We start from the raw sequence: 57,671 nt of genomic DNA, 5'->3' as shown, positions 1-57,671 counted from the left end.
CGGTGCTGGCGCTCGACTATAGGCTGATTCTCGGCAACAATCGGGTGATTTGTATCGATGATGTGGAACAGCGGAATGTCGAGAAGATTCGCTTTGACGATCTGAAGGAGCACGCGTTAACGCGATGCATTAAGGTTGGCACGAATCCGGAGATTAAGGAGACGATCGATGAGCTTTTTCATGGTGTAGAGGCCGGTGTTTCTGTTAAGGACTACCAAATTTACCTGCTAGAAATTCTCACCTGCATCCTTAAGGCGGCTAAAGACTCGAACCTGAACATCGATGAGGTGTTCGGCGAGAACTTTTTTCCTTTTACGGAGATTAATAAGTTTACTTCGCTTGAAGAGGCCAAGCATTGGCTTGTCGAGCTATGTATTAGCATGATGAATCACATCGCCACGGACCGTCAGTATACGTATAAGAATCTGGTGGATATGGCCAAGGATTACACCAAAAGCCATTATCACGAAGGCGATATTACGATCAATAAAGTGTGCAGTCACCTGCACATCAGTGCGGGCTATTTCAGCAGTATTTTCAAAAAAGAGGCAAAGATGACGTTCGTTAATTATTTGAATCATATTCGGATGGAAGCGGCCAAGGAGCTGCTGCGCACAACGGACATGAAGGCTCTGGAAATCGCAGAGAAAGTTGGCTACTCAGATGCGAACTATTTCAGCTTCAGCTTCCGCAAAAATGTCGGTGTTTCCCCTAAAGAGTATAGAAACAGTTCCAAAGGGGTGTAAAGGTTGATAAAAAAGACAAAAGCGCTTTTTAGGGCATTGTATACCGTACTGCTTGACACGATGAGGGTCAAGAGCATCCAGTTTACGATTACATTGTCTTTTATTTTTATTACAGTGACGGTCATGCTGATCGTTTCTTTGGTGCTGTACAACAAGTTTTCGCGAACAGCCGAAGAGAACGCTTTTCTCAATACACAGCAGATCATCGAGCAGATGCAGTTTAATTTGGAAAATTATATTAAAGGCATGTCCGACACCTTCCAGGTGGTCGATGCCAAAATCGCGAAGAGTCGCGGCATCCCTTCGGACAAGCTGCTGGAGCAGCTCGATACGATCGCAAGTACGCGGGAGGATATCGTCTCGATTGACTTATTTACCGCGGACGGCCAGATTGTGACCGGGATTCATAATACGGAGATGCGCAAAAACACGCGGTTGACCGAACAGTCCTGGTTCAAGTCGGCTCTGGAGAATCCGAACCATCTGACTTTTTCGCTGCCGCATATTCAGAACTTGTTCAAGGAGCCTTATAAATGGGTCGTTTCTATGAGCAAGGGGGTTACAATTGAGCGGGATGGTCAATGGGTCGATGCCGTTCTGCTGGTCGACGTGAATTTTAAGACGCTTGATGATGTGTTCCGCACCGTCTCTCTAGGCAAAAAAGGGTACGTTTACATTATTGACGAATCAGCAGGGAACATCGTGTACCACCCTCAGCAGCAGCTTATTTATATTGGTCTCAAATATGAGAATGTCGAGCAAGCATTGAAATTCTCCTATGGTAAGTACATGGACGAAGCAGACGGCGAAACCCGCCTAAATGTCGTTAAGACCGTCAGTAATATAGGCTGGAAAATTATCGGCGTCTCCTATTTGGACGAAATCATTACGACGAGAAAAGAGATCAGCACGTTCATGATTTGGCTGCTTGTCATCGTTCTGGTGTTTATTTTGCTCATTTCCGCCTTCATGTCGGCCCGGATCTCGCAACCGATCAAACGGCTGAAAAAATCGATGGAAATGGTGGAGAAGGGTCATTTCGATACGTATATCCATGTTCGCGGCGCCGATGAGGTTGAGCAGCTCTCCAGGCGGTTCAATCTGATGGTCGGTCGGGTGCGGGAGCTTATGGACCAAAGCATCCACGAACAGGAGACGAAACGGAAGAATGAGCTCGAAGTGCTGCAATCGCAGATTAATCCGCATTTCCTCTACAATACGCTGAATTCCGTCGTACGGATGGTTGGCAGCGGCAAGAACGATGAGGTGGTTACGACCATCACTTCGCTGTCCAAGTTTTTCCGGATTTCATTGAGCAAAGGAAAAAATATCATCACGGTGCAGGAAGAAATCGAGCACATCCGCAACTATTTGATCATTCAAAAGATGCGTTACAAAGATAAATTCGATTATGAGATTGAGGTTCAGGAAGAAGCGCTGCCTTATATGACGCTGAAGCTTATTTTACAGCCTATCGTGGAGAACGCGCTTTATCACGGTATCGAATATATGGTGGATGCAGGGTATATCCGCATCTCTGCCGGCGTCGTCAGCGAGAAGATTTTGTTCCAAATCCGCGATAACGGAGTCGGCATTCCTGAAGAGAAGCTCAAGGGCATTCTATCCGGACAAGCCAAAAGCGAGAAAGGCTCCGGCGTCGGTCTGCGCAACGTGAATGAGCGGATCAAACTTTATTTCGGTTCCAGCTTTGGCGTCACCGTAGAGAGTGAGCTGGAAGAAGGGACAACCGTCAACATATGGATTCCGAAAGTGCTTGAGGATGAATAAGGAGGAGACGCCATGGAAAAAACAATAAAAATTGGACGGCTTTTGTTCGCCATTTTAATCGCCGGCACCTCCATGTCCTCTTGTACGGAACAGAGCGAGCCGCTGCCAACGGAGCATAAGAAGCATTTGGAAGTGCTGCTTAGAAGCCAGGAAGGCGACTACTGGAAGACGGTGAAAATGGGCGCGGAGGTAGCGGCCAAAGAATTCGATGTGACCTTGGACTTTCGGGCTCCCGGGGATGAGGCGGACGTCAAAGGTCAGATTGCCCTCATGGAACAGTCGATTAGCATCGGTCCGGATGCCATCGTGCTCGCGGCCAACGATTATAAAGAACTAACTGCGGTGGTGGATCATGCCGCAAGTCTTAACATTCCTGTGGTCTCCATTGATTCAGAAGTGGAATCGAACAAAACGAAGAGTTTTATCGGAGCCAACAATTATGTAGCCGGACAATTGGCGGGCAAGCAGCTCATTAAGCTGGCAGGGACAAAAGGGAACATCGCGATTGTGAGCTTCAAGCAGGGCGAGCGGAACGCGGAGCAAAGAGAACAAGGTCTACTCGAAGAGATTTCGAAATATCCGGAAATCAAGGTTTTGGACAAAGTGTACAGTCTCACGGATCGGGATTTGGCCGGACAGTTAACGGGACAAATCATACAGCAGTATCCACAGCTAGACGGCATTGTCGCTCTGAATGAAATATCGTCTATAGGCGTCGCCGATGAGATTCAGAAGCTTGGCCTTCAAGGCAAGGTGAAGATCATCACTTTTGACAGTACTTCAGACGAATTGGAACTGCTGCAGGAAGGAGTCATTCAGTCCACGATCGTTCAGAATCCGTTCAGCATCGGCTATTTGGGCGTGAAAAACGCTGTAGACACGATGAAGGGAAAGAAGATTCCTTCTCGGGTAGACACGGGGACCAAGGCTATCGATCTCGATAATATGTTCTGGTCGGATAATCAAAAACTATTGTTTCCCTTCATAAAGTGATGAGAATTTCGATAGAACACATGAGGATTTCGCATTTGTTTTGTTGTTTTGATCCATTATAGTAAGGAATGTAAAAACAAACACGTACCTTAAAGGGAGGATCTTACCTTGAAAAAACTTCTTACCATTGCCGTAGCAGGCGCTTTGGCTATAACTGCAGTAGGTTGCGGTAACAAAGCTGCAACGCCTTCTGCATCCCCGGCTCCAGCCGCATCCACCGGTGCAGCAGCAACAACTGCTCCTAAAGCTGACGCTGGCAAAAAGCCAACAATCGGTGTAGCTATTTACAAATTTGACGATACATTCATGTCCGGTGTTCGCGCTGCGATCTCTGACGCTGCTAAAGATAAAGCGACAGTTGATATCGTTGACAGCCAGAACTCCCAACCGACTCAAAACGATAAAGTTGACCTTTTCATTACGAAAAAAGTAAACGCTCTGGCGATCAACGCAGTTGACCGTACAGCAGCAGGCGTTATCATCGATAAAGCCAAAACAGCGAACATCCCAGTTGTATTCTTGAACCGCGAGCCTTTGGAAGCAGACATGAAAAAATGGGATAAAGTTTACTATGTAGGCGCGAAAGCAGAGCAATCCGGAACAATGGAAGGCCAATTGCTGGTAGACTACTTCAAAGCTCACCCGGAAGCATACCATAGCAAAGACGGTGTGATTCACTACGTAATGCTGAAAGGCGAGCCAGGTCACCAAGACGCTGAGCTTCGGACAAAATTCTCCATTCAAGCGATTACTGACGCCGGTTTGAAAGTTGAAAAAGTGGCTGAAGATACAGCTATGTGGGATCGCGTGAAAGGTCAAGAGAAAATGGCTGCGTTCCTTGCCGCTAACGAAGGCAAAATCGACGCTGTTCTTGCGAACAACGACGATATGGCTCTCGGCGCTATCGAAGCGTTGAAAGCTAAAGGTTACTTCAAAGACAACAAATTCATGCCGGTTGTAGGCGTTGACGCTACAGCTCCTGCACTTCAAGCGCTGGGCGACGGCACATTGCTCGGAACCGTACTCAACGATGCGAAAAACCAAGGCGCAGCAACGACAAACGTAGCTACAGCTCTGGCAAACGGCCAAACGCCTAGCAAAGAAACTACAGGTTACGATGTAACTGACGGTAAATACGTGTGGATTTCCTACAAGAAGATTACAAAAGATAACATGAACGAAGCGAAGTAATTCGGATTTAAGCAGGCGGCAAGGGTGGCAATGTATGCTTACGTTGCGCCCTTGCTTACATTATAGGGGAATGTGAGATGGCAGGGGGAGTTACCATGACTGTACATGAATATTTGCTGGAAATGAATCAAATCTCCAAAGAGTTCCCTGGCGTAAAAGCACTGGACAACGTCACCCTCAAGGTTCGGCCTGGCAGCGTTCATGCGCTGATGGGGGAGAACGGCGCGGGCAAGTCCACATTGATGAAATGCTTATTCGGCATTTACAAGCCGGATGGCGGAGAGATTAAGCTGAATGGCGAGATCGCCTCCATTACCAATTCCAAAGATGCGCTGCAAAATGGAATTTCAATGATTCATCAAGAGCTGCACCCGGTTCCGCACCGCAATGTGATGGAGAACATTTGGCTTGGCAGATTTCCGCTAAAAGGAATCGGACCTTTGAAATTAGTGGATCACTCAAAGATGCGCAGAGATACAGAGAGCTTGTTTAAACAGCTCCAAATGGACATTAAGCCGGATACGCTGGTTGGCACGTTATCCGTTTCGAAAGTGCAATCCATCGAAATTGCCAAGGCTGTTTCATTTAATTCGAAAATCATTGTTATGGATGAGCCGACTTCGTCGCTGACCGGCAATGAAGTTGAACAACTGTTCCGAATCATTCGCGACTTGAAGAGCCGCGGTGTTTCGATCATCTATATTTCACATAAAATGGAAGAAATCCTTGAGATTTCGGATGAAGTCACGATCATGCGCGACGGTACGAAAATCGGCACATGGGCTTCCTCCGAGCTAACGACGGACATGATCATCTCGAAGATGGTTGGACGAGATCTGAAGGAGCGCTTCCCAGAGCGCAGCAATGTACCGAACGGTGTGTTAATGAAGGTAGAAGGGCTGACCTCCATACTCCCAAAATCGTTCAAAAACGTGTCCTTCGAGCTTCGCAAAGGTGAAATCCTTGGCGTCGGCGGTCTTGTCGGGGCACAGCGGACGGAGTTGATTGAAGCTTTGTTCGGACTCCGCGGGATCGCATCCGGAACGATTTCCATGCACGGCAAGCCTGTCAAGCTTAAAACGCCGATCGATGCGATTAAGCAAAAAATTGCGCTGCTGACCGAAGAACGTCGGGTAACCGGTATCTTCCCGGTATTGTCCGTCCTTGAAAATACAGTAATTGCCAATCTGGGTCGCTATATGAATCCGCTAGGACTCATTAACGAAGCTAAACGCCGCGAAGAAGTGAAGAAAAGTATTGAAATGCTTCGTGTGAAAACACCGAACATGTATGCCTTGATCAAAAATCTTTCGGGCGGTAACCAGCAAAAAGTGCTGCTCGCCAGATGGCTGCTCACTGAACCGGATGTGCTCCTGCTTGACGAGCCGACACGGGGAATTGACGTAGGCGCGAAGTTTGAGATTTATTCAATCATCGCAGACCTCGCGAAGCAAGGCAAAAGTATCATCATGATCTCTTCTGAAATGCCCGAATTGCTTGGGATGTCAGACCGAATCATGGTCATGAGCGAAGGACGCCTTACGGGTATCGTAGACGGAAATAAAGCAACAGAAGAAGAGATCATGCGCCTTGCTGCACAGCATACGGCATAATGGAGGGGGCCAAGAAACAATGAGTACTAACACAGAAACAGTGAAAAATAGAGATTTTAGCGGGTTTATTACCAAATATGCGATTTACATCGTGCTCGTCGTTCTGGTCGTTGGTATTACGATCTATGATCCGCGATTTTTATCGGTGAACATTCTGCGTGATATTTTGCTGCAATCATCCACTCGCGTCTTGATTGCACTCGGTGCTGCGTTTATCCTGATTACCGGGGGGACGGATCTTTCTGCAGGACGGATTGTCGGGTTGACGGCTGTTATCTCCGCCTCGCTGCTTCAAACACAGGAATATGGCCGGAGATTTTTCCCGGATCTTCCGGATCTTCCTCTAGTTGTGCCAATCATCATATCCATTATTGTCGGTCTTCTGATCGGATGGCTCAATGGATTCATCGTTGCCAAGTTTAAGGTTCCGCCATTTATCGCAACATTGGGAACGATGGTTGCCGTATATGGCGCCAACTCCCTCTACTTCGATATGAAACCGAATCAATCGCAGCCAATCGGCGGTTTGAGACCTGATTTTAGTAAGCTGGGAACTGGCTTTATTGGTAAAGACGCTACGTATTCCATTCCTTATATTGTCATTATTGCTATTGTCGTTGCCTTACTCGTATGGGTCGTATTCAACAAAACGAAGCTCGGCAAATACATGTACGCGATCGGCGGCAACATGCATGCGGCAATCGTTTCCGGTATTAACGTAAACAAGTACCTCATCTACATCTATGCCATAGCAGGCGCATTGTACGGTCTGGCAGGGGTGCTTGAAGCTGCAAGAACCGGCGGTGCAACGAACAACTACGGGAACATGTACGAGCTTGATGCGATCGCGGCTTGCGTAGTCGGCGGCGTCTCCACATCAGGCGGTATCGGGACGGTTCCGGGCGTTCTTGCCGGGGTATTGATTTTCAGCGTTATCAACTATGGTTTAACGTTCATCGGTATCAGCCCTTACTGGCAGTTGATCATCAAAGGGTTAATTATCGTAGCAGCGGTAGCCTTCGACATGCGGAAGTACATGAATTCCAAATAAATACCAATGTGATTGTTAGAAATTGGTTATATGAAAAAGGTGAATCGGGCTGTCGAATTTTGCGACAGCCCGTTATATAATGTAGGTATTGAAAGCGATTACTTTCAGAGTTAGGATGACGACATAAGCTTTCTACGGAAGGCTGGGTTAATGCTTACAAAGCAAGTTTTGCTAAAGCAAAACTCTCAGGGGGACAGCAGATGGAAGATAGCAGTCAGGAAAAGCAGAAGAAAAAGCGTTTTACCTATTCCTTACGAAACAAAATTGTCGGAACCTTTGTCATTGTATCATTGCTGGTTGGAGTTACAAGCGGAATGTCGTATACATACTTGAATAAAGTGGATAGCTCGAATTCTCAATTACTAAGTGAAACCGTGTCAACGCTCAAACATGTTTCTGAGATTAAAGAGAAGACACAGATGCAAAATAGCTTGCTTTTCGGTTACGTTTTGGATCCGTCCAAAGATAAGGAAAAGCTATTAACGGATATGAACTCGACTTTGTCTTCGATCATTAAGGAGATGGGGGATCAGGCCAAGAATGAGGACGAGAAGAGCGCCATCCAATCGATGATGGACTCGAATCAGACATTCGCAAGACTCGTCAAAAAAGTAACTGATTACGCTGATAATGGAAACGCATCTTTAGCCAAAGCTGAAGCCATGCAGTGGGCAATTCCTACAACCGAAACGTTAACACAAGCTGCCGGAAAGATTGAAGAATTGGAGAAAACGGCACAAGAAGAAGCTTCGGCTCGGAATCATGATACCGTGATTTCGACAATCCGCACTTTAATTTGGGTCAGTGTGGCAGCGTTCCTGTTTGCTCTCGCAATCGGTCTCTTACTGTCTCGCATGATTGTAAGGCCAATGCGTTCTATGGTGCAGGCGGCTGAGCGAATTGCCGCAAGTGACTTGACCGTAAGCGATATTCACGTGAAAAACCGCGATGAATTAAGAGGTTTGGCAACAGCCTTCAATCAAATGAAAGCGAACCTTCACAGCCTCATTAGCCAGGTGGGCAGCAGCGCCAAGCAAGTGGCGGCTGCGTCGGAAGCGCTTAGTGTCGGCTCTGGTCAAGTGAGCCAGTCTTCGGAACAGATCACGAATATCGTGCAGGAGATTTCCACCGGGACCGATGCTCAAGTGCGCAGTGTTCATATGGGCGTAGCGATCATGGAGGAAATGTCCGCAGCAGTCGATCTGATTGCCGGTGTCACTCAAGCTGCTAATGTGAAATCAACCCAAGCCCAGCGGGAGGCAGGGGCCGGCAATGAGGCCGTTGACACGGCAATTGCCCAAATGAACTCCATTCATCAGAAGATGAAGGAGCTGGCTGGTTCCGTACAAAGACTAGGACAGCGCTCTGAACAAATCGTAAACGCGAACGGCATGATTTCAAATATTGCAAGGCAGACCAATATGCTTGCTTTGAATGCCTCCATTGAAGCAGCACGCGCCGGTGCCGCAGGCAAAGGTTTTGCGGTCGTCGCTGACGAAATTCGCAAGCTGTCGATGCAAACCGGGGCCGCTGCCGAAGAAGTCGCGGAGCTGGTCGAAAGCATCCAGAGCGAAACTTCGGAGGTCGTCAGCCGGGCGGAAGCAGGAAGTCGCGAGGTGGAGACGGGACTTGAAGTTGTAAGCGAAGCCAGAAATACCTTCCAGCGAATTCAAAGCGCGATGGACGAGCTCGCAAGCCAGATCGAGGAGGTCACCGGACGATCCGTTGATATTTCCGAGAAAACGCGCGCTGCGGTCGAGGTCATCCGCTCCATCGATGAAGTCGCCGGGCAGACGGCAGCAGGGGCTAGAGTCGTCTCCTCCAACGTCGAAGGCCAGTACGCCAGCATGGAGGAGATCGTATCTTCGGCTGCTGTGCTGAACAGCATGGCCGAGGACTTGCAGAAGCTGATTGGCAGGTTCCGTGTATAAATGACGATAAGCGGATAGATGAAAGCCGACCTTAGCCCTATTTGGGTTGAAGTCGGCTTTTGTTTGTTGACGCGGTGTGAAATTAATCGCGAACTTCAACAATCAGCTCAATTTCCACCGGCGTATGGAACGGCAGTTCGCTCGTCCCGATCGCAGAACGGGCATGTTTGCCCTTTTCGCCGAAGACCGCGACCAGCAAGTCCGACGCGCCGTTCATGACATACGGCTGATCGGCAAAGCCCGGAGCGCTGTTGACAAAGCCGAGCATTTTCACGATTTTCACGACGCGATCCAGATCGCCGAGATAGCCTTTCATCACAGCCAGGCAATTAATGATCGTTTGACGTGCGGCTGCCTGCCCTTGCTCGATGGTGATGTCGCTGCCTAGCTTGCCTTCAAACATCAACTCGCCATTGATGCGGCAATCCTGGCCGGATAAATAAATGAGATTCCCTGTTTGATTGCAAGGAATATAAGTAAAACGCGGCTCAGGTGAAGGAGGAAGCGTGATGCCGAGTTCTTGTAATCGTTGTTCGATTTGTAACATAGTCGAATGACCTCCGATAAAATGGGTTGAATGTTATGAATGGACCGAACTCCAGTCCAGTATGCCGACTTTTCCTGTTAAGAACATCGTTCTCTAATAACGCCCGAAGAGACGCTAAAAGGGGAGGAATCTCCGATTTGGGGTTGATTAAAGAACAAAGGACCATAAGTAACGAAAATGGTTCTCTAATTAAAGACCATTGTTCTTTGGAGGCCCGTTTGGAACATACCTCCAATAAATTTGCGTCCAACAGGTGCTTTAATAGCGACCCATATTCTCTAAACTGCTGACTAAACTTATTTGTGCAAGATATCGGACTCTTTTTGGCGAAAAAACCCACTTTGAGCAGCAATGATCTGCACGAAATGCAGGTAAATCGCACATAAGTGGCTATACTCGCCGAGTTATCCTGCACAAAATGCAGGTAAATCGCACATAAGCGGCTAAATTCGCCGGTTATCCTGCACGAAATGCATCTCGTATCGCTGAGCAATGCGGCAGCGGCTAATCAGAACAGCCAGCTCATCCGGCTTACTCCAACATGCCGCGAGCCAGCACCGGCACTCGCTCCAGCGTTTCGCCACGCTGGAGAATGACCTCATTATGCAGGTTGACGGTGCTGCAAATGTGGTTCGGAATGATGCGCAGCCGGTCGCCGACTTCCAGGCCTGCGGAGCGCTGCGCCTCCGGGCCGAGCTGGAGCATGCCGTGCTCCTCGCTCATGCGCACGAGCAGCGCGTCGTCCAGCCCGACGATGTGGCCGAAGCCCGCCAGCTGCAGCGGCGCGGTACCCGGCTGCACGTCGGTGGCGAACGTCTTGCTGCCGCCGTCGACGATCGCCAGGTCCGCCGACGGGCGGCTGACGACCGTGACGAGCACGCTGCCGGCGCAGTCGGCCAAGCTGCAGACGCCGTATCGCGCCTGCATCCGGTCTTGAAAGACGTACGTGCCGGGGCGCACCTCCGTCACGCCATCTACGGCAGCGGCATACGCTGCCGTCGGGGTAGAGCCGACGCTGACATCGGTGATGGCGATGCCTTGCGCTCTTATGCGCTCGGCGAGCTGCACCATCAACTCGCCTTCTTCTTTGCCGGCCGCGGCCAAGTCGAGCGTAGGCTTGCCTGCGAGAATAGCGCCGCGGAACGTGTAGATGCCGGTTAACCGCAGGTGCGGCATCCCGGCAATTGCACAGGCAAGCAGCTCGGCCTGCTCGTAGAGCACGCCGGTGCGGCGAAAGCCGGTGTCGATCTCGAGCCGGACTTGGAGCGAATGCCCGAGCCGACTGGCCGTTTGCTCCAAACGCTGCGCACCGGCCAAGCTGTCGACGCCGACGATCAGCTCAATTCGCTCGCTGAGGCGGATTGCTCTCTCGATCTTGCTTTCCGTGACGAGCGGGTAAGCGATGAAGATGCTGCTCACACCGTGTGCAGCCATCACTTCCGCCTCGGATACCTTGGCCACCGTGATGCCTACGGCGCCTGCTGCGATCTGCTGGAGCGCGATGCTAGGCATTTTGTGCGTTTTCGCGTGAGGTCTTAGCTTCACGCCATGCTGCCGCGCAACGTCAGCCATCTTCTCGATATTCCGTTCCATGCGCTCTGCATCAATCATTAAGCAGGGTGTCTCCAAAGCTGCTAACGATTGATTTCCGGACTCCATCTCTTTTTCCGACTTCCATTTGGCCTGCTGCTCCACTACAATTCACCCTCCTTTAAGCTGCTCTTGCCTTCTTCCAAGTAACTATAGAGCGTATATTTGGAAATATTCAAATAGCTGCAAATTTTTTCGCCGCCTTTTTTAATCAGGAATGCGCCTTTGCTGTCGAGGAGATGGAGCATCCGCATCTTATCCTCTTTTGTCATGGCTGCGACGGGCTTGCCGACCTGCTCCTGCGCTTCTTCGATCAGAGCGTCGAGCAGTTCGCCGACACTGGTGACGAACGACTCTTTCACTTCCGGCTGCTCGCTCGGGTTAATAAACGTTTGCAGCGTTCTGCCTGCCATCATGAGCTCTGTAATATCGTAATTGATGCAGAGCGAGCCGATGATGCGGCCTTCTTTATTTTTCATATACATTGAGCTGGAACGCAGAATGCGTCCGTCTTTCGTTTGCGTCGTATAATTGAACTTGTTGCCGTTTACTTCATTCCCCCGGAGCAGCTCCAAGCCGAGATTGGTACCGGGATCGCCAACTTTGCGCCCTGTAATATGTCCATTGGCAATGGCGACAATCGTGCTTTCGTAGGAGCCGGTCAAATCATGCAGCACAACTTCGCAATTGTCACCGAATTGGGCCGCTAACCCGGTAACAAGATCCTTCAAAAACTCAAATTCGTCCCGAATCGATTCCATGCATGGTTTCTCCTTTACAGGGATATTCTGAGCAAAATGGTAACACAACTTGCTTGGTTTTCAAACAAAAAGTTTGGCTGACTAACAAAAAGTATGATATTTGTTCTCGCGGCTCATGTTAATATATTTGAAAAGACAACGAAGAATCGAGGGGTCACCGATGATACGCTGGTTTGCCAAATCCTTGAAACGCAAGCTTTCATTGCTCATTATATTCGCAGTCGTATTACCGCTTTTATCCACAGGTATTGTGTCCTATCGTATTGCGACATCCATAACGGAGGAGAAAGCGAAGCAGGCCGGAATGAACACGCTCAAGCAAATAACGGACAAGCTTGACTTTGTCACCCAGGATGTGGAAAATACATCCATTTTTCTGATCGGGCAAAAGGATATTCAAGCCTACCTCGCTAACCAGGAGGGTGACGTTAACAGCTATTCGCAAATCGTTGGCACGCTATGGAATCTTTCGTATTCCAAAAAATATATGTCTAATATTACGATCACACCGAAAAACGGCAATCCTGTGTTGTCGACGACGACGATTACGAGCTCAGGATTATATGCGCTACTACAGCAAAATGAATCCGTGTACAAATCATCGATTAAATGGTGGTCCCCGTTATATGTGAACCAAACCACGGACGGTCCGAAGAAAGTCCTCTCCCTTGTTAGGCCGACCCGGGATATCAGCAACTACAAAACGACCGGCATGCTCGCTATCAGCATGGATCAATCCGAGCTAGAGCGGTATTTGACGGAAGCCGGTTGGGAGCAAAGCGGGTTCGTGCTGCTGCTCGATCAGAATAATAACATTATTTCGGGAGGCGACCCTGCATGGTTAGGACATGCCATGGCCGAAATCTATCCGCAGATCGGACAGCTTCCGGGCACGAACGGCATTTTAAGCATTGAAAAAGGGGACCAGCGCCAGACCGTATTGTACAATGCGATTCCGCGGATGGACTGGAAGCTGGTCGGGTTTATTCCGACGCATATTTATCGGGCGCAAAATGAGTACGTGGTCACGGTCACGGCTATCGCAATCGGAATCGCCCTCCTGCTTGCCATCATAATGGTGTTGTATTTTTTGCAGTGGGTAACGAAGCCTTTGATCAAATTGACCAAATATCTCAAGGATCTGAACCCGGACGATACGATCCCAACATACGAGGTAAAAAGCACCGACGAAGTCGGGCTGCTCGTCCACAGCTATAACAAGCTCAGCGAAAGGATCGGCCGCTTGAAAGAGCAGGTGCAGCTGAATGAAGCGATGAAAAAAGAGGCGGATATTATGGCGCTGCAAGCGCAGATCAACCCGCACTTCCTGTACAACACGCTATCGTCCATTCATTGGATCGCCCTCATGAACAAGGACCGGCAAATTGCCGAAATGGTCGGGGCATTGAGCGATTTCCTGCGTTTCAGTTTGAATAAGGGCGAAGAATTTTGTATGGTACAGCAAGAAGTTTCTCATGCCCAGAATTACGCATATATCCAGTCCATACGGTTCCCGGAGCAGTTTGAGATTGAGTTTTTTATTGATCCGGCGATGCAGCAAATTCCGATGCTAAAACTGCTGCTCCAGCCCCTGATCGAGAACAGCCTTATTCACGGGATTCAAAAGAAAAAGGCTAAAGGCAACATTTACGTGCATGGGGAGCTGCAGGAGGATCGGATGAAATTCACCGTCGAAGATACGGGCATCGGAATCGACGAAGCCAAGCTTCGCGATATTGGGCAGCAGCTTGCTTCGGCCAATCGTCAATTGGGCATGTTGAACGGGACTAAGGAGGAACCGCAGAAAGCCGGTACCAGTTATGGACTTATTAACGTGCACCGAAGGCTGTTGCTTCATTATGGGGTCCAATCCGGGCTCCATATCGATAGTACGAGCGGGGTCGGAACGCGCATTTCATTTATCATTCCTCTGTCGAAGGGAGAGTCGGCGATATGAAAATAATGATCGTGGATGACGAAGTGATCATCCGTACAGGTCTGTGCACCGTGATTGACTGGAAGGAACTCGGCCTTGAGCTGCTGCCACCGGCATCTTCGGCTGAAGAGGCATTGGAGCGCATTCCCGCCGAGAAGCCGCATATAATTCTCACCGATATCCGCATGTCCGGTATGGACGGCATCGAGCTCGCCCACAAGGTCAAAGAGCTGCTGCCGGATACGGAGATCGTGATCCTAACGGGTTACGACGATTTCGGCTATGCGCAGCAGGCGCTGCGTGAAGGCGTTACGGACTATTTGCTGAAGACAAGCCGTCCCGAGGAAATTATTAAAGCTGCCATGAAAGCGAAGCAGAACATCATGGATAAATGGGAGCTGATCAAGCAGGATCATCTCCAGCAAGCCGCTCTGCGCCAGCAATTGCTGGATCGGGCGCTGCAACGGGGATTGCAGGATGATCCGGCTGCGAAAGATCAGCTTCGCGATTGGTTTCGCCGACATAACGTCGAAATTCACCCGGAAACGGGTGCTGCGTTAAGCATGCAGGTGATGCTTCTCTCGGTATCTGGGTGGGGAGAGGCGCAATTTACCGGACTTCTGCAAGGAGCGGCGGAAAACATACTTTCCGAGCTGCTCCCTTGCGTAACGCTCATGCATAAAGATCATTTGCTGCTCGTCGTCCGTTATGAAGCGGGCTTGACCGATTACGCCGGGCTGAAGCTTGCTCTCAAACGTGTTACGGATACGCTCAAATGTTCCGCGTTTGCCGCGATCGGCAGCATTGCGCAAGATTACGATGATCTTCGCGAATCTTACCGCGTGGCCAAAGAGATTTTCGCTTACCAAGGCTTGCTCGGTACGCAGGGCTTGTTTACGCAGGAGGATATTCGGGAGCGCAGTGGAGGGCGAACGGTGTGCGCGGAGAAGGAAGAAGCGGAACTTACAGCTATCCTGATGAGCGATAATGCGACGGAACTGCGTCACTGGGTCAATCAAAAGGTGCGTGAGCAGATGGAAGATGCAGCTGCAACGCCAATTACCGTACAGGGCTATTTGCAATCGTTGGTCATTGCAGGCCATCGCTGGCTCGAGCGCGCACGCTCCTCGCAAGAGGAGACCGTGCCTTTGGAGGCCATGCCCGCCTTTATCCAAGAGGGACGGCCCGAAGATGAGGTGTTTAAGGCTTTGTCTGCGGTCATGTCCAGCTTTCATCAAAGCTTGGGCCAGCAGCGCTATGCCTATATTCATAAGGCCATTGCCTACATTCGGGACAATTTGGATCGGTCCATTTCGCTTCAGCAGGTAGCGGGTTTCGTACACGTGAATCCTAATCACTTCAGCGAAGTATTTAAACGGGAAACGGGGTATACCTATATTGAGTTTGTCACGCAGGAACGGATGAAACGCGCGATTGACATCCTTCAAAGCTCGCAGACCAAAGTCGGCGACATCGCCAGACGCGTTGGTTATGAAGACATTAAATACTTCACGCAGCAGTTCAAAAAGTATACCGGAAGAACGCCTTCCGAGTTCCGTCAGGGGAACAAAGACTGAAAAATGACCCCCTCCGCGCCGAAGTCTCTCCCGTACCGCCTCCTATCCATGTCCCCTATACTTAACTTGTAACTAGAGGAGCTTATGCTAATGAGGCGGGTTTTCTTCGAAAACTTTTAGAGGAGGGTTTAAAAATATGAAAAAGTCTTTTATTGTCACGATAGCTGCAGCGTTGTCATTCTCGCTTCTTGCTGGCTGTGGAGCAAGCGGTACGAACGAACAAGCAGGCGGCAGCGCGGCACCGAAATCTACGGATGCAGCTAAACCTGGTGAAAAAGTGAAGCTTTCCATTTGGCACAATTACACGGGCGAAGACCTTCGCGCGAAAACGATGCGTGCTTACATTGATCAATATAAGAAAGACCATCCGAACGTGGAGCTTGACGTGCAAGGCATTCCGCCCGATGGCTACCGTCCTCGTCTGAAAACGGTCGCTGCGGCAAATGAAATGCCGGATCTGTTCGTGATGTGGCCGGGTGTGATGACGAAAGAATTCGTTGGCGGCGACTTGATTCAACCGATCAACGAGCTGTTGGACGGCAAACCGGATTGGAAGAACAACTTCTTGACTGGATCTTTCGACGATTTTACGATTGACGGCAAAACGTACAGTGCTCCAATGGCGCTTTCACCGACATCGATTCTTTACTACAACAAAGAAATATTTAACAAATACAACGTACAACCACCAAAAACTTGGGATGACCTGATGAAACTGGTGGATACGTTCAAGAAAAACAACGTAACGCCGATTGCCCTTGGTAACAAGGCTGCATGGGTAGCACAATCCAGCATTCTCAGCTCCTTGGCTGACCGTGTGACAGGGACGGATTGGTTCTTGAAAGCCGTTGATCAAAACGGTGCGAAATTCACGGATCCTGAATTCGTTCAATCGCTGACCTACCTGCAGCAGCTTGGCAAAGCAGGCGCATTCCAGGAAGGCTTCAACAGCATCGACAACACGCAAATGGAGCAAATGTTTGCTCAAGGCAAAGCGGCAATGATGATCGACGGCGGCTGGGCATTAACGAACTTGGCTGCGAATGCATCCAAAGAAGCACTGGCTAACATGGCTGTAACGGTTCTGCCTTCTGTGCCTAACGGTAAAGGCGATCCGAACACCCTCTCCGGCGTCGTCGGAACAGGTCTGGGTATGAGCAAAAAAGTAACAGGCGCACAGAAGCAAGCGGCATACGATTTGATCTACGCTATGGCCGGACCTGCGGCGCAAAAAGCGATTCTCGACGGCAACAACCTGGTGAGCTACAAAGCGGAGCTGGATACAACAAAAGTAACTCCGATCTTTGCAGAAGTGTACAAAATGATGGGCACCGTCAAGAGAACGCCGGTATACGACGGCAAACTCAGTTCCGCAGCAGCAGACGTTGTCAACAACGGTCTTCAAGAACTTCTCATGGGCGGCAAACCGGAAGACATCGCCAAAAAAATCCAAGACGCGCAAGCCAAAGCCGTCGGCAAATAATGTTAAAGCCTAAGGACTCCAGCCACAATCCCGGCTGGAGCCTTTTTTCAAAAGCGAGTAAGCTTTAAAACATTTTGCTCGGGGTTTATGTAGCACAAATTTAGAGTGGAGGGCTCAGATGTTTGACGGAGGAACGTTAGTGTTCGCCTTTGAAATCTTGATTTCAACAGCGACCGGAGTTAAATGTCTGAAGACCGGAACGGCTCCCAACTGTAGCCGGACTTCGAGCAACCAAGTAACAAAGCTATAGGAGGGAAGTTATGACTAAAGCCACACGCATCCGAGGCTTCATCACGATAGGGCTGATTCCAGCACTTGTGCTTTATCTCTTGTTTGTCATCGTGCCGATCTTCTGGTCGGCGTACTACGGTTTTTTCGATTGGAAAGGGATCGGAGCCGCTAAATTCATCGGCTTCGATAACTACGTCGAAGTATTGAAAGATCCGATCTTCTGGAAAGCTTTTAAAAATAACATGCTTGTCGTCGCCGCCTCCGTTTTCGGTCAGGTGCCGATCGCCATGATTCTGGCGCTGCTCCTGATGCGCAGCACGCTTTTTCAACGGATGGTTCGCGCTTCGGTCTTTATGCCGATGGTGCTGTCCTCCGTCGTAGTCGGGATTATTTGGGGATACATTTATCACCCGCAAATTGGGATTTTAAACTTTTTGCTCGATGGTATTGGACTTGAAAGCTGGAAAAAGGCTTGGCTCTCCGATCCGAAAGTTTCGATGTACGCCCTTATGGTGCCGATCATCTGGAATTATATTGGTCCTTACATGATTATGTTTATTGCCGCTTTGCAAAATATTTCGCCTGAAATCGAGGATGCCGCGCAGCTAGACGGCGTAGGGCCGATACGTAAGCTTTTTGCCGTAACCCTGCCGATGATTTGGGACACGGTGAAGGTCGCGATTGTGCTCTGTATATCGGGCAGCTTGAAAGCCTTCGACCTGATCTATGTCATGACTGGCGGCGGTCCGGCGCACTCGACCGAGCTTTTGGCCTCTTATATGTACAACAGCACATTCAATGTGTACCGCTTCGGCTTCGGCAGCGCGATTTCTACTGCTATTATCATTCTGAGTCTCATTCTGATTGCCGGCAGCCAATATCTGATGAAGCGCGATTATCGTTAATTGTAAAGCTTGCTAAGCAAGTTTTCTCAAGAAAACTCTGAAGGGGTGACATCATGAATAAAGCTGTCTCGATGCAAACGGGATTATCTGCGGGAAGCAAGCCGCGGGGACGGTGGTCGCAGGGTGTAAAGAATGCTTTTCTTACCCTCTACGCCTTAGTCACGCTGTACCCGCTCATATGGTTATTTATTAGCGCTTTTAAGTCGAATGAGGAATTTTATTCACGGCCCTTCTTGCTGCCGACAGTATGGAAATGGGATAACCTCGTAAGAGCCTGGAAAGTGTCCGGCATGGGTTTATCACTTTGGAACTCGACCGTTGTCACGGTGATCTCCCTTGTACTCACGCTCGTTATTGGCGCGTTGGCCGCGTTCATCTTGTCGCGTTTTGAATTTAAGCTAAAGCCGTTATTCATGGGCTTATTTCTGTTAGGTATGCTGATTCCGATTCACAGCACCTTAGTGCCGCTTTTTATTTTGATGAAAAAAATCGGCATCTTGAACACGTACGCGGCGCTCATTATGCCATATACAGCTTTTGAGCTGCCGCTCGCGATATTTGTCCTCGCCGCTTATTTAGTCACGATCCCTAAGGAAATCGAGGAAGCGGCGCTCATCGACGGTACGGGCTATTGGGGCATTTTCTTCCGGATGATGATGCCGCTCAGCATGCCGGCGCTTTCGACGGTTGCGATTTTAGGTTTCCTGCGCTTTTGGAATGATTTTGCTTTCGCGCTCGTCTTCATCAGCAAGCCTGCGCTCAAGACCGTACCGCTCAGCTTGTCCGCATTTGCCACGGGTTACATGACGGACTACGAGTTGACGATGGCTGCATTGGCCATAGCGGTGCTGCCGACCATTATCGTGTTCCTGCTGTTCCAGGAGCAAATCATGAAAGGAATGACAGCAGGCGCGGTAAAGGGCTAGCATCAGGTGCTTTACTATACTCAATGTGGATAAAGTCAGATGGCCCTTGTGCCATTTGACTTTATTCTTATATACGAAACCAATTCTGCCTTGCCGGTCTCTCCACTCGAAACAGCCTAAACAGTCGCAAAAGCCCTACATCTCTACAGTTTTCCCCGCTTCAGCGATTAAAGAACCAAGGTCGCAAATAGAGAACATTTTGACTCTTTTGAAAAGGGAAATACCACCAATCACGCCTTTAAAGAATAAAATTCCATAACTAGCGAAGATTGTTCTCTATTTATGGAAATTTGTTCGTTCGAGCGTTATTTTGACCATTTCACCAATACCATAGCGTCAAACTTGTACGCTAATAACGACCTTTGTTCTTTAAGGCTGCTTCAAGAAGTTTGTGTAGCTTGCTGCTTTTGATCCTCGTTGACGAAGCTCAAGAGAAGGCGCGGGAGGCGGCTTTAATCTGTTACACCGCATCGTTCTTTGCACTTCTTCATCAACGCCTAATGGGTTTAGTCCATTCTAAAGCCGCGAATGATGCGGCTATCCCACAAGTCTGACCTTTCTGGATGAGAATGTACTTTCTCAAATTATATAAATCCTGCAAAACGTACAGGATATGAGGTGCAAGCGTTACCCATCAAATACCACTTTAAACATTATAACGTTATATTTACTTCGAGAACTTTCCGTGCTATCATAACATTATAACGTTATAATAATTCATCCACTTTCAGAACTACATGTAAGCGTATTAAATAGAGTTGCGGAAAAAGGTGAAATGAATGAAAGAACGGATTGTATTACGGAATGCAAAAGAAATAAATGAAAAAAGCATCGATATCATCATCGTTGATGGCCGTATCGCTGAGATCACGGAAGCGGGACACGGACAAGGTAACCAAGTGCTGGATTGCTCGGGTTTTTATGTATCGAGCGGCTGGATTGATATGCATGTGCATGCTTTTCCGGATTTTGATCCTTACGGGGATGAAATCGATGAAATCGGCGTCAAGCAAGGCGTAACCACCATCATTGACGCTGGGAGTTGCGGGGCGGACCGGATTGCAGATTTGGTAGCGAGCCGCGAACGCGCTCAGACGAATTTGTTTGCATTTTTGAACATATCCAGAATTGGTTTGCAAAGAGTCGATGAATTATCTAATTTGGACTGGATCGATAAAGACAAGGTCGTGCAAGCCGTCGAACAATATAAAGAAGTCATCGTCGGATTAAAAGCGCGAATCAGCAGCAGCGTCGTACGTGATAGCGGAATCGAACCTTTGCGCATCGCGCGTTCTTTATCTAAAGAAACGTCGCTGCCGTTAATGGTCCATATCGGTTCCGGACCTCCATGTATCGAGGAGATCGTCCCTCTTTTAGAACAAAGAGACGTTATTACCCACTACCTGAACGGAAAAGCCAACAACCTTTTTGATAACGAAGGTAAGCCGCTTCAAGTGCTGACAGATGCCATAGCCAGAGGTGTTCACTTGGATGTCGGTCACGGTACGGCGAGCTTTTCATTTAAAGTGGCTGAAGCTGCCAAAAGCAACGGCATCGGTTTAGATACGATCAGCACCGACATCTATCGCGGGAACCGGGTAAATGGCCCCGTGTACAGCATGGCTCATATTCTTTCGAAATTTCTTTATCTAGGTTATTCGCTGGAAGAAGTGATCGCCGCGGTCACCACGCATGCAGCGGGTTGGCTGAAGAGGCCGGAGCTTGGTCGTATCCAGGCCGGAGACGAGGCAAATCTTACGTTGTTTACCGTTGAAAATGAATCCGTGATACTCGTTGATTCCGAAGGAGACAAGCGAGTAGGTCACCAAAGAATAGAAGCTAAAGGAGTGTTTGTGAATGGCAAGTTCATTGAATGCTAAATATGGATTGAAACGCGTGATAAACGCGAGCGGTCGAATGAGCATTCTAGGCGTTTCGGCTCCGACGGATACCGTTATGGAGGCCATGAAGCATGGCGGCCAAAACTATGTGGAAATAGCCGATCTGGTTGACAAGGCAGGCGATTATATCGCTCGCATTCTCGGCTCCGAAGCAGCCGTAGTCGTGAATTCTGCTTCCAGCGGCATCGCCCTCTCCGTTGCGGGTATCGTGACCCAAGGCAATCGCCGCAAGAGTGAACGGCTCCATCAAGATCTCATTGCCAAGAACGAGATCATCATTTTAAAAGGGCACAACGTTCAATACGGCGCTCCGGTTGAAACAATGGTCTATTTGGGCGGCGGCAAACTTGTTGAAGTGGGCTACGCCAACGAAGGCAAAGCCGAACATATCGAAGATGCGATCACGGACTATACGGCGGCCATTCTTTACGTGAAATCCCACCATGCCGTCCAGAAGAACATGATTTCCGTTGAAGAAGCGTGGGAGATCGCGCAGCGCAACCGGGTGCCGCTTATCGTGGATGCGGCCGCGGAAGAAGATATTCAGAAGTATGTCAAATATTCGGATCTTGCGATTTATAGCGGTTCGAAAGCGATTGAAGGCCCTACCTCGGGGATTATCGGCGGGAAGCGCACATATATCGAATGGGTCAAAGTTCAGCTGCATGGCATTGGACGAAGCATGAAAGTGGGGAAGGAAACGACTTTCGGCCTGCTCCAAGCACTCGATGAATACGGTGTTAAAGCAGATAAAAGCGAGCAGGAGAAACAAGCTCTGCAAACGTTAATGCCGTTAAATGATCTCCCGGGCATTAACGTTACCATCGTTCAGGATGAGGCCGGCAGAGCGATTTTTCGCGCACGTATCTTAATCGATCCGGGCCAGACAGGAACGACAGCCAAAGAAATCGTTGCGGGATTGCGCGATGGAGATATCGCTATCTACACGCGCGATTACGGCGTACGACAAGGTTACTTCGATATTGATCCGCGTCCGCTTCAAGGCGACGATATGGAAGTCATTGCAACTCAAATACGGAAACTGGCAGGAGGCAATTAACATGTCCAACATTGCAAAACGTTTTTATAAAGGCCGTGCGGCGTTGAATGTACTGGCGAGCAGCGTAGAAAATGCTAAAGCGGTTTTCGAAGCTGCAGAAGGCTATGTATTGGTCGGCGTTCTTTCCAAGGATTATCCGACAGTAGAAACGGCAGTAGCTGCAATGAAAGAATATGGCAAAGCTATCGACGAAGCCGTATCGATCGGACTGGGTGCCGGCGACAATCGTCAGGCAGCCGTAGTAGCGGCTATTGCTAAGCATTATCCTGGCAGTCACATCAATCAAGTGTTTCCTGCCGTAGGGGCAACTCGTGCTAACCTGGGTGATCAAGATAGCTGGATCAACAGCTTGGTGTCTCCGACAGGCCGTGTAGGCTATGTCAACATCTCCACCGGCCCGGTCAGCGCTGCGCACGAAGAGCATGCGATTGTTCCGGTTAAAACGGCGATCGCGCTGGTACGCGACATGGGCGGCAATGCATTGAAATATTTCCCGATGAACGGCTTGAGCCGTGAAGACGAACTGCGTGCAGTCGCTCAGGCATGCGGAGAAGAAGGATTTGCGTTAGAGCCGACGGGCGGCATCGATAAAGAAAATTTCGAGACGATTTTGCGCATAGCGTTGGAAGCTAAAGTTCCGCAAGTGATTCCTCACGTGTACTCATCAATTATCGATAAGGCTACAGGTAAAACGAATGTTGAAGATGTCCGCGAGTTGCTCGAGGTCATGAAAAGACTGGTTGATCAACATGGCTAAGAAAATTGCGGCTTTTGGAGAAGTCATGATGCGTTTGCAAGTACCGGGGTATGAACTCCTGTCCCAAGCAAGCACATTAAACTACACGTTCTCCGGAACAGGCGTGAACGTAAGCTCGGCTTTGGCGCGCCTCGGGCATACAGGCTACCTGATATCCAGATTGCCGGCCAATGCCGTGGGGGATGCGGCGGAATCCTATCTTCGCAAGTTAGGCATCTCCCAGTCTTTCCTCAGTCGTGGCGGCAACTACTTGGGCATGTATTTCCTGGAAAATGGATTTGGTGCGCGGCCCAGCCGCGTTACGTATTCCAATCGCCAGGAGAGCAGCTTCAATACAGCGCCTGAAGGCACTTATAATTATGTCGAGATCGCTAAAAATATCGATATTGTCCATTTTTGCGGAATTACACTGGCGATGAACGATAACGTTCGGCAGCACATGAAAGCTTTGGCCAAAGCGGTCAAAGATCATGGCGGCATCGTCGTATTCGATTGCAACTATCGGCCGGGCCACTGGGGAGAAGGTGGTTATGCCAAAGCAAAGCCGCACTACGAAGAGATGCTGCATCTGGCGGATATGGTCATGATGAACGAAAAAGACGCGATGTTGATCCTAGGCATGCCGACTGACAAGGTAGAACGTCAAGATCAGCTGATGGACCTGATTCCAACCGTTGCCCGGAATTATCAAATTTCGGTCATCGCGGGGACGCATCGTTCGATTAACGGCGACAATACGCATTCCTTGCGAGGTTTTATCTATAAAAATCAAACATTCACCTTCTCCAAGCTTCTCACGTTTTCCGTCTATGATAGAATAGGTGCAGGAGATGCCTACACAAGCGGTATCGTCCATGGGGAGATTCAAGCATTCTCACCGCAACAAACAGTCGATTTTGCCGCAGCGGCAGGTATGCTCGCGCATACGATTGTGGGCGATACGCCGATGTCATCGGTGGGCGATATTCTTCGCGCGATGACGGAAAGAGTAGGCGATGTAGAAAGGTAGTGGATGTATCTGTGAACTTGTCACGTAATAAAAGACCATTATATTTGCAAATCATGAATATTTTGAAGGAACGCATCCTTCACGGTGTGTATCCTCTTGGGACCAATATACCTTCGGAACCGCAGCTGGAGCAGGAATTTAACGTAAGCAAAATTACAGTCCGCAACGCCATAAAAGAGCTTGCACAGGAAGGTTACCTGGAGAAGAGCAGCGGCAAAGGGACGAAAGTCATTCGCAATACGTCGGCTTCCAAGCTTTCCAAGTGGAAACGGTTCACGGAAGTGCTGGTCGAAGAAGGTCACCAAATTCGCAAGCAATTGCTGAAGACAGAGGTTGTAATCAATGAAGAGGGGTCCGAGCCATATCGCTGGTTGGGGGAGCGCTGCTTCCGTATTGAACGGCTATACCACCTGGATGATGTGCCTTACATTCATTACACGCATTATTTAACGATGCGGATGGCGGATATTGAGCTATCGGATTTAAATGAACAGTCTCTGTACGTGTTGCTTGAAGAGCAAGATATTTCTTTGGAAAAGTATCGGGATGAATTTGCTGTTGCAACCGCCCCCTCTCACGTTGAGAAGTTGCTGCAAGTCAAGGAAGGGGCGCCTTTGCTTAAAAGATCACGCTTTTCCTACGACGAGAGCGGCGATCTGATAGAGTACAGTCAAGGCTATTACAACACGGAATTGCAAAATTATGTGGTTAATTACGACATATAGGAACACTTAACTGTGTGCAATTCCTTTTCTCGCTACTAGAATGATAACGCTTACTACACCCATGGAGAAGAGGGATTAGAGATGAATTTGTATCTGTTAATGGTTACACTGTTAGCGATTGTGATTGTTATTTTAGGTGTTGCTTGGTGGAAATGGCATGCCTTTATAAGCTTAACGGTGGCGAGTTTGTTTCTCGCGCTCATGGCTGGATTATCGATGGACAAAATTGTCAGCGCTTATGAAACCGGCGTTGGAGCCGTTTTAGGACACTTGGTCGGCATTCTGGCGTTAGGTACGATTTTAGGCAAAATGATGTCGGACTCAGGCGCAGGCACACAGGTAGCCAATTTCTTCATCCGTGTTTTTGGTGAAAAGAGATTGCCATGGGCGATGCTGCTCTCAGGATTTATTATTGGGATTCCCGTATTTTTCGACGTAGGGATTGTTATGCTGCTGCCTTTGGTCATTTCGATTCACAAATCGACGAAGCAAAATATTCTCTTGATCGGGCTGCCCGTCATCGCCGGCTTGTCTATTGTGCATGGACTGGTGCCGCCGCATCCTGGCGCTATGACCGCGATTGGCATCTATAAAGCCGATATCGGTAAAGTGTTGATCTACTCTCTGATTATCGCCATTCCTGCAGCTATTATTGCGGGTCCGTTATTTGCAAAATGGGTGAACAAGCGCGTGGTGCCTATTGGAGAGCCGACGCTGCTCGGCGAGACTCCGGCGCCGCAAAAAGTACCTGGCACAGGTATCTCATTTTTCATTATTTTACTGCCTGTTATTCTCATGGTCTTGTCGGTTGTTGCTCCGTACTTGCCGATCCCGGGCGGGTTGTTGAAATTCCTAGTCTTTATCGGGAACTCGGTCATTGCACTTCTTATCTCTTGTTTTGCAGCGTACTACTTCCTGGGCTTTCGCCAAGGGATGAATAAAAATTATATCAACAAGCTTTCGCATGAATGTTTGCTGCCGGTTGGTTCCATCATTCTGATCATCGGCGCAGGCGGCGGGTTCAAACAGATTCTGGTCGCAAGCGGTGTTGGCACATCCATTGGGCAAATGGCCGAACATATGTCGTTGTCGCCGATCGTATTAGCGTTCATGGTAGCCGGTTTGATCCGAATTGCAACTGGTTCGGCGACGGTCGCCTTGACAACAGCTGCGGGTATCGTATCGCCAATTATCGAGCACATGTCCGGTGTGAATCTGGAACTTCTTGTCATCGCGACTGGCGCGGGCTCGCTGATGTTCTCCCATGTTAACGATGCCGGTTTCTGGATGGTCAAGGAGTATCTGGGACTAACCGTTAAAGAAACTTTCAAAACCTGGACGGTACTAGAAACACTGCTTTCCTTTATTGCCTTTGGAACCGTTTTGTTGGTCAATATGTTCGTATAAAAGACAAGCTCCTTCTACAAGAATCGCGGGCGTTCACGTTTCCGCATCCTGTAGAGGGAGTTTTTTCTAGGTTCAGAAAATGAAACTTATCGATCCGTGCTTTCGTATTACTAGATATATGAGTTAAATCGACTTACAGATAAGGTGGAGAACAAAATGAAAACAAAATTATTAGCCATTATGACGGCTGTCTTATTGCTGGCTAACACAGTTAACCTCTCCGTCGCGGATGCGAAGGGAAGCTCGCCAAGCACATCGTCCCGATCCGGGTCTTTCTCAACGGGCTCCAAGTCCAATTCGAATTTTAGCGGCGGGTCGAGCAGTAAAACATCGCCTAGCACATCAAATAGCGGTACTTCAAACGGCTTCAGCGGCGGATCGTCCAGCAAATCGACAGTGCCGAGTATGTCGAATTCGGGGGGCAGCACAAGCAGTGGCGCAACGAATAGCACAGGTTTTCAACGTCCTTCTTCGAATGTAACGAATGGAAGTACGGTTAATCCGAATACAGGTCGCACGTACTACGGGAATAGTACCTATGCGAACAACATTCCGTCAGGAACGCGTACCAGCAGCTTTTGGCCAATGGCCGGTGCGTTCGCCGCTGGAACGTTCCTAGGTTCCATGCTTCACCCGTGGGGAGGTTACTATGGTAACTCGTCTATGGGATATGTGCACCAGCCATTCTCCTTTTTCTCCATGTTGCTGGATATTATTTTGTTCATCGTCGTCATCTCTATCGTGATTGCCATTGTCAGGTCGTTCAGAAGAAGGAGCTACTAATCCATGCAATTATTCCTTGATCAACAAGACGTCGTAGATTCGGTTCATGTTTATATCGCAGCTCAAGATAATAACGGGCGCGTAGAGGGGAGTGCCCCTCACAACGTTCACGAAGTTGAGATTTCGTTCGATGAACGTTATGGGTTCTCAGCCAGCGGTCTGCTTTACGGCAGACGGTATCGCCTCAATCAGCAGGAAGTCATTGATGCCGTATCCGTCTATTTGTCCTCGTATTATTCGTTCCGGGCCGATCGGCTGCTCGTGAAGATGAACTGGGACGATACTTCGCATAGCTTCAGCGCGGACGTCATTGTCGAACGCTAAAATAAAAATCGCCATCCAGAAGACTCCGTGTGGAGCCGCTTGGGTGGCGATTTTTTGTTTACTGAGCAACTCAGGAGGGTACGCGCATGCAGGTTAAGCATGTTTTTCCGCGTTAAAGTACCGCTGGTGCGTCGAGAATCCGACTTAGCGCGGTTATTCCGCGTTAAAGTCTGGGAAGTTACCCGCTGCTGGGATTATCGAGCAGGTTAAGTATGATTTTCCGCGTTAAAGTACCGCTGATGCGTCGAGAATCCGACTTAGCGCGGTTTTTCCGCGTTAAAGTCTGGGAAGTTGCCCCGTTGCTGGGATAGTCGAGGAGGTTATGCATAAGGGCTGAGCCGCACCCGCGGTAGAGTCTTGCCTGCACTCCGCGCTAGGATTTGCCCTTACGCGTCAATTCCGCAAGGCCGGCCCACTGCTCCTCGGTAACCTCGAGCAGGTCGTTGAACTGCCCGGCGCCCTGCAGCCATTCGCCGCCGTCGATCGTGACGACCTCGCCGTTGATGTATCCGGCGTAGTCCGAGATCAGATAAGCGGCGAGGTTCGCCAGCTCATCCTTTTCACCGACGCGCCGCAGCGGCACGCGGTTCACGAGCTTCTCCGACAGCTCGGGCGTCGGAGCCAGCCGGCTCCACGCGCCGTCGGTCGGGAACAGCCCCGGCGCGATGGCGACTTGGCGGATGCCGTAGTGCGCCCACTCGACGGCGAGCGACCGGGTCATCGCGAGCACGCCGGCTTTTGCAGCGGCAGAAGGCACGACGAAGCCCGAGCCCGTGGACGCGTAGGAAGTCACGATGTTGAGCATCGTACCACCCGTGCCTTGTTGGATCCACCGTTTGCCGACCTCCAGCGTCGTGTAAAAGGTTCCGTGCAGCACAATGTTCAGCACCGCATCCACCGCACGAGGAGAGAGATGCTCTGTCGGGCTAGCGAAGTTGCCGGCTGCATTATTGATCAACACATCGATGCGGCCATAGTGCTGCTCCACCGCGTCTACCATCGATTGAATCTGGAGCGGGTCCCGCACATCGCAAGCTGTAAAAAATACCTCTTTGCCTTCCCCTCTCATTTCGTCGGCGGCGTTGGCCAGAACTTCCTCGCGCCGGCTAGTAATAGCCAGCTTCGCGCCTAATTGCAAAAATTTCTCACCCATAGCCCGGCCAAGTCCCGTACCACCGCCTGTAATAAGAATAACTTTATCTTTCAACAGATCATCGTTGAACACGCAAGCCAAATCCTTTCTTAGTGAGAAGTCTAGTCTCCTGTGAAATAGGTATGATATTGCTCACGCAACTCGCGCTTCATAAATTTGCCTACTGACGACCTTGGAATTTCATCCAAGAAAATAAGATCATCGGGAATCCACCATTTCGTGAACTTACTACCGAGGAATTCAAGAAGCTCTACCTTGTTTCCCGCCTGCAACGCAACATCTTTTAACACGACAAAAGCGAGAGGACGTTCGTCCCACTTCGAGTGAGGAACCCCGATAACACAAGCTTCGAACACGTTCGGGTGAGCCATTAAAGCATTTTCCAAATCCACCGAGGAGATCCATTCGCCACCGCTCTTGACCAAATCCTTCTCCCGGTCGACCAATTTTACGAACCCTTCCTCGTCAATAACTGCGATATCCCCGGTGCGCAACCACCCGTCCTCGAACGATTCTCGTGACCGCTCATCTTTGTAGTACTCTGTCGCCACCCATGGGCCGCGAAGCAGAATCTCGCCCATTTCCTGACCGTTCCAGGCGACTTTGCCGCGCGGACCGACGATCTTCATATCGAGGCCCGGTACAAGTATGCCTTGTGTAGCTCTTGTTCTATACTGCTCTTCCAAGGGCGCCTCTGCCTGATAGCTTTTCAGGCGAGCCACTGTAACGAGCGGAGTCGTCTCGGTCATTCCGTAAGCATGATAGAAGGGGACCTTCAACCTTTGCTCATAGCTTTCAATGAGGCTGCGAGGCGCGGCTGAACCGCCGCATATGGCGGCGCGCAGGCTGGATAGATCAGCCTTTAGCATCTCCTGGACTTTAAGCGAAGCCGTCCATACCGTAGGGACACCGGCCGCTATCGTTACCTTTTCATCCGCGATCAGTCGCAATAAAATATCCGGTGTCGGCGCTGGTCCCGGGAGTACTTGCTTGCTGCCGAACCAGACCGAAGCGAAGGGAAGCCCCCATGCATTAACGTGAAACATCGGCACGATGGGCATGACGATATCTTGTTCGGATAAACCTAGTGTATCGGTTAGTCCGATAGTGAGCGAATGAAGATAGATTCCGCGGTGCGAATACACGACGCCCTTGGGATTGCCGGTTGTAGCGGATGTATAGCACATGCCTGCGGGAGCGCTTTCATTTATATGAGCAGAGTATTCAAAATCAGGATCTCCATTATCTATCATGTTCTCATATAAATAGACCGGCTGTAAAGAAGTAGGCGGCAGTTCCTTTTTATCCGTAATCAGAATATAGCCTTCGATGGATGTTAATTGATCCTGGATTTTTTCAATGATCGGCAGCAGGCATTCGTCTACTAGCAAGAAACGGTCCTCGGCATGATTGAGGATATAAGCGACATGCTCGGCAGGAAGGCGAATGTTGACGGTATGGAGGACGGCTTCCATGCAGGGTATGGCGAAATAGGCTTCCAAATGCCAATGATGATTCCAGGCAAAAGTGGCCACGCGATCACCGGGTTTAACGCCAAGTGCTTGCAAAGCGCTGGACAGACGTCTCGTTCTTTGTCCAAAATCAGCGTAAGTGTATCTGTGGATGCCTGAGCTGGTGCGTGATACAACTTCCTTTTTTGGAAACAAGGATTGAGAGCGTTCAAAGAGCGAGAGCAGTGTTAACGGAAAATTTTCCATGGGGAAGCACCTCCGAAGAATGTCTGAATCGGGCATACGATAATTCTATTCTATGAAGGTCAATCTATGACTAACACCGGTTCCGCAATCAGAATTTTGCTTCCCCGGTGGCATTGCTCCTGTCCCCCTCGTCCCCTACTTAACACTATCCCTTTCGCTCAGTAGCTGCTCAGAATCGATGAAAGGAGCGGGATCAGTAAACAGAAATAAAGACAATTGGATATATCAATGGAATTGATGGAATAGTCAATGGACTAAAGGTGATAGGTTTATAGGGATGTGTGTATAAGTGGACTAAAGGTGATGTGACACCATCCTAGATTCATACTAACCTGTAGCTTTGCAGGTGAGTATAAACAAGGGTAACCTCTCGGTTACCCTAAAACATATAAATTCTATCATGTTGAAAAAAGGTCCCGGCACAAGCGCTGCTTGCAAGCTGGGACCTTAATTTTATTTCTCTAAAACAAACTTCTCAATGACATGACGGACGCCATCGTCGTTGTTGCTGCGCGTTACATAGTTCGCCAGCTCTTTGAGCTCCGGTAATGCATTATCCATCGCTACGCCGAGTCCGGCAACTTCGAGCATTTCACGGTCATTCCAGGCATCGCCAAGGGCAATGACCTCATCCAAGGAGCAGCCGATGTGCTGCGCGAGGAATTCGATGGCATGGCCTTTAGTGCCTTCCTTATGCATGAATTCCAAGTAATGCGGCTTGGATTTGGTGATGTGCAGCTTGTCGCCGAGCAGCGGCAGCAGCTCTTCGCGCAGCCGGTCGCAAACTTCCGGCTCATCGACGATGAGCAGCTTGGGCTGCGGGATGTCAATCCACTCTCGCAGATCCCCGACGATATACGGCGTCTTGGAGAGGCGCACGTAGTTTTTGATTTTATCGTTGTCTTCACCGACATAGAGCTGATCGCCGTGGTACAGCTGTAGATGAAGGTTTCTTTTCTCGCAAAAATCGAGCAGCAGCCGCGCGCTTTCCACGGGTACTGTCCGCTCGTAGAGGACTTCCTCATCGAGCAGATTTTTAATCAGAGCGCCTTGATAAGTGATGATCGGTACGTTGAGTCCGATTTGATTGGCGATTTTGGCGGCTGAGGGGAAGCTCCTGCCCGTCGCAATTGTGACGGTTACGCCTTTGGCCACAGCTTGATGCATGGCGTCAATTGTTTCTTGCGAAATCGTCAAATCGTCCCTGAGCAGCGTATCATCTAAATCCGTCGCAATTAGTTTGTAAGTCATGTAGTCCTCTCCTGTCCGATAAGTGTTCTGTATAAAAATTCTTCTACTAGCATAACGGAATGATCGTGGAATTGCTATAATGATACGTATAAATGATTGGTAAAAGGAGGCTCGGTTGCATTGGCAACACCCTATACGGACAAGCTGGAGGCCCACCTGCGAGCTCATCGTCATGCAGAAAATGCGCCTTCCATGGAAGCTTACATGAAAAATAATTTCCCGTTCCTCGGCATCAAGAATCCGGAGCGCGTGGCTCTAACCAAACAGTTTTGGAAAGAAAACGGCTTGCCAAAAGGAGCGGAAGGTATCGCCATTGCCCGAGAGCTTTGGGAGCTGCCGGAGCGAGAGTTCGCTTACACGGCTTTGATGATGTTCATTCAATTGCGCAAGGAGCTCAAGCGAGATGACATCGATCTGCTTGAGCAGTTGGTTGTCACCAAATCCTGGTGGGACACTGTGGATACGATAGCTGACCATTTGATCGGCTATCATTTGCAGCGTTATCCGGAGCTGATTCCGGCGCATGTGGAGAAATGGCTGGCCTCCGGCAACATGTGGCTGCAGCGGACGGCCATTCTGTTTCAGCTAAAATACAAAACTAAGACGGATGTATCTCTGCTTTTTGATTGCATCCGGCGCATGGCGGATTCGAAGGAATTCTTTATCCGCAAAGCGATCGGTTGGGCGCTGCGCGAGTATTCGAAGACGGATGCGGAGGCCGTCCGCGCCTTTGTTGTAGAGACGGAGCTCTCACCGCTCAGCGTGCGAGAAGCATTGAAGGTGATTCAGCGCAAAGAATCGATCGAATAAAAGAAGTATTTACTCATCCACATGGTTCGCGGTCGCGGCTGTGTGGATTTTTTACAATCGCATCACGTGATAAAACATTACACACATTATGGTAGTAGAGAACTTTTGTAAAATTATGTTAAGTATATTGACATTATCATAACATTGTTTTAAAGTTAAACAAATTATTCAAGGCAGCTTACACTTTGAGGGAAAAGGGGAAGATGAAAATGGAAAACTTGCCGACGCAAGACTTACTGTCGCGATTGCCTAAAGTTGATCTTCATTTGCACTTGGATGGAAGTGTGAAACCGGAAACGATTTTGGAGCTGGCCCTTCAACAAGGGATCGAGCTGCCGGTTTATGACAAGGATGCATTGGTTCCGCATATGCGCGTGAATGATGAGTGCGGCAGTCTCGCCGAATACTTAAGTAAATTCGATTTTACGACAAAGTTCTTACAATCCGCTGAGGCGCTGGAACGCGTTGCGTACGAAGTCGTCGAGCAATCAGCCGAACATAACTGCAAATACGTCGAGGTCCGCTTTGCGCCTCAGCTTCACCGTAACCAAGGATTGACTGTCGAAGAAACGATCCATCATGTGGTGGAAGGCTTGAAACGAGGCCAAAGGCAATTTGGCGTGAGAGCCGGCGTCATCGCTATTTGTATGAGAAACCACGCTGCGCCGAGCAATTTGGAAGTCGTTAGAGCGGCGGCCAAGTTCGTGGGCAAAGGTGTCGTCGCCGTGGATTTGGCAGGGGATGAAGCTTCTTATCCGCCGGAATTTTTCCGCGAGGTATTTGCCGAATCCAGGAAGCTGGGTGTTCCCGTTACGATTCATGCGGGTGAAGCCGCGGGAGCAGGCAATGTTTATGAAGCAGTAGCCAATCTGGGCGCTGTTCGCATCGGCCACGGCGTGCGTTTGAAGGAGAATGCTTCAATTCTCGCTTTGGTCAAGGACCGGCGTATCCCGCTGGAAATGTGCCCAATCAGCAACATCCAAACCAAGGCGGTATCCTGCTGGGAGTCCTATCCGATCCGTGAGTACTTGGAGCAAGGGCTGATCGTCACGATTAACACCGATAACCCAAGCGTTTCAGGAACAAATATTACCAAAGAATATCGCGTGCTTGCGGATCGATTTGGTTTTACAACGCCGGAGCTGGTGAAACTCATTATGAATGGGGTGGAAGCGGCGTTTCTGGATGAGAGCGAAAAGCTATCATTGAAGTGTGAAATGGAAACTGAACTTAGCCATCTCGGATTGCTTAATTGAACAAAATCGAAATGAACATGTCGTTGCTCGTTTTGGTGCGCAGTCGTGCCGCGGGTTTCGGCATGTTTTTGCGTATGGAAAATATTTTTAATTTTTCTCTTGATATAGGGTATGGGGGTATGGTATATTAAATGTGCGAGGAGGTAATACTCATATGGAACAACATGATATTGAAGAACGGACAGACAACAGCTGTCATTCGAGTAGTGGGCGAAAAAGTCATCATTCCGATAAAACAAAAAACAGTTTGACTTCCAGGCTTAATCGCATTGAAGGGCAAATTCGCGGCGTCAAAGGCCTTATTGAAAAGGATACGTACTGCGACGATGTTTTAAACCAAATTGCTGCGATACAATCCGCTTTAAATGGTGTGGGCAAATTGCTGCTTGAGCATCATTTAAAGAGTTGCGTAATCGAACGTATTCAGGAAGGCGACAACGAGGTAGTAACTGAACTCATGATTACCATGAATAAACTAATGAGATAATAAGGAGAGTGTTTGGAAATGCAAACAATTACACTTAAAGTTGAAGGTATGTCTTGCGGTCATTGCGTAAATTCCGTTGAAGGTGCGGTTAAAAAACTTGGAGCAAACGGCAAAGTCAATTTGAGTGCGGGTTCCGTTACGCTGGAGTTCGATGAATCAAAGGTACCGCTGGATGCGATTAAAGAAGCGATCGAAGAGCAAGGATATGATGTTGTAAAATAATGATGGGCCGCCTCGTGCGGCTCCATGGCAATACCTCTTTTTTTTCAGAAAAATATACCCCTTGGGGGTATGGTGATCCGGGGGGATGGATATGGAAAAGGAATTAGCGCAACAACAAACCACATTGCAAATAGCCGGTATGACCTGTGCGGCATGCGCGAATCGAATAGAAAAAGGTTTGAAGAAATTAGAAGGCGTTGCCGATGCCAATGTGAATTTTGCACTGGAGAAGGCGTCGGTAACATACAGTCCGGAACAAGTCAGTGTTTCTGCCATGGAAGAGAAAATAGCTGCTCTCGGGTACAGTACTGTAAAGGACGCAGCCGACTTTAATATTGTAGGCATGACCTGCGCCGCGTGCGCGACACGAATTGAAAAAGGTTTAAATAAAATGCCGGGAGTGAGCAGCGCAAACGTTAATCTTGCTCTGGAGACTGCCCACGTGGAGTATAACGCCTCCGAAGTATCGATAAGCGATATGGTGAAAAAGGTTGAGCAGCTAGGCTATCAAGCCATTCGCAAAGAGGAAGCGGCGGCAGCAGGCGATTATAAGCAGAAGGAGATCCGCCATAAGAAAATGCAGCTCGCCGTTTCGGCTATCCTTTCGTTTCCGCTTTTGTGGGCTATGGTCAGCCACTTTTCTTTTACGTCTTGGATTTACCTGCCTGAATTTCTCATGAATCCTTGGGTACAGCTCGCGCTTGCCACTCCGGTGCAGTTTATTATAGGTCGTCAATTTTACGTAGGAGCCTATAAGGCGCTCCGCAATAAAAGCGCGAATATGGATGTACTTGTTTCTCTTGGAACATCGGCCGCTTACTTTTACAGTTTATATGTAACGTTTCAATGGGCAGCTTTGCCCAGTGGCCATAACCATGCACCGGATATGTACTACGAAACGAGTGCAATTTTAATCACATTAATTATTTTAGGGAAATTATTTGAGGTTTTGGCTAAAGGACGGACTTCTGAAGCGATCAAGAAACTGATGGGGCTTCAAGCGAAAACGGCCTTAGTCATTCGAGACGGTCAAGAAATGTCCATACCGGTTGATGAAGTGGTCATCGGGGATCTTGTTCTTGTAAAACCGGGGGAAAAAATTCCGGTCGATGGTACGGTGCTGGAAGGCTTGTCCGCCGTTGACGAGTCCATGCTTACGGGGGAAAGCATCCCCGTAGACAAAAAAGCCGGTGATGCAGTGATTGGCGCAACTGTGAATAAAAACGGCAGCTTACAAATTAAAGCGACTCGCGTCGGTAAAGAAACGGCTCTTTCCCAAATTATTAAAGTCGTAGAAGAAGCCCAAGGCTCTAAAGCGCCAATTCAGCGTGTCGCTGATGTCATTTCGGGGATTTTTGTCCCGATCGTTGTAGGGATTGCAGTATTGACATTTCTCATTTGGTTGATCTGGGTTGCTCCCGGAGAATTTGCAGCTGCACTTGAAAAAGCTATAGCCGTCCTTGTCATTGCTTGCCCATGTGCTCTGGGACTTGCAACACCGACGTCGATTATGGCCGGATCCGGACGTGCCGCGGAATTTGGCATTCTTTTTAAGGGCGGGGAACATCTTGAGTCGATGCAAAAAGTACAAACGATCGTATTCGATAAAACAGGAACGATTACGAAGGGCAAACCGGAACTGACGGACGTTAGCATTGAAAATATGGATGAAGCTGCAGCGCTGCGTCTGATCGGCTCTGCCGAAAAACAATCGGAGCATCCGCTGGCTGAAGCGATTGTCGCCGGAATTGTGGCCAAAGGCATAACGCTGACTGCAACCGAAAAGTTTGAAGCCATCCCCGGCTACGGCATTCGGGCCATCGTAGAAGGCAAAGAGGTGTTGGTAGGCACCCGTAAACTTTTGCAGCGTGAAGCCATCGATTTTGGAAAAGCGGGTTCAGTAATGGAGAAGTTTGAAGCCGAAGGCAAAACTGCGATGCTTGTGGCGATCGATAACCAATACGCCGGTATTGTCGCTGTAGCGGATACGATCAAAGACACATCGAAAGAGGCGATCGCTCGTTTGAAACAAATGGGCATCGAAGTCATTATGATGACCGGTGATAATACACGGACGGCGCAGGCTATCGCGCAGCAAGTTGGCATTGATCATATCCTTGCGGAAGTGTTGCCGGAAGGCAAAGCCGAGGAAGTGAAGAAACTGCAAGGACAAGGGAAAATCGTAGCGATGGTCGGAGACGGCATCAACGATGCGCCTGCTCTCGCGACAGCAGACGTCGGCATTGCGATTGGAACAGGCACAGATATTGCGATGGAAGCGGCGGATGTGACGCTGATGCGGGGGGAACTTACAAGCATAGCGGATGCGATATACATGAGCCACAAAACGATGATGAACATTAAGCAAAACCTGTTCTGGGCGCTCGGTTACAACACGCTCGGCATTCCGATCGCAGCCATTGGACTGCTGGCTCCCTGGGTTGCCGGAGCTGCAATGGCGCTAAGTTCAGTCTCTGTAGTCCTAAACGCGCTGCGTTTGCAGCGAGTAAAATTATAAGTATCCGGGAGGAACCATGAAACGATATATAGGTTTAGTGTTTATCTTTTTGATTGTTTTTGTAACGGCTTGTTCCAAACAAACCGGACACAGTGGAATGAATCATAACGAACAGGAGATGGGACATGGAGATACGGTCTCAAAATCAGGACAGAGTAAAACAAGTGCTGAATGGACGATCAACCCTGAAAAAGCTAAAGCCAATACTGACACACGGATCACAATTCGAATACAAGATGAGACGGGGCATCCTATTAATAAGTTTGATATTAATCATGAGAAACAAATGCACCTAATTATTGTGAATAAGAAGCTGTCTTATTTTGAACATATACACCCTGAATACAAGGGGAATGGGATATTTGAAATTTCTACTAAGTTTCCTTCGGGTGGAGAATACAAACTATTTGCGGATTATGTTCCGTCTGGAAGCGTCGCAACCACCCAATCGAATTGGGTATCCGTAGAAGGTAATGAGGCTTTAGCGGATTCTATTAAACCGGATAAAGATTTGATGAAAACCGTTGGGGATAAGGAAGTTACGCTTTCCTACGATCATTTAATGGCGGGAAAGGATGTTAATTTGAACTTTCATTTCGTTGATACTAAATCTAAACAGCCCATTACAGATTTACAGCCATACCTGGGTGCTATAGGGCATGTTGTCATTATTAGTGAAGATACGAATGAATACTTGCATGTGCATCCAATCAATGAAACCGATAAAGGGCCGGAAGCGAAATTTATGACCAGTTTCCCCAAAAGTGGTGTATATAAGATCTGGGGACAGTTTAAAGAAAACGACAAGACCTTTATCGTACCTTTTGTTGTAAAAGTTCCTTGATGTGAACCCACCCCAAAAGGGGTGGATTCACTAAAGTTCAGAGTCCAACTTTGTTTCTCGTTTTAATTAAATAATAGCAACCTAACATAAATGCGAATATGATTACGCCTACGATCTCAAAATCCAACTCTGCCCAAGGGAAGAAGAACAAAAAGGCCTCATAGATCGAAACGCCATAAGCAAGAAAAACAATGATCCAACCCATTACTCTCGAAGCGGATTGTCCGATACGGCTCGATTGACTAAGCATGCGATAAGCGACAAAGGAATCAATGGTATCTGTGAGCATCATCCCGGCCATGAAAGTAATACCTAAAATAATCGGCATGTAACTCCCGGAATTGCCTGCGGCTATCGCCCAAACTGAGGTTTGACTGACTGTATCGGCAGCTAATGCGAACGCTCCGCCGATAAGAATGATTACAAAGGGATTCGTCGTTTCTCTGGCGGCACGTGGAATAAATTTACCCTTGATCCCCGCAACTTCAAAATCGCTGTCATTAGATTTTGTTCGAATCAGATTAATGACATTTAAAGTGCCAATTAAGAATAATGAAGCCACCGAGACCCATGTAACAAGGGTATCGAAATACTCAGGGAAGCTGAAGTTTTCAACGAACATTCCAAGTGTTATCGCGACGCCTGCCACAACTAAACCGTGTCCGAATGAAAACAGGGTCCCGACCCACCGGGCAGTAGGGCTGCCTTTTCGCCAATTGAATCTGGTTAAACCGTCAATACAAGCCAAATGGTCAGCGTCCAATCCGTGGCGTAACCCAAGAACAAATACAAGTAATATAAGTGAAGCGATTGTCATTAAAATTGGTCCTCCTCGAAATAAAATGATACTCAAGTCAAAAAAGCCCTACCTCTCAACATGAGGCAGGGCTATGCGCACGATTGAATAAAACGATTTATAAAAAACACCATCGTTTTCATTGCACACCACTCCTTTTCTCCGAAGGTAAACTGGGTGTAACAATTAGGTAGGTCTTCTGGCTCCCGAATCAACATTCCCTTCAGCCTTCCCCAAATTAGTTTGAGTGGCAAATTTAGAAGGTAACTCCTCGGTTACAGCGGCGGGACCGCTTGGGATTTTCACCCAATTCCCTGTTACTCTTTGTTTTCACAAAGACACCTGATTGTTATCTTATGAAGTTGTTCTAAAAGGAATTCTCCATTTCAATCATAAATCCTGCCTGCAGTCTATATCTATATGAATCTTTTATAAAAATACAGTGCGATCCATAGTGCAACCAGGACCCATATTACAATAAAAATTGAACCGGTGATCCAGTTAACCGGCTTTTTCTCCTTCATTCTTTCCTCGGCTTTTACTCTACATTCTTCAAGAACAAGTGGTGGAATTAATTTTAAAGCAAGGTATATGCCTAAAGGAACGATGATGAGGTCATCCAGATAACCGAGAATAGGAATGAAGTCCGGTATTAAATCAATGGGGCTAAAGGCGTATGCAACTACACATATTGTAAACACTTTGGCAAACCAGGGAACACGCGGGTCCTTGTAAGAAAGATATAAAACAATTAAATTTGACTTTAATTTTCTTGCTTGTTGTTTAAGTGCAGTAACCATTCCTTATACCCCATTAAGTTAGTTTATTTATCCACTTAAATGAACAATATCTCCATAAAGTATAATTGCTCCGTTGTAATTATCAACTACTCTTTGAAATAGCTGTGACCGTTTAGATTAAAACAAGCATTTTCTTGTCCCGTCCCCCATATAGTTGCAAGTAAGCGAGCATTATGGGAGGGGAGGTTGGGACGAATTGAAGGAAGAAACGGAGCTTCAGCAAGTCAGGCTTGAGATCGAAGGAATGACCTGTGCAGCGTGCTCGGCCAGAATTGAAAAAGTGGTCGGCAAACTCGACGGCGTTCGTGAGATTGCGGTCAATTTGACGATGGGGCGGGCCGCATTAACGATCGAACCGGAACGGGTCACGGACGGCCGAATTATCGAGCGGATTGAACAGCTCGGCTACAAGGCCAAGAAGCTGGAAGAAGGCGATAAGCGTGGGCAAGAGATAGCCGGTGTCGGAGTTCGGCTGACGATTGCCTCAATTCTAACAATACCGCTGCTTTGGGCGATGGTTCGCCATTATACATTCACTTCAGGCATTTGGATACCTGAGCTGTTCCTGCAGCCATGGTTTCAGTGGGTTCTGGCTACTCCTGTGCAGTTTGTTATCGGAGCGCCCTTTTACTTCAATGCTTATAAAGCGTTGAAAAACAAAAGCGCAACAATGGATGTGCTGGTCGCACTAAGCACGACATGTGCTTATTTGTACAGTCATTACATGACCATACACATGCTAAGAGAAGGCCAAGCGAATCCGCATGCAGTCTATTTTGAGACAAGCGCGATGATTATCACCGTCGTATTGCTTGGAAAATGGCTGGAAGCTTCGGCGAAGAAGCGAACGCTGCGGTCCATCCGGCAGTTGGAACAACTGAGACCGGAGCAAGTGACGCTGATTCAAGGCGGAATCAAATCGGAGATTCCAGTCAGGCAGGTCAACGTCGGAGACCATTTGCTCATTCTCCCCGGCGAGACCGTACCGCTGGATGGACAAGTGCTCGAAGGCAGGTCGGCTGTGGACGAGTCATTCGTTACCGGCGAATCCGCCCCTGCAGACAAACGGCAGTATGAGCGCCTCATCGGGGGTTCGCGGAATATCGACGGCACGTTGGTCATGCGCGTGACGGCCATAGGCCAGGATACGGCTTTGGCTAAAATGATCTACCTCATGGAAGAAGCGCAAGGTTCTAAAGCAGAAATCGCGCGTGTCGTGGATCGGATCGCTTCTGTGTTCGTACCGGCGGTACTGGCGCTTGCACTGCTGACCCTGTGCCTTTGGTCACTGTGGCTGAGCCCCGGCGATCTCAGCGGGTCGCTGTTCAAAGCGATCGCCGTACTGGTGATTGCTTGTCCTTGCGCACTCGGACTTGCAACGCCAACCTCCATTCTGGTGGGCACAAGTCGTGCGGCGGAAGCGGGCGTCCTGTTTAAGGAAGGCAAGGATGTGGAGCGTCTGCAGCAAGTGGATGTAGTGCTGCTTGATAAGACAGGGACGCTGACTCATGGGATACCGCGCGTCACGGATGTAATCAGTCAGCCCGGGCAGGAGCACCGTCTCCTGCGAATGGCTGCATCGGTCGAACAGCGTGCCGAGCATCCTTATGCCCAGGCAATCGTCAGGGAGGCGGCGCGAAGAAATTTGAATCTGAAAGAGCCTGAGGCGTTTCAGTCATTTACAGGGCTTGGGGTCAGCGGTCGCGTGGAACAAAGGGAAGTTATCATTGGCTCTAAATTTTTTATGAAGCACCAGGGTATGGCCGTCGAGCCGCATGCCGAAGTAAGCGAGCGGCTGGAAGCGGAAGGCAAAACGGTGCTCTTCGTGGCTGTGAATGGCTCCGTTGCCGGATTGCTTGCATTGGCAGATGCAATGAAACCGACCACTCCCCAAGTGATCCGGCGTTTGAAGAAGCTGCGCACCGAGGTCATTATGGTAACCGGGGATCAGAGGCGAACGGCACATGCGATTGCTTCCAAAGCCGGGATCTCTGCTGTTTATGCGGAGATGATGCCGCAGGATAAAGTCCAAATGATCCGAGCGCTGCAGCGCAAAGGGAAGCGGGTTGCAATGGTGGGGGACGGCATGAACGACGCTCCGGCCCTGGCCGCTGCCGATGTCGGCATTGCCGTCGGCACTGGGGCGGACGTCGCCAAAGAAGCGGCGGATGTTAATTTGCTGCACAGCGATCTGGGCGGCGTAGCTGACGCCATCGTCATAAGTCGGGCCACGATGCGCAACATTCGGCAAAATCTCGGATTTGCTTTGCTATACAACGTGCTCGCGATACCGCTCGCTTTCATGGGGTGGATGGCGCCTTGGATCGCAGGGACGGCCATGGCGCTCAGCTCCGTATCTGTCGTCGCCAACGCCCTGCGTTTGCAGCGGGCATCGTGGCGAAGCTAGGAGGAGGCGCGGGATGACGCCACAGACACTTTGGCTTGTAGCGGTAACCGGCCTACTCGGCGCGCCGCATTGCATCGGCATGTGCGGGGGGACGATGTCTTCGTTAACCCTGCATGCGAGAGGGAGTATGCTGGCCACCATTTTTGCTTACAACTGCGGCCGAATCTTAACCTACACATGTATCGGCGTGTTTATGGGAGGCGCGGGCACCTTTGTCGAAGGTGCGGGCAAACTGACAGGTTTGCAGGGCATGGCTAGTCTATTCGGCGGCATTTTGATTCTCCTCTGGACCTACCGCAAGTACGCGATACCGCTTACGGAACTGGGACCGCTTCGGCTAACGCCCGTTCAGACACTCTTAGCCCGCTTGAGAAGCAGGCAGAGCTCGTGGGCGGTTTTTGGCACAGGCGTGCTGCTCGGCTTCCTGCCCTGCGGGTTAACCTACGCGATGGAGATCAACGCAGTCGCGAGCGCGAGCGTATGGCAGGGAGGTGTCATCATGCTCGTATTCGGTCTTTCGACCTTGCCGGCGCTAGCGCTCACCGGTCTGTTGGCCGGTTGGATCAAACGTTCGCTGCGCACGCGAATTTTATTTTTCGGCCAATGCGCGGCTTCACTGATCGGTGTATTAGCGATATTGCGCGGTTTGGCAGCTAATGGATGGATACCGTCCATTCACCCATGGCTATGGTAAGGCAATGCCCCTTCTCGGCTAACGGGTAGCTGAGAAGGGGTGTTTCACATGCAGGATGCTCCCGCCTAATTTGATATTGATGTTCGCTGTCCATGTGCCTGTCATCAATGGAATGGCGCTGCCTTCATAAGAGCCATCCCGATCTGACAGAGGGTCTGCTGTCCCGGCAACCTTCCCGCAGAACATGTTCGGCATGAGCAGTTCATAGTCGATTTCAGCGCCGGCAACGGGCTGTCCGTCGAGACGGTGGATGCTGATTTTTAGCGGATTCGGCTTCAAAATAATGGCTGGAGCTTGCTCCATAACGACTTCAACAGCATAACCATCCGCTTCCATGACAGTAGGTTTTGCTCCGGTAGAGGATCCGCCGCTCCAGTTGTGACGCCAAATGGCAAGCAGCATGAGACAGAGAGCGGCTATCAGCGTAATTTTCCAAAAAGTGCGATTGCTCATCGTGTGCACAGCCTCCGTAAACAAGGGGTTTACGGCATTGTATGCGGGAAATCGTTCAAACAGGTATGTTATATCTGATTATGCTGAGCGAAGCGAAAGAAGAATACAAAAACGTGTGAGGCCATATAGATAAGTTAAAGACATTTGTCACACCTGCCCAGTTCTAGGTCATAGTTGAATTCACTAAGCAAAGGGAGAGGGAGCTGGATGAAGAATGTCGTAGCTGTATTGCGAGGATTGTTGTTTGGCGCTATTGGAATCGGGATGCTGCCCATCCTGCTGGTCCGAATGATCATTGAGAATTTTTATGGATTGTTCTAGTCTAAACCGGGTCATGAAGTGCGGGATCGGATCGCTTCGTGATCCGGTTTTTTGTTGCGACTTAAGCGTGTAAAGGGGGCATGTACCCGAAATTAGGGTCTAGCTCCCATGAAAGTTACAAAGCGTGCGAACAGCTGGAAAGGTTTTTTTCATCGTTACAGGGGCGAGTGGGAAAGGAAGTCGCGTCTCGAACGATGTTTTGAATGCTTACAGACAAGAAAAAAGCGTTATGTGCGCTGAGCGAAGCTCTGAAATGATATTTTTCATCGTAACAGACATGTGAGGATGTTGCAGTCGTGTCTATAGCGATATTTTTCATCTTTACAGACGAGAAGATGGCGGATTGACAAAGACAAGTTCGTTTCCGGACCTACGGCTTTAGATAAGAATCTGGCCATCGGGCAGGTTTTTTGTTGCCTACGGCCGTATGTTAAACTAGTCGTAACATATGATGAAAAGAGGTTTCGGCCGTTATGCATATCTATATCATCACGGGAGGCTCTAAAGGCCTAGGAGCTGCGATTGTCTCGCAGCTCTTGCAGCAAGCCGCAGCGATACATTGCATCGCTCGCAGCGCGAATGAACGTTTGCGCCAAGAGGCGCTTCGCTCGGAAGGGTCGCTGACCTTCCACGCGCACGACTTGGCGCAAACGGACGGCCTGGATTCGCTCCTTGCGCGAATCCTCGGCCTTGCGGGCCTCGATGAGGCGGACTCCGTCACGCTCATCAACAACGCGGGCATGCTCGAGCCGATGACGTCGATCGGCCGAGCAGCCCCGGACGACCTGCAGCGCAGCATGCAGGTCAATCTCGTCGCGCCGATGCTGCTGACGAACAGCTTCATCCGGCAGACGCAGGCGCTGCCGGTGCTGAAGCGGATCGTCAATATCTCCTCCGGCGCGGGCAGGAAGCCCTATCCCGGCTGGGGGGCGTATTGCACCACCAAAGCCGGGCTGGACATGCTGACTCGCTGCATCGCTGCCGAGCAGGAGGGGCAAGATCACCCGGTGGAGATCTACTCCATCGCACCGGGTGTTGTTGACACGGCCATGCAGCAGGAGATCCGTGCTGCATCCGAAACGGACTTCCCGCAGGTGGGCCGGTTCATCCGACTGAAGGAGCAGGGCGATCTGCAGACGCCGGAAGCGACAGCGGAGCAGCTGATCCGGCTGCTGGATGCCGGAGCCTTCGCACAAGGCGAGATCGCCGATCTAAGAGCGAAAGAAAGTCCTTGAAATGGCCTTCTGATCTAGGCAGCGCGGGTTGAGCGGGATTGAGAAATGCAGTTCCTGCATGATAAATGGTCTAAGTACAACCGATTGTGCGCACAACATGCATTTTGTACATGTCATTTACGCCACTTTCCCTATTGGGCTCCTTTTTGGCTCACTGACATGCATTTTGTACATGTCATATACGCCCCTTTCTCCTATTGGGCTTCATTTTGGCGCACAACATGCATTTTGTACATGTCATTTATGCCCTTTTCTCCCATGGGGCATCTTTTAGGCATATGAAGATGTAGTTTTTGCAGGTTATAAGCGAAAATCAGGGTTTTCCAGTGAAATACCTGCACTTTTTGCAGGTGGTCACCGGTTGGACATCATTTAGTCTGCTGCGGGACGATATCCCTTCTACAAATAAAAAAGTGGCTCGGCAGCAAAGCTGCAAAGCCACTTTTTTTCTTTATTGAATGCTGCCGGATACGGCCGATCCGGACGTAAGCTCCGATGTACAGAACTTGCACCGAGTAGCCTGCACAGGGATGTCGGACACGCAGTACGGACATGTTTTGGTTGCGGGCGCTTTTTCTTTCGGCGCTTCTTTTTTGCGGAATTTGGACAATTGCTTCACAACGAGAAAAATAACGAATGCAACGATTAAGAAGTCAAGAAATGTCGAAATGAATTGACCGTAGTTAAACGTTGGAGCGCTTGCTGCAGTAGCGGCAGCAAGGTTATCATAGTGTTTTCCATTCAATGAAATAAACAAATCATTAAACTTCACCTTACCCAGCAGCAGGCCAATCGGCGGCATAATCAAATCATTCACAATGGAAGTAATGACTTTCCCGAAAGCCCCTCCGATAATGACCCCAACCGCCAGATCGACCATATTTCCTTTGAATGCAAAATCTTTAAATTCTTTTAACATGGTGAACCTCCAGAAGACATGAATTGTTAGCATTGTAGCATATCTTGCAGTTCTCTACCAAATCAAGCAGGAGTGAGATACGTCAGGCTTGCAACATTCACTATTCATTTTCATAGGTTTATGTATATATCCAAAACCGCAGCCATCCCCTCCCGTCCGCTGCCGCATAAAATAGATACTTAAAGCACTGACCCATGGGGCTTTACTGCGGTACTAGACAAAGTTAGTACTACTCGCCGTCGTGTAATTGCATACAATGTAATTAAGACCTGGTATTAAGATGTACTTATGATTACGATTTTAGTTTTGCTTAAGCAAAACTCAGCTTATGCTTGCAAAGTCAGTTTTCTTCCAGAAAACTCTTAGGAGGTAGCCATCATGCTCAAACATCTTTTTTACATCGTTTTGCGATTTCTTCTTCCTATTTTGCGCCCGCTACTTAACGTTTGTTTTAGACTTCGCCTCAGAGGGACCGAACACTTGGATTTTTCCAAACATACGGTCCTGATACCTAATCACGTTTCCTTGCTCGATGCAGTGCTGTTGGCACTGAACTTGCCGAAGGAAGTGGCATTTGTCGTCAATACCAAGATTGCCAAACGATTCTCCTGGATCCTTATGTTTCGGAAGCATATCGCCGTCGATCCGTTAAATCCGTACTCCGTCAGAAAAATGCTGAAAACGGTGCAAGCCGGTACGCCGCTCGTAGTTTTTCCGGAAGGTAGAGTGACGACAACAGGCGCGATGATGAAAGTATATGGCGGTATCGGATATATCGCATTAAAATCACAAGCCCGCATGATACCTGTTGCCATCAACGGGTTAGAGTACTCTAAGCTGTCGTATTTGAAAGGCAAGCTCAAACAGCGCTGGTTCCCGGCTGTCAGCATCTTAATCGGCGAGCCTTTTCAAGTGGAGATGACTCCCGGGCAAACATCCATGCGCGTGCAAAAGGAGCGGGCGACCGAAGTGATCCGCACCCGTATGCTGAATCACTTATTCGCCAGCCGGATGAAACCGGAGCTGAATTTATTTAACGAGCTACTGTCAGCGGCCAAACAACACGGTTCTTCCGTCACGATCTGTGAAGATCTTACGCTTCAAACCGAACTGACCTATAAGAAGCTGCTCCTTACCTCCTATATAATGGCTGTTCGTTTGAACAGGGATCTGCAAGGACAGCAGCGCGCAGCCCTTTTGCTTCCAAACGCGGCGGCTATGGTCGTCACATTATTTTCCATGTTCCGTTTAGGGATAACACCGGCAATTCTGAATTACTCTGCGGGCAAACAAACGATGCTGGATGCCTGCGAGACGGCTTCCGTACAGACGATCATTACGTCCAAAGCTTTCGTCGAAAAAGCAGGCTTGGCCGATTTCATTCAAACGGCGCAAAGCAAGTATGCCGTCCTCTTTTTGGAGGATGTTAAAGCAAGCATTCGGTTCACGGATAAAATAGCGGGGCTCAGCAATTATTGGATGAAGTCGAAGGGGCCTGTGTGTGAGGGGAAGAACGAAATCGTTCTCTTCACCTCAGGCAGCGAAAGCAAGCCCAAAGGTGTTGTACTGACGCACCGGAACGTCTATGCGAACATCCAGCAGGCACGGACGGTGATCGCTTTTAACTCAAACGATGTTGTCCTCGGCGCGATGCCGATGTTCCATTCTTTTGGTTTGACGGCGGGTACGCTGCTGCCGATTCTGAGCGGGATGAAAGTCGTGCTGTATCCGAATCCGCTCCACTATAAAGTCATACCTGAGCTGGTGTATGATAGGAACATCACGATTCTCTTCGGAACGTCGACCTTCCTCTCTGCTTATGCCCGGACCGCTCATCCGTATGATTTCGCCTATGCACTCCGTTATGTAGTCGCCGGGGCCGAAAAGCTGAAGGAAGAAGTCCGCCAAGTCTGGATGGATAAGTTCGGTATCCGCATTCTTGAAGGTTATGGCACAACGGAAACCGCGCCGGTTGTTTCATTAAACACACCGGTGCATATGAAAAAAGGATCCGTCGGTCGGATCCTCCCGGGTATGGAATACCGAATCGAAGCCGTAGAAGGCATTGAGCGCGGTGGGAACCTGCTCGTGAAAGGTCCTAACGTTATGAAAGGCTATTTGATTCATGAGAAAGGCTTCGTGCCTTGTCCGGAGTGGTACAGCTGCGGGGATGTGGTAGATATGGATGAACAAGGGTTTATCACCATTCAGGCGAGGCTGCAATCTTTTGCCAAGATCGGCGGTGAGAAAGTATCTTTGCCTATGGTGGAGGAGCTGGTCTCGGCCACGATGCCAGAGGCGTTATGTGCAGCGGTAAGCATGCCGGATCCGAGAAAAGGCGAGAGGATCGTCATTTATCATAATGACCCTCATGCCAATATTGGGCATGTGAAAGAATCGATGAAGCAGCAGGGCCATTCACCCATCTACATGCCGTCTGAGCTTAGATACTTGGAAAAATTGCCGTTGCTCGGAAGCGGCAAAGTCGATTATGTTTCGATCAAGAAAATGGCCCTGCAGGATCTAAGCCACGAGAAGGAGCATTCCTAATATGAAAATGAAGCCGCTGCAAACGTTGTATTGGACCCAGTTTTTATCTGCATTCGCGGATAATATGATCCTTTTTATCACACTTGCAATCATTGAACAAAAAGCATTTCCGAATTTCTATATTGGCGTCGTGCAAGCATCCTTTCTGTTTGCTTACGTGATCTTGGCCCCGTTCGTCGGAGCTTTCGCAGATAAGAACTCTAAGGCAGGGGTACTACTTACAGGGAACGCTATCAAAGCGATCGGGATCGTGGCTTTATTCTTTAACTTGGATCCGGCCGTCAGCTATGGGATTGTCGGTATCGGCGCTGCGGTATACTCCCCGGCCAAGTATGGCATTCTCCCTTCGCTTACTCACTCAGAAACCGATCTGCTGCGTGCGAATGCGCGAATCGAGGGCTATACAATCCTGGCGATTTTGACAGGGTCCGTATGTGGAGGCTTTTTAGCCAAGTTTTCACTAACCGGTTCAATCGCGGCTTGCTTATCGCTGTATCTGATTTCTTTGGCAATGACGTTTATGATTCCTAGAATCGCAGGCAATCCTGACATTCAATATGCCCGAGAAGCCAAGGCGTTTGCCTCTGACGTTCTCATCTTGATGAAGGATCGCTCCACCCGGTTTTCGCTCGTTGGCACCGGCTCCTTCTGGATGGCGTCGTCTGTCGTAAGACTGGCCATTATCGCATGGGTTCCTATGCATTTAGGCATCCGCTCCGTTGATCAAATTTCGATGCTGGTCGCCGTCACAGGGATCGGCATTATGATCGGAGCTCTCATGACGCCTAAGCTCGTGCCTGCTCGTAAGTATTATAACTCCTACGTTTTCGGCATCATCATGATTGTTTCGATTTTATTGTTTACGGTCATATCCAACTTGTACCTCACGATTGGGCTTTTACTGCTCGTCGGTTTCAGTGGCGGCGTATTCATCGTCCCCATGAATTCAGTGCTGCAGGATAAAGGTCAAGGCATGGTTGGAGCAGGTAAAACGATCGCCGTACAAAACTTCATTGAAAACACATTGATGTTGATCGGTGTCGGCACATATACGCAAATCTCCAAAGCAGGCATCTCCACCGACCTGTCGATTACAGGCATTGCTGCTATACTAGCTGCATTCGTAGCCTACCTGATGTTCCAACGCAATCAATTAAAATCTGCTTAGCGGTATAACAAATAGAGCTCCCCGGATTGCAAATCCGGAGAGCTTTTTACATGCTGTATTCTCTTATATTTCGCCCGGTGAACCTACTTGTTCAAGCTTAATTTCCTTAAGGACGGTTTCCATCGCACTGATTAAAGCCTCATGATCCTCAGGCGTTCCGATCGAAATCCGAATATGTCCGGGCAGATCCCATCCACCGCCGTAACGAACGATAATCCCTTTGCTCATCAGCTTCTCATAGATGTTCTTGGCGTCAGGGCCAAGTTCGACCAGAACGAAATTACTCATGCTTCGCGTGAAGCTAATGTCAAGCTGCCGGAGCTGCTCGTACAGCTGTTCCCGGCCCCGCTCGTTCATCTCTCTGGTTGCTTGAAGATGAGCGTCATCGGTGATGGCGGCAGCTGCGCCAACTTGTGCCAAGGCGTTCACATTGAACGGCTCTTTAACCTGGCGAATGCTGCGAATTATGCTGGGAGCAGCAACTCCATAGCCGACCCGAATGCCGGCTAACCCATAGATTTTAGAAAAAGTTTGTGTGACCACGACAGGATATCCCTGGCGTATAAACTCCAAGCCGTCTGAGTAATCATCCGCAGTAACGAAGTGACTGTATGCTCCGTCAAAGATAACAAGAATGCGCGGAGGCAAATTTTCCAGTAGCCGTATCAAATCATTTCGAGTCATATAAGTGCCTGTCGGATTATTCGGCGAGCAAATGTAGATGAGCTTTGTTTGCTCAGTTACAGCAGTTAGAATGTCATCCACATCGTAGAGGTAACCTTCCCGTAAAGGAACGGATACGACTTTGGTTCCCATGAGATTCGCGCCAAATTCGTATTCGCTGAAGGTTGGAGAAGGTACTATGATTTCGTCCTCCGGCTCCAAAAATGTCTCCGATAAGAGCGTGATGAGTTCGTCAGCCCCGTTCGTCACGATCAGATGATCGGGGGTGACTTGCAGCTTCTCAGCCAGCGAAGCTCTGAGATCGACCGTATCCGCATCCGGATAACGATGGATGTCGCCAAGGTAGGCCTGAATCGCGGCCACCGCTTTCGGAGAAGGTCCTAACGGATTCTCGTTGGAGGCCAGTTTCGTTACTTTCTCAATGCCAAACTCTCGGGCAACTTCCCAGATCGGTTTTCCGGGCGAATAGGGCTTCATTTGCTGCAAGATTAGACGTGGTTGGATCGGCTGAATGTGATCGGAAATCATAAGAACGCTCCTTTACACGATTACTTTAATGCGATAATTAAATAATATATTAACGCGTTAATTTAGTAAAGAGTAAACTTGGAAGTAATTCACTATTACATCAAATGGAAGCATAGTATAATAGATTTGTACCATGAATCCGGTTAAGGGAAAGGATCTCAAAGCATGTTCGGGAAAAAGAGATTTGGCATCCGCTTAAAGATTATGCTTGGCTATCTGTTTATCATTTTTTGTTTAATGATTTCATTTATTCTAGTCAACAATCAAGTCTCATCCATGCAAAAAGCCAGAAATTACATCATCGAACATGACTTGGCCGTACATGAGGAAACCAATCAAATTGAGAAACTGGTTATGGATATGGAAAGCGCGCAGCGAGGCTACTTGTTCACCGGTGACGCTAACTTCCTTGAACCTTACAAGTTGAACGAAACTAAATGGAGAGAATCCTACAATCGGTTAAGTCTGCTTATTTCCGACAATGAAAGTCAGTTACGAAATCTTACAGCGATTAAGACGTCCATCGAGCACTGGATCAAAGAGGTTGGAGATCCGACTATTTTGATGAAGAAAAAGAATATGTCCGGTGCTTTAACAGAAATGTACCAATCAAACCCAGGCAAAAATGAACTTGAAGAAACACGCTCTCAATTTGAATCGTTTCGTACTATAGAAAAGGGGTTGACGAAGCAAAGGTCTGAGCACCTCGACGCTCAAAATCAGCTGCTGAACACCTCCTTAATCGTTATGCTGACGATCGTTTCCATCTTCTCGCTTACCGTTGCTCTGTTGATTTCACAATCGATTGTGGGTACGATGAGGCAAGTGAATCGGGCGATTATGAAGCTGGCTTCATCTAAGGGGGAGTTGTCGCACCGCATTCATGTGAATGTTAATGACGAAGTGAAGGATCTTGCCGATGCTACCAATATCCTGTTGGAGAGCCATGAAGAAATTCAGTGGCAGCAAAAAAGATTAACCGAAGTTGTCAGTATGTTACAGGGGATATCTAACCTGGAGACTTTAGGCAAATCCTTTATTACTAAAACAGCCGATTTATTCGGAGCCTCCTATGGCGTATTCTACTTGCGCTCAGAACATGAGAATAGCAATTATATGGTGAAATTAGCTTCATATGCAGCCATGGGGGATTGCGATGAAATAGGCGTTCATAAGTTTCGAGTCGGGGAAGGATTGGTTGGTCAAAGTGCAGCCGGGAAACGGATGTATCACTTGACTAAGGTGCCGGATAACTACATATCCATTGCTTCGGGACTGGGAAATTCGAAACCGCGCAGCATTTTGATCGTCCCTGTGGAGTACAACAATGAAGTCATTGCCGTGATGGAGCTGGCCACCTTGGATGTCTTTACACCACTGCATATGGATTTGCTTAAGGAAATACTCGAAGTGCTTGGGACGATTATTCATAGTGTCCAAACTCGTGTTGAGGTGGAAAGGCTCCTGCGAGAATCCCAGATGATGACCGAAGAGCTGCAAACCCAAGCTGAAGAGCTTCAAACCCAGCAGGAGGAGCTGCAGATCACCAACGAGCAATTGGAAGAGCAGAACCGCTACGCGGATGAGAAATCGAAGGAGCTCGAGCTCATCAAGCAATCCCTGGAGGAGCATGCCAGAGAACTGGAACAAAGCTCACAATATAAGTCGGAGTTCATGGCCAATATGTCCCATGAGCTTCGCACGCCTCTCAACAGTGTGTTGATTTTGTCGCAAATGCTGGCGGAAAATGGGCGGGGCACATTGACAAAGGAAGAGCAAGAGTACGCCAAGGTCATACATAATGCGGGAAATGATCTATTGCTTCTGATTAATGATATTCTCGACTTATCCAAAGTCGAAGCGGGCAAGTTGGAGATTCATGTTGACGGTATGAACATAAGTGAGCTTCCGGAAGTTCTTAGGGGCCAATTTGCCAAAATCGCTGAACAAAAAAATGTAGAGTTTATGATTAAGCAAGATTCATCCGTACCCGATACTTTTTATACGGATGAGCAGCGGTTTTACCAGATCATTAAAAATTTGCTCTCCAATGCTTTCAAGTTTACGCACGAAGGTTTCGTTCAGCTCCATCTGGCGATGTGCGAATCCGATCAGGCGGCGGCTCTGCTGCCAGAAGCAAGCCACAGGCAAGTTCTTGCCGTATCTGTGCGGGATACGGGAATCGGGATTGCTAAGGATAAGCAAGAAGTGATCTTTGAGCCGTTCCGGCAAGCAGACGGCACGACCAACCGCAAATATGGCGGGACCGGTCTGGGGTTGTCCATCTGCAGGGAACTGGCTGGACTGCTCGGCGGCTGCTTGACGATGGAAAGTGTAGAAGGAATTGGCAGCACGTTCACTCTCTATATCCCATCGCTTGATCAGGAAATCAGCGAGTTCATATCGGTCCGCAAGGAGGCGGCAGCGGCCTATTCTTCAGCCCTTTTTGACTCGGACCGCATGGAAAAAGCACAAAACGCATCACTGGATAGTCCCGGGGAAATATGCGCTTTTAAAGGCAAGAAGGTACTCGTCGTCGATGACGATGTGCGGAATGTATTCACGCTAAGCAATGCATTGGAAAATGAAGGCATAACCGTTATTGCTGCGCATGATGGCCAGGAATGTTTAGAGATATTAGGAGAAGATCCAGAGGTGGACTTGATTCTTATGGATATTATGATGCCTGTGATGGACGGTTATGAGGCGATGCGGGCGATCAGGAAAAATGCGCGATACGAGCAAATCCCGATCATTGCCTTGACTGCAAAAGCGATGAAGCAGGATCGTGAAATCTGCCTGGAATCAGGAGCTTCGGATTATATTAGTAAACCGCTCAACCTCAGCCAACTGTTGTCATTGATGCGCGTATGGTTAACCAAATAAGGGAAGGCGACGCGATGCTGAATTCATTTAACCCGGAAGCTTCAGAGGATATGGAGGACACGGCGGAGGCGGAAAGAGAAGCATTAGAGATCGACCTGCTGCTGGAAGGCATCTATCGGCTTTATGGGTACGATTTCCGTAATTATGTCAGAACCTCGATCCGAAGGCGGATCCAGAACCGAATGAGGCTGGAGAAATTACCTACGATTACAGCTCTCCTGGAGAGGACACTCCACGATGAGAGGGTTGCGCAGCGTTTAATGAAGGATTTCTCGATCAATGTGACTGAAATGTTTCGAGATCCCAGCTTTTTTCGCACTTTCCGCTCCAAGGTGGTGCCAAGTCTCAGGGATCTGCCGGCTATTCGAATCTGGCATGCCGGTTGTTCGACCGGAGAAGAAGTATTGTCGATGGCCATTTTGCTTGCAGAAGAAGGACTGCTGCACAAGTCGCGCATCTTTGCTACCGATATGAATGCAACCGTAATTGAAAAAGCCAGAACGAGAGCTTATCCGTTATCGCGCATGCAGACATACACAAAGAACTACCTCCAGGCAGGAGGAAGCCGTGAATTTTCGGCTTATTATACGACGGACGATGAGCATGCCTTCTTTACTTCATCCCTCATGCAGCACGTCACTTTTTTTCAGCATAATCTCGTTGTGGACCGTTCATTTAATGAATTTCACGTTATCCTATGCAGAAATGTGCTGATCTATTTCAATATGAGCTTACAGAATCGGGTACATGAACTGTTTCATGAGAGTCTGAGCGCTTCCGGATTTTTGGGATTAGGCAGCAAGGAGTCGTTATCCTTCGCCGATTGTTTTGCTCATTATGAAGTTGTAGATCAAATCGAGAAGCTTTACCGAAAAAGAAAAGCGGATGAAAACAGCCCACTTCACGGATGAAGGGGCTGTTTTTTTTACCTTATTTTTTCAGATCCAAACGCACGTCGCGTCCATCGTCCTGTACGGACAATGTTTTGCCTGCTGCTTTTAACGAGTTCGCATAGCTAACCCAAGCATCCAGCATAATGGCGCCGTCTTTCCAATCCTTCACTTCGCCAAACACGGTAAAGCCATCGCCGCTGCCTGTTGCCATGAAGTCGTTCGTCGTTACTTTAAATGTACGGCTTGTGTTGAATTTGCCATCCACATAGACCGGAGTTCCGTCGACAAGCGTGATTTTGGAATACTTTTGACCGTCAGGTTTCGTTGCATCCCACTCCACTTTCAAACCCGAGAACTGAATTGCGGGAAGCTTGGAGTATTTATCCGTAACTTCCAGCGCTTTTTTGATTTGTTCAGCTGTCATCGTTCCTGTAACGTTATAGTTCCCGAAAGGGAATACTTCAAACATTTTGCCATACGTCAGATCACCTTTGTCTACATCTGCGCGAATACCGCCGATGTTCGTAAACGCGATATCCGATTTTTCCGAAGCGCGCATGGCATCGGTAATGCTGTTTCCAAGTTGGGAAGCTCCGTCGCGTTCAACTTCTCCATTCGCCGCGAAGCGGAAAGACTTACGGGTTAGCGGCTCTGCAACGACAACTTCAACTTCATTGGATTTTGCAGAAATTTTAGTTTGATAGTCCTTAACGGTCTTTTGAATTTCCGCATCAGCTGTCGTTAAGTTCGTATAAGTTTCAAGCAAACCAGCGTTGGAAGAAACGACTTTCTTCGTATTTTTATCTACAAACAATTGAATATGACCAACCGCGTACAACCAACTCTGAGCTTCCACGACAGGAATGCCGTTCACGATACCGGATACACGCATATGTGAGTGGCCTCCGACGATGGCATCTAACGTCCCATTTCCGGTGCCGTTGGCGAGATCAGCCAGCTCGCTCATAATTTCTTGCGATTTTTGATTTTGCTCGCCTGGCAGATGGGACGTAACCATAATGATATCTACGCCTTTAGCGCGCAGTTCTGCAGACAAATCTTTGGCCAAAGGGATCGGGTCCACAAAGGACAGCCCCTGAATGTTCGTTGATTTGGTTGTCGTTGTAGTTTGTGGAGTCGCGAAGCCGATGATTCCGATTTTCAGCCCGTCTTTTTCAACAATAACGTAAGGCTGCGTCCAGTCTACACGTTTGCCGGTTTTGTCTTCGATAATGTTCGCGCCCAGAATCGGGAATTTAGCATTTTTAATGTTGTTGATGAGCACATCGCGGCCAAAATCGAATTCATGGTTACCGATAGCCGCGGCATCATACTCCACTTCAGCCATCGTGTCCATCACGGATTGACCGTTTGTTGTGTTGGAGATGAGCGTGCCTTGCCACGCGTCGCCGCCGTCGACCACGACAGTACCCTTCGGGTTCACCGTGCGGAAATCATTCACAATCCCGCCCAGCGTTTCAATCCCGCCTTGGTTTTGGTTACGCTTCTTATCGAAGCCGACTTCAATTTTTCCGTGAATATCGTTCGTCGTCAAAATATCTACCACTTTAAATAGAACCGGCTTCAGCGCTTTAGCCACTTCATCACGGGTCACTTCTGCTGTAGGGTTAAAATTTCCATCCAATGTCGGTGCAAAGATGCCGCTAATAACTGCATAAGCTACATAAGGACGGGATTCTTTTGCAATAGAGCTGTTATCTTTAAAATAGTTCAATACATTCTCATTAACTTTCGGCAGCTGGCCGCCAGTCACCGTTTTAACAATCAGTTCAGCGAGTTCTTGGCGTGTTACGGGGGCATTCGGATGGAACGTACCGTCCCCAAATCCGCTGATAAGCTTAGCTGCAACTGCATTAGCAACCGCCTGTTTCTGCCAGTTAGCGAGGTCAGTGAATGTAACAGATCCTAGGTCTGTATTTTTTAATTTGGCTGCGCGGTTAATCATGGTAACCACTTCAGCGCGAGTAGCCGCATTAGCGCCGCGGTAGTCGGTGTCGCCGTAACCTTCAACAGCACCGTTATCAATTGCTAGTTGCATATCGGATTTCAACTTAACGGAAGAAGCGGGAGCCGCCATTTCGGCAAATGCGAGGCTACTGGCGAAGGAGCTAGTAAGAACAGTTACAAGCGCTAAAGCGCTTAAACGGGTCGTGAGCGTTTTTTTCATTTGGTTCAAATTCCTCCCTTATATGAATAGAACGTTGGTAGATTAATTCCCAACTTTTAGTATAAAGGAGATTGGTAGACTTTGAGAAGTGAAGAAATTATTTATTTAGTAGAAACGACAAAAAAGCCACTCTCCATCCAATGGTTAAGTGGCTCTTCGATCCGTATGAACTTCAAAATGATAGATCGTATTGCGGGTGAGCACCCGGAAGTCAGAACCATCTCGATCTATGGCTTGAACTCTAGTTGTTTTAAAAGGCACGTACTTATCGATTCCAGAGAGAATCATCGGACAGCCGACCTCAGTCGGTTTCATCTCGCGAAAGCTCTGCCCTTGAATCTCGTCAAAATCGAATCGCTCCGAACGATGTTTCGGTGTAATTCCATCCACTTCGTAGATTTGAAGAAGCTTTAACACTCTCATTCCTATGAACCCTCCTTAAATTCTTTCATTTCATCTTATTCCAGTATACACCGACTTTATGCGAATGGCGAAATCTATCAACTTAACAAATACCTAATAGATACCTAATACTTTCCTAGCTTCCAAAATATACGATCAAGATCAGCCCATACCATTCTATGGAGGTGTTCATCCTATGATGCATACGAAAATTGTTGTTGCTGAAAAAGAAGTACTCATATTCTTTGAACCTGGCGTGCAGGACAAGCTGGCTTTGGTCGCCCCAACGATATTGAATCATCTACCAGACGTGAACGTGAAAAAAATATTCGATGATCTCGGTCTAATCAATATGACGAGCACTGAGGTAACGCTCTATTCCCATAACGGAGATATGCAAACAATCGCCATTCCGTTTTCCTAATTCTTTCGCCTAGCCCTTCCTCTTCTTTTTCGTTACAATGGAAAAGAGAAACTATTGGGAGGTTATGTACATATGGCAGTTTTAAAAATGGAACATGTCGGCGTCATGGTCGCCAATCTGGAAGCTTCGATCCGCTTCTATGAGGAAGTTATCGGTCTTAAGCACAAAGGAACGCTTATCCATACTAATGGGGTGATCCGGTTAGGCTTTCTTGGATTCGATGTAAATGGGGAAACGGAGGTTGAACTGATCGAAGGCTACAATGCCGGTTTGCCGCAAGAGGGCAAGGTTCACCATCTAGCATTTACAGTGGATGATGTGGAAGCGGAATTCGAGCGAATCAAAGGCCTTCAAGTAGAACAGTTGGATGCAGAAATTACAGCATTGCCAAATGGTTCGAGATACTTCTTCTTTAATGAGTTAGATGGGGAGCGCATTGAGTTCTTCCAATCGACTCGTTGATTTGTTTATATGCTGTTTGACGGGGCATTTTTTACTAGAAGTAAAGATTCTAGTACAGAGAGTGCCTTTTTTCATTGTGGACGAGTATTGTATAAAGAAGCAATCTATATATGAAAGAATTTAATGTGGGAACTATCGAAACAATTGGAATTATAGAACATTTTAAAAAGAGTTGAAATTGTTTTCGGATCGTGGTACATTATTTCTCGTTGCTTCGAAAGCAGACAGGTTCGCTGGGAATTAGAACTTGCCTTCAAGCAGCACGCGTTACGATGTTGCGATAATAATCGACAAAAAATGCCAAGAAAAAAAGTGCTTGCAATTGATGTCGAAACTGTGGTACATTGTAACTCCGGTCGCGAGAGCG

General features: G+C 48.6%; 48 protein-coding genes and 1 riboswitch (1 of these 49 running past the window's edge). Of the genes, 35 read left to right on the top strand and 13 right to left on the bottom strand.

What is annotated here, in order from left to right:
• From ACFQZT_RS18790 to ACFQZT_RS18760, 7 genes are all read left to right on the top strand, one after another.
• Window positions 1-746: the 3' end of a response regulator gene (locus ACFQZT_RS18790; protein ID WP_379302381.1), read on the top strand. Its footprint begins 910 nt before the window's first position; only the last 746 of its 1,656 coding nucleotides appear in the window; its start codon lies beyond the left edge, outside the window; its stop codon occupies window positions 744-746.
• A 60-nt stretch (window positions 747-806) separates the two neighbouring features.
• Entirely contained in the window at window positions 807-2,534 is a 1,728-nt protein-coding gene (locus ACFQZT_RS18785; protein WP_379302475.1) for a cache domain-containing sensor histidine kinase, read from the top strand.
• Window positions 2,535-2,546: 12 nt separating this feature from the next.
• Complete coding sequence (locus tag ACFQZT_RS18780; RefSeq protein ID WP_379302380.1) at window positions 2,547-3,527, top strand: substrate-binding domain-containing protein; 981 nt, start codon at window positions 2,547-2,549, stop codon at window positions 3,525-3,527.
• A gap of 150 nt (window positions 3,528-3,677) precedes the next feature.
• Window positions 3,678-4,718 (top strand): galactose ABC transporter substrate-binding protein, encoded by a 1,041-nt coding sequence (locus ACFQZT_RS18775; RefSeq protein WP_379302474.1) that lies wholly within the window; start codon window positions 3,678-3,680, stop codon window positions 4,716-4,718.
• Between the two features lie 95 nt (window positions 4,719-4,813).
• The gene (locus ACFQZT_RS18770; RefSeq protein WP_379302379.1) at window positions 4,814-6,331 is read left to right on the top strand and encodes a sugar ABC transporter ATP-binding protein; all 1,518 of its coding nucleotides are present in this window, start codon (window positions 4,814-4,816) and stop codon (window positions 6,329-6,331) included.
• A gap of 19 nt (window positions 6,332-6,350) precedes the next feature.
• Complete coding sequence (gene mglC / locus ACFQZT_RS18765) at window positions 6,351-7,382, top strand: galactose/methyl galactoside ABC transporter permease MglC (RefSeq protein WP_379302378.1); 1,032 nt, start codon at window positions 6,351-6,353, stop codon at window positions 7,380-7,382.
• 200 nt (window positions 7,383-7,582) lie between these two features.
• A complete protein-coding gene (locus ACFQZT_RS18760; protein WP_379302377.1) occupies window positions 7,583-9,313 on the top strand; it encodes a methyl-accepting chemotaxis protein in 1,731 nt (576 codons plus the stop codon).
• A gap of 82 nt (window positions 9,314-9,395) precedes the next feature.
• Here ACFQZT_RS18760 and ACFQZT_RS18755 read toward each other — a convergent pair whose 3' ends face one another.
• The 3 genes from ACFQZT_RS18755 to ACFQZT_RS18745 all read right to left on the bottom strand — a co-directional run bounded on the left by ACFQZT_RS18755 (window position 9,396) and on the right by ACFQZT_RS18745 (window position 12,211).
• A complete protein-coding gene (locus tag ACFQZT_RS18755) occupies window positions 9,396-9,860 on the bottom strand; it encodes a RidA family protein (RefSeq protein WP_379302376.1) in 465 nt (154 codons plus the stop codon).
• Window positions 9,861-10,391: 531 nt separating this feature from the next.
• Complete coding sequence (locus ACFQZT_RS18750; protein WP_379302375.1) at window positions 10,392-11,555, bottom strand: alanine racemase; 1,164 nt, start codon at window positions 11,553-11,555, stop codon at window positions 10,392-10,394.
• Window positions 11,555-12,211, bottom strand: coding sequence for a helix-turn-helix transcriptional regulator (locus tag ACFQZT_RS18745; protein ID WP_379302374.1), 657 nt, complete (start codon window positions 12,209-12,211; stop codon window positions 11,555-11,557). Before ACFQZT_RS18745 ends, ACFQZT_RS18750 begins: the two co-directional genes overlap by 1 nt.
• 160 nt (window positions 12,212-12,371) lie before the next feature.
• Here ACFQZT_RS18745 and ACFQZT_RS18740 point away from each other — a divergent pair, with 160 nt between their 5' ends.
• From ACFQZT_RS18740 to ACFQZT_RS18680, 13 genes are all read left to right on the top strand, one after another.
• Window positions 12,372-14,168 carry a sensor histidine kinase gene (locus ACFQZT_RS18740; RefSeq protein ID WP_379302373.1) on the top strand — a complete coding sequence of 599 codons (1,797 nt, stop codon included), beginning with the start codon at window positions 12,372-12,374 and terminating at the stop codon, window positions 14,166-14,168.
• Window positions 14,165-15,724: a response regulator transcription factor gene (locus ACFQZT_RS18735; RefSeq protein WP_379302372.1), complete on the top strand. Its 1,560-nt coding sequence runs from the start codon at window positions 14,165-14,167 to the stop codon at window positions 15,722-15,724. The genes ACFQZT_RS18740 and ACFQZT_RS18735 overlap by 4 nt, the downstream gene beginning before the upstream one ends.
• Before the next feature lie 136 nt (window positions 15,725-15,860).
• Window positions 15,861-17,207 (top strand): extracellular solute-binding protein, encoded by a 1,347-nt coding sequence (locus tag ACFQZT_RS18730; RefSeq protein WP_379302371.1) that lies wholly within the window; start codon window positions 15,861-15,863, stop codon window positions 17,205-17,207.
• Between the two features lie 260 nt (window positions 17,208-17,467).
• Window positions 17,468-18,343, top strand: coding sequence for a carbohydrate ABC transporter permease (locus tag ACFQZT_RS18725; RefSeq protein ID WP_379302370.1), 876 nt, complete (start codon window positions 17,468-17,470; stop codon window positions 18,341-18,343).
• Between the two features lie 71 nt (window positions 18,344-18,414).
• Window positions 18,415-19,269, top strand: a complete 855-nt coding sequence (locus ACFQZT_RS18720; protein WP_379302473.1) for a carbohydrate ABC transporter permease — start codon at window positions 18,415-18,417, stop codon at window positions 19,267-19,269.
• A gap of 779 nt (window positions 19,270-20,048) precedes the next feature.
• Entirely contained in the window at window positions 20,049-21,149 is a 1,101-nt protein-coding gene (locus ACFQZT_RS18715; protein WP_379302369.1) for an amidohydrolase/deacetylase family metallohydrolase, read from the top strand.
• Window positions 21,127-22,230 carry a DgaE family pyridoxal phosphate-dependent ammonia lyase gene (locus ACFQZT_RS18710; protein ID WP_379302368.1) on the top strand — a complete coding sequence of 368 codons (1,104 nt, stop codon included), beginning with the start codon at window positions 21,127-21,129 and terminating at the stop codon, window positions 22,228-22,230. Before ACFQZT_RS18715 ends, ACFQZT_RS18710 begins: the two co-directional genes overlap by 23 nt.
• A 1-nt stretch (window position 22,231) precedes the next feature.
• Window positions 22,232-22,987: a 2-dehydro-3-deoxy-phosphogluconate aldolase gene (gene dagF, locus ACFQZT_RS18705; protein ID WP_379302367.1), complete on the top strand. Its 756-nt coding sequence runs from the start codon at window positions 22,232-22,234 to the stop codon at window positions 22,985-22,987.
• The gene (locus ACFQZT_RS18700) at window positions 22,980-23,996 is read left to right on the top strand and encodes a sugar kinase (RefSeq protein WP_379302366.1); all 1,017 of its coding nucleotides are present in this window, start codon (window positions 22,980-22,982) and stop codon (window positions 23,994-23,996) included. Before dagF ends, ACFQZT_RS18700 begins: the two co-directional genes overlap by 8 nt.
• The gene (locus tag ACFQZT_RS18695) at window positions 23,996-24,721 is read left to right on the top strand and encodes a GntR family transcriptional regulator (protein ID WP_379302365.1); all 726 of its coding nucleotides are present in this window, start codon (window positions 23,996-23,998) and stop codon (window positions 24,719-24,721) included. The genes ACFQZT_RS18700 and ACFQZT_RS18695 overlap by 1 nt, the downstream gene beginning before the upstream one ends.
• Window positions 24,722-24,802: 81 nt before the next feature.
• The gene (locus tag ACFQZT_RS18690; protein WP_379302364.1) at window positions 24,803-26,128 is read left to right on the top strand and encodes a GntT/GntP/DsdX family permease; all 1,326 of its coding nucleotides are present in this window, start codon (window positions 24,803-24,805) and stop codon (window positions 26,126-26,128) included.
• Between the two features lie 156 nt (window positions 26,129-26,284).
• A complete protein-coding gene (locus ACFQZT_RS18685) occupies window positions 26,285-26,911 on the top strand; it encodes a hypothetical protein (protein ID WP_379302363.1) in 627 nt (208 codons plus the stop codon).
• Between the two features lie 3 nt (window positions 26,912-26,914).
• Window positions 26,915-27,235 (top strand): DUF2653 family protein, encoded by a 321-nt coding sequence (locus ACFQZT_RS18680; RefSeq protein ID WP_379302362.1) that lies wholly within the window; start codon window positions 26,915-26,917, stop codon window positions 27,233-27,235.
• A gap of 373 nt (window positions 27,236-27,608) precedes the next feature.
• Here ACFQZT_RS18680 and ACFQZT_RS18675 read toward each other — a convergent pair whose 3' ends face one another.
• The 3 genes from ACFQZT_RS18675 to ACFQZT_RS18665 form a co-directional block, all read right to left on the bottom strand.
• Entirely contained in the window at window positions 27,609-28,460 is an 852-nt protein-coding gene (locus tag ACFQZT_RS18675) for an SDR family oxidoreductase (RefSeq protein ID WP_379302361.1), read from the bottom strand.
• Between the two features lie 29 nt (window positions 28,461-28,489).
• Complete coding sequence (locus ACFQZT_RS18670; protein ID WP_379302360.1) at window positions 28,490-30,106, bottom strand: long-chain fatty acid--CoA ligase; 1,617 nt, start codon at window positions 30,104-30,106, stop codon at window positions 28,490-28,492.
• A 453-nt stretch (window positions 30,107-30,559) separates the two neighbouring features.
• Complete coding sequence (locus tag ACFQZT_RS18665; protein ID WP_379302359.1) at window positions 30,560-31,357, bottom strand: Cof-type HAD-IIB family hydrolase; 798 nt, start codon at window positions 31,355-31,357, stop codon at window positions 30,560-30,562.
• A gap of 120 nt (window positions 31,358-31,477) precedes the next feature.
• Here ACFQZT_RS18665 and ACFQZT_RS18660 point away from each other — a divergent pair, with 120 nt between their 5' ends.
• The 6 genes from ACFQZT_RS18660 to ACFQZT_RS18635 all read left to right on the top strand — a co-directional run bounded on the left by ACFQZT_RS18660 (window position 31,478) and on the right by ACFQZT_RS18635 (window position 37,494).
• On the top strand, window positions 31,478-32,167 hold the full coding sequence (locus tag ACFQZT_RS18660) for a DNA alkylation repair protein (RefSeq protein WP_379302358.1): 690 nt from the start codon (window positions 31,478-31,480) through the stop codon (window positions 32,165-32,167).
• Window positions 32,168-32,376: 209 nt separating this feature from the next.
• Window positions 32,377-33,423: an adenosine deaminase gene (gene add / locus ACFQZT_RS18655; protein ID WP_379302357.1), complete on the top strand. Its 1,047-nt coding sequence runs from the start codon at window positions 32,377-32,379 to the stop codon at window positions 33,421-33,423.
• A gap of 154 nt (window positions 33,424-33,577) precedes the next feature.
• Window positions 33,578-33,910: a metal-sensitive transcriptional regulator gene (locus ACFQZT_RS18650; RefSeq protein WP_379302356.1), complete on the top strand. Its 333-nt coding sequence runs from the start codon at window positions 33,578-33,580 to the stop codon at window positions 33,908-33,910.
• 18 nt (window positions 33,911-33,928) lie between these two features.
• A complete protein-coding gene (locus ACFQZT_RS18645) occupies window positions 33,929-34,132 on the top strand; it encodes a copper ion binding protein (RefSeq protein WP_379302355.1) in 204 nt (67 codons plus the stop codon).
• A gap of 85 nt (window positions 34,133-34,217) precedes the next feature.
• On the top strand, window positions 34,218-36,650 hold the full coding sequence (locus ACFQZT_RS18640; protein WP_379302354.1) for a heavy metal translocating P-type ATPase: 2,433 nt from the start codon (window positions 34,218-34,220) through the stop codon (window positions 36,648-36,650).
• A 16-nt stretch (window positions 36,651-36,666) separates the two neighbouring features.
• Window positions 36,667-37,494, top strand: coding sequence for a hypothetical protein (locus ACFQZT_RS18635; protein ID WP_379302353.1), 828 nt, complete (start codon window positions 36,667-36,669; stop codon window positions 37,492-37,494).
• A gap of 37 nt (window positions 37,495-37,531) precedes the next feature.
• Here the strand turns inward: ACFQZT_RS18635 and ACFQZT_RS18630 are convergent, their stop codons facing one another.
• Together ACFQZT_RS18630 and ACFQZT_RS18625 are read right to left on the bottom strand one after the other, a co-directional pair.
• Window positions 37,532-38,311, bottom strand: coding sequence for a HoxN/HupN/NixA family nickel/cobalt transporter (locus tag ACFQZT_RS18630; protein ID WP_379302352.1), 780 nt, complete (start codon window positions 38,309-38,311; stop codon window positions 37,532-37,534).
• Between the two features lie 151 nt (window positions 38,312-38,462).
• A riboswitch (cobalamin riboswitch) is annotated at window positions 38,463-38,651 on the bottom strand.
• A 55-nt stretch (window positions 38,652-38,706) separates the two neighbouring features.
• On the bottom strand, window positions 38,707-39,090 hold the full coding sequence (locus tag ACFQZT_RS18625) for a YkvA family protein (RefSeq protein WP_379302351.1): 384 nt from the start codon (window positions 39,088-39,090) through the stop codon (window positions 38,707-38,709).
• A gap of 196 nt (window positions 39,091-39,286) precedes the next feature.
• Between ACFQZT_RS18625 and ACFQZT_RS18620 the strand changes: the two genes are divergently transcribed.
• Together ACFQZT_RS18620 and ACFQZT_RS18615 are read left to right on the top strand one after the other, a co-directional pair.
• On the top strand, window positions 39,287-41,497 hold the full coding sequence (locus ACFQZT_RS18620) for a heavy metal translocating P-type ATPase (protein WP_379302350.1): 2,211 nt from the start codon (window positions 39,287-39,289) through the stop codon (window positions 41,495-41,497).
• A 13-nt stretch (window positions 41,498-41,510) separates the two neighbouring features.
• On the top strand, window positions 41,511-42,191 hold the full coding sequence (locus tag ACFQZT_RS18615; RefSeq protein ID WP_379302349.1) for a sulfite exporter TauE/SafE family protein: 681 nt from the start codon (window positions 41,511-41,513) through the stop codon (window positions 42,189-42,191).
• Between the two features lie 18 nt (window positions 42,192-42,209).
• Here the strand turns inward: ACFQZT_RS18615 and ACFQZT_RS18610 are convergent, their stop codons facing one another.
• Window positions 42,210-42,644 carry a FixH family protein gene (locus ACFQZT_RS18610; RefSeq protein ID WP_379302348.1) on the bottom strand — a complete coding sequence of 145 codons (435 nt, stop codon included), beginning with the start codon at window positions 42,642-42,644 and terminating at the stop codon, window positions 42,210-42,212.
• Between the two features lie 794 nt (window positions 42,645-43,438).
• Between ACFQZT_RS18610 and ACFQZT_RS18605 the strand changes: the two genes are divergently transcribed.
• Window positions 43,439-44,200: a (S)-benzoin forming benzil reductase gene (locus ACFQZT_RS18605; protein ID WP_379302347.1), complete on the top strand. Its 762-nt coding sequence runs from the start codon at window positions 43,439-43,441 to the stop codon at window positions 44,198-44,200.
• 451 nt (window positions 44,201-44,651) lie between these two features.
• On the opposite strand, the gene mscL is transcribed toward ACFQZT_RS18605, so the two are convergent.
• Window positions 44,652-45,119, bottom strand: coding sequence for a large conductance mechanosensitive channel protein MscL (gene mscL, locus ACFQZT_RS18600; RefSeq protein ID WP_379302346.1), 468 nt, complete (start codon window positions 45,117-45,119; stop codon window positions 44,652-44,654).
• Between the two features lie 378 nt (window positions 45,120-45,497).
• On the opposite strand from mscL, the gene ACFQZT_RS18595 reads away from it, so the two are divergent.
• Both ACFQZT_RS18595 and lplT read left to right on the top strand, forming a co-directional pair.
• Complete coding sequence (locus tag ACFQZT_RS18595) at window positions 45,498-47,669, top strand: AMP-binding protein (RefSeq protein WP_379302345.1); 2,172 nt, start codon at window positions 45,498-45,500, stop codon at window positions 47,667-47,669.
• A gap of 1 nt (window position 47,670) precedes the next feature.
• Window positions 47,671-48,837 carry a lysophospholipid transporter LplT gene (gene lplT / locus ACFQZT_RS18590; RefSeq protein ID WP_379302344.1) on the top strand — a complete coding sequence of 389 codons (1,167 nt, stop codon included), beginning with the start codon at window positions 47,671-47,673 and terminating at the stop codon, window positions 48,835-48,837.
• A gap of 63 nt (window positions 48,838-48,900) precedes the next feature.
• On the opposite strand, the gene hisC is transcribed toward lplT, so the two are convergent.
• Window positions 48,901-50,049, bottom strand: a complete 1,149-nt coding sequence (hisC, locus tag ACFQZT_RS18585) for a histidinol-phosphate transaminase (RefSeq protein WP_379302343.1) — start codon at window positions 50,047-50,049, stop codon at window positions 48,901-48,903.
• 165 nt (window positions 50,050-50,214) lie between these two features.
• On the opposite strand from hisC, the gene ACFQZT_RS18580 reads away from it, so the two are divergent.
• Together ACFQZT_RS18580 and ACFQZT_RS18575 are read left to right on the top strand one after the other, a co-directional pair.
• Window positions 50,215-52,935, top strand: a complete 2,721-nt coding sequence (locus tag ACFQZT_RS18580) for a CHASE3 domain-containing protein (RefSeq protein ID WP_379302342.1) — start codon at window positions 50,215-50,217, stop codon at window positions 52,933-52,935.
• Window positions 52,936-52,949: 14 nt separating this feature from the next.
• Window positions 52,950-53,846, top strand: a complete 897-nt coding sequence (locus tag ACFQZT_RS18575; RefSeq protein ID WP_379302341.1) for a CheR family methyltransferase — start codon at window positions 52,950-52,952, stop codon at window positions 53,844-53,846.
• Between the two features lie 19 nt (window positions 53,847-53,865).
• On the opposite strand, the gene ACFQZT_RS18570 is transcribed toward ACFQZT_RS18575, so the two are convergent.
• Complete coding sequence (locus ACFQZT_RS18570) at window positions 53,866-56,016, bottom strand: 5'-nucleotidase C-terminal domain-containing protein (protein ID WP_379302340.1); 2,151 nt, start codon at window positions 56,014-56,016, stop codon at window positions 53,866-53,868.
• Window positions 56,017-56,160: 144 nt separating this feature from the next.
• Entirely contained in the window at window positions 56,161-56,439 is a 279-nt protein-coding gene (locus tag ACFQZT_RS18565; RefSeq protein ID WP_379302339.1) for a hypothetical protein, read from the bottom strand.
• A 175-nt stretch (window positions 56,440-56,614) separates the two neighbouring features.
• Here ACFQZT_RS18565 and ACFQZT_RS18560 point away from each other — a divergent pair, with 175 nt between their 5' ends.
• Window positions 56,615-56,842 (top strand): hypothetical protein, encoded by a 228-nt coding sequence (locus tag ACFQZT_RS18560; RefSeq protein WP_379302338.1) that lies wholly within the window; start codon window positions 56,615-56,617, stop codon window positions 56,840-56,842.
• Window positions 56,843-56,914: 72 nt separating this feature from the next.
• A complete protein-coding gene (locus tag ACFQZT_RS18555; RefSeq protein WP_379302337.1) occupies window positions 56,915-57,304 on the top strand; it encodes a VOC family protein in 390 nt (129 codons plus the stop codon).
• The last annotated feature ends 367 nt before the right edge of the window (window positions 57,305-57,671 follow it).

It is taken from the genome of Paenibacillus sp. GCM10027628, from assembly GCF_042676385.1.
Lineage (GTDB): Bacteria > Bacillota > Bacilli > Paenibacillales > NBRC-103111 > Paenibacillus_E.
The sequence above is the reverse complement of the archived record's forward strand: the minus strand, read 5'-3'. Positions and strand labels throughout refer to the sequence as shown.

Coding starts and splice junctions, on each gene's coding strand:
- ACFQZT_RS18650 (WP_379302356.1), top strand. CDS start 33,578: ATGGAACAACATGATATTGAAGAACGGACAGACAACAGCTGTCATTCG.
- hisC (WP_379302343.1), bottom strand. CDS start 50,049: ATGATTTCCGATCACATTCAGCCGATCCAACCACGTCTAATCTTGCAG.
- ACFQZT_RS18715 (WP_379302369.1), top strand. CDS start 20,049: ATGAAAGAACGGATTGTATTACGGAATGCAAAAGAAATAAATGAAAAA.
- ACFQZT_RS18755 (WP_379302376.1), bottom strand. CDS start 9,860: ATGTTACAAATCGAACAACGATTACAAGAACTCGGCATCACGCTTCCT.
- ACFQZT_RS18645 (WP_379302355.1), top strand. CDS start 33,929: ATGCAAACAATTACACTTAAAGTTGAAGGTATGTCTTGCGGTCATTGC.
- mscL (WP_379302346.1), bottom strand. CDS start 45,119: ATGTTAAAAGAATTTAAAGATTTTGCATTCAAAGGAAATATGGTCGAT.
- ACFQZT_RS18720 (WP_379302473.1), top strand. CDS start 18,415: ATGCAAACGGGATTATCTGCGGGAAGCAAGCCGCGGGGACGGTGGTCG.
- ACFQZT_RS18570 (WP_379302340.1), bottom strand. CDS start 56,016: ATGAAAAAAACGCTCACGACCCGTTTAAGCGCTTTAGCGCTTGTAACT.
- ACFQZT_RS18635 (WP_379302353.1), top strand. CDS start 36,667: ATGAAACGATATATAGGTTTAGTGTTTATCTTTTTGATTGTTTTTGTA.
- ACFQZT_RS18780 (WP_379302380.1), top strand. CDS start 2,547: ATGGAAAAAACAATAAAAATTGGACGGCTTTTGTTCGCCATTTTAATC.
- ACFQZT_RS18670 (WP_379302360.1), bottom strand. CDS start 30,106: ATGGAAAATTTTCCGTTAACACTGCTCTCGCTCTTTGAACGCTCTCAA.
- dagF (WP_379302367.1), top strand. CDS start 22,232: ATGTCCAACATTGCAAAACGTTTTTATAAAGGCCGTGCGGCGTTGAAT.
- ACFQZT_RS18565 (WP_379302339.1), bottom strand. CDS start 56,439: ATGAGAGTGTTAAAGCTTCTTCAAATCTACGAAGTGGATGGAATTACA.
- ACFQZT_RS18770 (WP_379302379.1), top strand. CDS start 4,814: ATGACTGTACATGAATATTTGCTGGAAATGAATCAAATCTCCAAAGAG.
- ACFQZT_RS18785 (WP_379302475.1), top strand. CDS start 807: ATGAGGGTCAAGAGCATCCAGTTTACGATTACATTGTCTTTTATTTTT.
- add (WP_379302357.1), top strand. CDS start 32,377: ATGGAAAACTTGCCGACGCAAGACTTACTGTCGCGATTGCCTAAAGTT.
- ACFQZT_RS18580 (WP_379302342.1), top strand. CDS start 50,215: ATGTTCGGGAAAAAGAGATTTGGCATCCGCTTAAAGATTATGCTTGGC.
- ACFQZT_RS18710 (WP_379302368.1), top strand. CDS start 21,127: ATGGCAAGTTCATTGAATGCTAAATATGGATTGAAACGCGTGATAAAC.
- lplT (WP_379302344.1), top strand. CDS start 47,671: ATGAAAATGAAGCCGCTGCAAACGTTGTATTGGACCCAGTTTTTATCT.
- ACFQZT_RS18725 (WP_379302370.1), top strand. CDS start 17,468: ATGACTAAAGCCACACGCATCCGAGGCTTCATCACGATAGGGCTGATT.
- ACFQZT_RS18680 (WP_379302362.1), top strand. CDS start 26,915: ATGCAATTATTCCTTGATCAACAAGACGTCGTAGATTCGGTTCATGTT.
- ACFQZT_RS18685 (WP_379302363.1), top strand. CDS start 26,285: ATGAAAACAAAATTATTAGCCATTATGACGGCTGTCTTATTGCTGGCT.
- ACFQZT_RS18745 (WP_379302374.1), bottom strand. CDS start 12,211: ATGGAATCGATTCGGGACGAATTTGAGTTTTTGAAGGATCTTGTTACC.
- ACFQZT_RS18630 (WP_379302352.1), bottom strand. CDS start 38,311: ATGACAATCGCTTCACTTATATTACTTGTATTTGTTCTTGGGTTACGC.
- ACFQZT_RS18625 (WP_379302351.1), bottom strand. CDS start 39,090: ATGGTTACTGCACTTAAACAACAAGCAAGAAAATTAAAGTCAAATTTA.
- ACFQZT_RS18555 (WP_379302337.1), top strand. CDS start 56,915: ATGGCAGTTTTAAAAATGGAACATGTCGGCGTCATGGTCGCCAATCTG.
- ACFQZT_RS18610 (WP_379302348.1), bottom strand. CDS start 42,644: ATGAGCAATCGCACTTTTTGGAAAATTACGCTGATAGCCGCTCTCTGT.
- ACFQZT_RS18560 (WP_379302338.1), top strand. CDS start 56,615: ATGATGCATACGAAAATTGTTGTTGCTGAAAAAGAAGTACTCATATTC.
- ACFQZT_RS18690 (WP_379302364.1), top strand. CDS start 24,803: ATGAATTTGTATCTGTTAATGGTTACACTGTTAGCGATTGTGATTGTT.
- ACFQZT_RS18700 (WP_379302366.1), top strand. CDS start 22,980: ATGGCTAAGAAAATTGCGGCTTTTGGAGAAGTCATGATGCGTTTGCAA.
- ACFQZT_RS18665 (WP_379302359.1), bottom strand. CDS start 31,357: ATGACTTACAAACTAATTGCGACGGATTTAGATGATACGCTGCTCAGG.
- ACFQZT_RS18605 (WP_379302347.1), top strand. CDS start 43,439: ATGCATATCTATATCATCACGGGAGGCTCTAAAGGCCTAGGAGCTGCG.
- ACFQZT_RS18760 (WP_379302377.1), top strand. CDS start 7,583: ATGGAAGATAGCAGTCAGGAAAAGCAGAAGAAAAAGCGTTTTACCTAT.
- ACFQZT_RS18640 (WP_379302354.1), top strand. CDS start 34,218: ATGGATATGGAAAAGGAATTAGCGCAACAACAAACCACATTGCAAATA.
- ACFQZT_RS18735 (WP_379302372.1), top strand. CDS start 14,165: ATGAAAATAATGATCGTGGATGACGAAGTGATCATCCGTACAGGTCTG.
- ACFQZT_RS18575 (WP_379302341.1), top strand. CDS start 52,950: ATGCTGAATTCATTTAACCCGGAAGCTTCAGAGGATATGGAGGACACG.
- ACFQZT_RS18740 (WP_379302373.1), top strand. CDS start 12,372: ATGATACGCTGGTTTGCCAAATCCTTGAAACGCAAGCTTTCATTGCTC.
- ACFQZT_RS18595 (WP_379302345.1), top strand. CDS start 45,498: ATGCTCAAACATCTTTTTTACATCGTTTTGCGATTTCTTCTTCCTATT.
- mglC (WP_379302378.1), top strand. CDS start 6,351: ATGAGTACTAACACAGAAACAGTGAAAAATAGAGATTTTAGCGGGTTT.
- ACFQZT_RS18730 (WP_379302371.1), top strand. CDS start 15,861: ATGAAAAAGTCTTTTATTGTCACGATAGCTGCAGCGTTGTCATTCTCG.
- ACFQZT_RS18615 (WP_379302349.1), top strand. CDS start 41,511: ATGACGCCACAGACACTTTGGCTTGTAGCGGTAACCGGCCTACTCGGC.